The organism is Rahnella sp. AN3-3W3 (assembly GCF_003263545.1).
Classification (GTDB): Bacteria; Pseudomonadota; Gammaproteobacteria; order Enterobacterales; family Enterobacteriaceae; genus Rahnella; species Rahnella variigena.
Genome location: NZ_JYDG01000004.1, coordinates 113,095 through 170,765, shown reverse-complemented (window position 1 = coordinate 170,765; position 57,671 = coordinate 113,095). Strand labels below are relative to the sequence as shown.

Below are 57,671 nucleotides of genomic sequence, written 5' to 3'. Positions count from 1 at the left end.
GTAATGTCGGCACTAACGCCGCTGATGCAGAATCCTCCGCAGTACACGCTCAAGGCCTGGTCATTCGCGATTTACCTCTGATTGCCAGCAATTACCGCAGTGAAGAAAACCTCTCTGATTATCTCAAGCGCAACAACATCGTTGCCATCGCCGATATTGATACCCGCAAACTGACCCGCCTGTTACGTGAAAAAGGCGCACAGAACGGCTGCATCATTGCGGGCGATTCACCGGATGCTGAACTGGCGCTGCAAAAAGCCAAAGCGTTCCCGGGGCTGAAAGGGATGGATCTGGCGAAAGAAGTGACGACGACAGAATCCTACAGCTGGCAGCAAGGCAGCTGGACGCTGGAAGGCGAACTGCCGGAAGCGAAGAAATCTGAAGAGCTGCCATTCCATGTGGTGGCGTACGACTACGGCGCGAAGCGTAATATCTTGCGCATGTTGGTGGATCGCGGTTGCCGCCTGACTGTGGTTCCTGCGCAAACGCCGGCAGAAGAAGTGCTGAAGATGAATCCGGACGGTATCTTCCTGTCCAACGGCCCGGGTGACCCGGAGCCATGTGATTACGCGATCGCGGCGATCAAATCCTTCCTGGAAACTGACATTCCGGTATTCGGCATCTGTCTCGGTCACCAGTTACTGGCACTGGCCAGCGGCGCGAAGACCGTAAAAATGAAGCTCGGCCACCACGGCGGTAACCACCCGGTAAAAGATATCGATAAAGATATCGTGATGATCACCGCGCAGAACCACGGTTTTGCAGTTGATGAAACCGGTCTGCCTGCCAACCTGCGCGTGACCCACAAATCACTGTTCGACCACACGGTGCAGGGAATTCATCGCACCGATAAAGCGGCGTTCAGCTTCCAGGGGCACCCTGAAGCCAGTCCGGGCCCGCACGATGCGGCACCGCTGTTCGACCACTTCATTGAACTGATTGAAGCTTTTCGCACTACCAATAAAAACGACGCCACTCTTACAGGCAAATAAATCAGGAGCAAGAAAAAATGCCAAAACGTACAGACATAAAAAGCATCCTGATCCTGGGCGCCGGCCCGATTGTTATCGGCCAGGCTTGTGAATTTGACTACTCGGGTGCGCAGGCGTGTAAGGCGCTGCGTGAAGAGGGTTACCGCGTCATTCTGGTGAACTCCAACCCTGCGACTATCATGACTGACCCGGAAATGGCCGATGCGACTTACATCGAGCCAATTCACTGGGAAGTGGTGCGCAAGATTATCGAGAAAGAACGTCCGGATGCCGTGCTGCCAACCATGGGCGGCCAGACCGCACTGAACTGTGCGCTGGAACTGGAACGTCAGGGCGTGCTGGAAGAATTCGGCGTGACCATGATTGGTGCGACCGCCGATGCGATTGATAAAGCGGAAGACCGTCGCCGTTTCGACGTGGCGATGAAAAAAATCGGCCTCGACACCGCACGTTCCGGTATCGCACACACCATGGAAGAAGCGCTGGCGGTTGCCGCTGATGTTGGCTTCCCGTGCATCATTCGTCCTTCCTTCACCATGGGCGGCACCGGTGGCGGTATCGCGTACAACCGTGAAGAGTTTGAAGAGATTTGCGAACGCGGTCTGGATCTTTCCCCAACCAAAGAGCTGCTGATTGATGAGTCGCTGATTGGCTGGAAAGAGTACGAGATGGAAGTGGTGCGTGATAAAAACGACAACTGCATCATCGTCTGCTCCATCGAAAACTTCGATGCAATGGGCATCCACACCGGTGACTCCATCACCGTAGCACCCGCGCAAACCCTGACCGACAAAGAATACCAAATCATGCGTAACGCCTCCATGGCGGTACTGCGTGAAATCGGTGTAGAAACCGGTGGCTCTAACGTCCAGTTCTCGGTAAACCCGAAAAATGGCCGTCTGATCGTTATCGAAATGAACCCGCGCGTATCACGTTCTTCCGCGCTGGCGTCTAAAGCGACCGGTTTCCCGATTGCCAAAGTAGCCGCGAAACTGGCGGTGGGTTACACCCTCGATGAGCTGATGAACGACATCACTGGCGGTAAAACCCCGGCCTCGTTCGAACCTTCTATCGACTACGTTGTGACCAAGATCCCTCGCTTCAACTTCGAGAAATTTGCCGGTGCCAACGACCGTCTGACCACGCAGATGAAATCTGTCGGCGAAGTGATGGCGATTGGCCGCACTCAGCAGGAATCTCTGCAAAAAGCCCTTCGCGGTCTGGAAGTGGGCGCGAGCGGTTTCGACCCGAAAGTGAGTCTGGATGATCCGGAAGCGCTGACTAAAATTCGTCGCGAGCTGAAAGAAGCCGGAGCCGAGCGTATCTGGTACATCGCTGATGCTTTCCGTGCCGGGATGTCCGTTGACGGTATCTTCAACCTGACCAACGTGGACCGCTGGTTCCTGGTGCAGATTGAAGAACTGGTGAAACTGGAAAATGAAGTGGCTGAAGGCGGCTTCAACATTCTGACCCACGATTACCTGCGCATGCTTAAGCGCAAAGGCTTTGCGGATCTACGTCTGGCGAAACTGGTCGGCGTTTCAGAAAGCGAAGTGCGCAAACTGCGTCACAAATACAACCTGCATCCGGTCTACAAACGTGTGGATACCTGTGCCGCGGAATTCTCTACCGATACCGCCTACATGTATTCGACGTATGAAGAAGAATGCGAATCTAACCCGACCAACGACAAGCCGAAAATCATGGTGCTGGGCGGTGGTCCAAACCGTATCGGTCAGGGTATCGAGTTCGACTATTGCTGCGTTCACGCCTCACTGGCGCTGCGCGAAGACGGTTACGAAACCATCATGGTTAACTGTAACCCGGAAACGGTGTCTACAGACTACGACACTTCCGACCGTCTGTATTTCGAATCCGTGACACTGGAAGACGTGCTGGAAATCGTGCGTATCGAACAGCCGAAAGGCGTGATTGTTCAGTATGGCGGCCAGACTCCGCTGAAACTTGCGCGTGAACTGGAAGCTGCTGGCGTGCCAATTATTGGTACCAGCCCGGACGCGATTGACCGTGCAGAAGACCGTGAACGTTTCCAGCAGGCGGTTCACCGTCTGGGTCTGAAACAACCGGCGAACGCCACCGTTGCGACTATCGAACAGGCAGTCGAAAAAGCGGCGGGTATCGGTTATCCGCTGGTGGTGCGTCCTTCGTATGTGCTGGGCGGCCGCGCGATGGAAATCGTCTACGACGAAATCGACCTGCGCCGTTACTTCCAGAACGCGGTCAGCGTCTCGAACGATGCTCCGGTTCTGCTGGATCGCTTCCTTGACGACGCCGTAGAAGTTGACGTTGATGCTATCTGCGACGGCGAGCGCGTACTGATTGGCGGCATCATGGAGCACATCGAACAGGCGGGCGTTCACTCCGGTGACTCCGCATGTTCATTGCCTTGCTACACGCTGAGCCAGGAAATTCAGGATGTGATGCGTCAGCAGGTAGAGAAACTGGCTTTCGAGCTGAGTGTTCGCGGTCTGATGAACGTCCAGTTCGCGGTGAAGAACAATGAAGTCTACCTGATTGAAGTCAACCCGCGTGCAGCCCGTACCGTACCGTTCGTCTCCAAAGCGACCGGTGTACCGCTGGCGAAAGTGGCGGCTCGCGTGATGGCGGGTCAGACACTGGCAGAGCAGGGCGTGACCGAAGAAGTCATCCCGCCTTACTACTCCGTAAAAGAAGTGGTGCTGCCGTTCAACAAATTCCCTGGCGTTGACCCGATTCTGGGGCCGGAAATGCGTTCTACCGGTGAAGTCATGGGCGTCGGCCGTACCTTCGCAGAAGCCTTTGCTAAAGCGCAGCTGGGAAGCAACTCCGGTATGAAGAAAGCTGGTCGCGCCCTGTTGTCAGTCCGCGAGGGTGACAAAGGTCGCGTGGTGGATTTAGCCGCGAAACTGCTCAAACGTGGTTTCGAGCTGGATGCAACCCACGGTACGGCGGTAGTGCTGGGCGAGGCCGGAATTAATCCGCGTCTGGTCAACAAGGTGCATGAAGGCCGTCCGCATATTCAGGACCGTATCAAGAACGGCGAATATGTCTACATCGTGAATACCACTGCTGGCCGTCAGGCGATTGAAGACTCCAAGCTTATCCGTCGCAGCGCACTGCAATACAAAGTGCATTACGACACCACGCTCAACGGTGGTTTTGCTACCGCGATGGCGCTGTCTTCTGACCCGACCGAGCAGGTGATTTCAGTGCAGGAAATGCACGCGCGGATCAAAAACTAATCTGTTCACATTCTCGTATCAGCCGCAGGTTCGCCTGCGGTTTTTTTTGTCATAAATTTCATCTCCGCACATTCAGATATCATATTGTTTTGTCAGTATTCGTTAGAAGTTACGCCAATGCCCCTCACTTCAGTAATATCCCTCAGAGCGATAAAAATGAGATAAATAATATCCCTCATTAATTTAAAACATGACGCATTATATAAAATGATGCTTTTGATGTTGTTTTTATTTCACAAATCTCTTTTTATCACTCATTACTTTTTCTGGTAGGCAGGTAAGTTTTCAAAACACATAAACGTTCACTTTAAACATATTTATCTCAAGGTGAACTATATTAAATAAATCGGAGAGCTACATTATGGCAGATCAAGATATTTATCTTATTAAAAAAAGCTCGGGCGTGAGCAATTGCCCTGACGGTAAATTATGCTTATTTACTAACGTGGACTATAACAAGAAGGTAGGCGATATTCTGGTTATTTCTCCAAATATTCAAGTGGATCAGGCACAGCTTGAAAGCTATGGTTTTATCCTTGGCGCAGGGGGCGGCGTTTCGAGCGTAGTCAATAATATGAATCAGGCCGCTACATTAGTTTCAGGGATCTATCTTGACGGGCAGACGCTGTCAGTCTCTGCGGGGCAGGATGTTTCTACGCTTTATGACTATCCTCTGGGAAAAAGTACCTGGAATGATGCTGTGCGATCGGTGGTGAGCGCACCGGTGACTGAAGTGAATCTGTTAATACTGGCTGAAAGTGATTTTAGTGTTGGTATTGATGAAAGGTATTTATTTAAATGTAAAATCGAAAATAATAGTGCAACCACAGTAGAAGATGTCACGATTAATGTGACGATTAGTAATGCCGATATTATCTCTGTGTCTGCAGTTCCTGCTGTTACTGTTCCCGCGAACAGTTCCGTTATTCTTCGGATTCCGGTAACAGGAAAAGCGGTAGGTTCAACAGAACTGGTGTGCAGATTACATGCCCCAATTGGCGTGATCAATACCGGTAATAATGTCGTCACTACATTGGTTCATGTGACTGAACCTAAACCCTTACAAGTAACTCAGCAATTAATGTCTCACTGGAAATTAGTGTGGGACCAACCCGAATATATTTACAGTTATCATCTGATACTTACATCCAGGGATGAACAAGTGAGTTCGTGGGAATTGTCGTTTGTCTTGCCTGAAGGCGCGGAGGTCAGCCCTGATTGGCTGAAAACGAATGTTAACTGGATTATTTTGAATATTGAAAAGTCCGTAGAGGGCCACGTTTATTTGGAAAGCAGAGCGGGACACATTATCGGGCCGAATCAGGATGTGCCGCTTGATATACAGATTATTTACCCTGGAGAGTCAACAGATTACAACGTAATCAATAATTTACGGCTTGAGCAACTAAGCTAAAAAACGGCCTCTTCAGTATGAGATAGCGTCTGGCAGGTGATTTCAGTGCAGGAAATGCACGCAAAAATCAGCAAATAAGTCTCCGCTGGTTCCCTACGGACGTTGAGACGCCCGCTCCCGAAAGGGGCGGGCTTTTTTTATATCTGTTCAGCTAAAATGTTAAACATAATCATTAAATATGTTTAAAGTTAAAGCTATATTTTTTATGTATTGGTGTTTTCATATGAAAGCAATTTTTGCTATAACTTATTCTTTTAGATCGATATTTTAAGTTAATGTGATGAGTATCATACTGTTTTAATGTTTAATTATTGTTATGTGTTTGTGTCTGATTTTATACTCGAAGCCTTGGTTAGTTCACATCGAGAATTAACCCTTCTTGCAGTGCTTCCAGTCAAAAATGAGGAATTTCACATGAACAAAACTCCTGTCAGCCTTCTGGCTTTGCTTATCGGCGCGGTTCTTGCGCCGGTCTCACAGGCGGCTCTACCCGGAAAGCCAACCCTTGGCGCGGATGAAACCACCTTTGCCATTGTTGATATCAATCAGTCTGCCTCGGCCTATAACCAGCTGGTGACGGTAAAAAATGCGGCGGATGCGACGGTCACCTGGAATTTATGGACCGGCGACGCGGGCCAGACGGCCAAAGTTTTACTCAATGGTGCGCAGGTCTGGAGCGGTCCCTCAGGCGCGACAGGCAGCGCCACTTTTGCTGTCAATAAAGGCGGGCGTTATCAGTTACAGGTCGCGTTATGTAACAGCGAAGGTTGTACCACCAGTGACGCCAAACAAATTGTGGTGGCAGATACCGACGGCAGTCATCTGCTACCGTTAACCAGCACGCTGAAGGAAAATAACCAGCCTTATAACAACAAGTCTGGCAAGGTCGTTGGCGCATATTTTGTTGAGTGGGGCGTGTATGGTCGCGGATTCTCCGTGGATAAAATCCCTGCGCAGAACCTGACACATATCTTGTACGGCTTCACGCCGATTTGCGGCGGGGACGGGATTAACGACAGTTTAAAAAGCATTGAGGGCAGTTTTCAGGCCTTGCAACGCGCCTGTGCGGGGCGTCAGGATTTTAAAGTTGCGATACACGATCCCTGGGCTGCGGTACAGATGCCTCAGCAAGGCGTCAGTGAATATTCAGCACCTTATAAAGGTAATTTTGGTCAGCTGATGGCGCTGAAAAAAGCCTATCCAAACCTGAAAATTGTCCCTTCCATCGGTGGCTGGACGTTGTCAGACCCGTTCTATTTCATGAAGGATAAGGCGAAGCGGGACGTCTTCGTGGCCTCGGTAAAAGAATTCCTGCAAACCTGGAAATTCTTTGACGGTGTGGATATTGACTGGGAATTTCCGGGCGGTGGCGGTGAAAACCCGGCGCTGGGCAGCACGGCGGATGGCGATACCTATGTGCAGCTGATGAAAGATCTGCGGGCGATGCTTAATGAATTGTCCGCCCAGACAGGAAAAACCTACGAACTGAGTTCGGCGATCAGTGCAGGCAGGGACAAAATTGATAACGTGGATTACAGCGCCGCGCAGCAATATATGGATCACATATTCCTGATGAGCTACGACTTCTATGGGGCTTTCTCACTGACGACGCTGGGACATCAAACCGCCTTATACGGATCCGCCTCGAAACCCGATACCGATTACACCACCGATCATGGCGTGCAGGCATTGCTTTCACAGGGCGTGACGCCGGGTAAAATCGTGGTGGGTGCCGCTATGTACGGGCGCGGCTGGACAGGAGTGAAGAATTTCCAGAATAACGATCCTTTCACCGGCACCGCGACGGGCCCGACCGCAGGGACCTGGGAGAATGGCATTCTCGATTACCGTCAGGTGGCGAAGCTTAAAGCCAGCAGTGACTGGCAGTACAACTATGATCCGGCGGCTGAAGCCCCGTATTTGTGGAAGCCTTCCACCGGTGATTTGATCACTTACGATGACAACCGTTCAGTGATTGCCAAAGGTAAATACGTTCTGGCCAATCAGCTTGGCGGCCTGTTCGCATGGGAAATCGACGCAGATAACGGCGATATTTTGAATGCCATGCATGAAGGGTTAGGGGATGGCAGCGGCGGCGGCACTACAAATCTTGCGCCGCTGGCCAGTGCGGGAACGAATCAGAACGTGACCGGTCCGGTGACCGTGGTACTTGATGGTTCTGCCTCCCGTGACCCGGAAAATAGTGCGCTGACGTATCTGTGGACCAAAATCTCCGGCCCGGCAGTGACGCTGACCAATGCAGACAAAGCCAAAGCGCAGTTTAACGTCCTGACTACCACACAAGATCAGGTGTGGGTATTCCAGCTCAAGGTGACCGACCCGCAAGGGCTGAGCACTACCGCGCAGGTTCAGGTGACAAACTCTGCGGTTCAGGCGAACCAGCCGCCGGTGGTGATGTTGCCTGCGACCATGACCGTGACGGCAGGTAATACCTTCGCGCTGGTGGCACAGGCGACGGATGCTAACAGCGATCCGCTAACCTATCAGTGGACGTTGCCCGCCGGTCTGAGCGTCAGCTCGCTGACTACCAGCGCCATCAACGTTACCGCTCCGGCTGTCACCACCAGCACGGTTTATCAGGTCAGTGTTGTGGTCAGCGACGGAAAATCATCCGGCACGGCCAGCTTACAGCTGACAGTAAACCCGGCGACCTCGGGCGGATGTGGCGTGACAACGGATCCTGCGGCGGCACAAGTGCCAGCCTGGGACAGCAGTAAAATCTATAATACTGGTGATGCTGTAAGCTACAACCAGCTGATATGGAAGGCGAAATATTGGACTCAAAACAATCCGCCATTGCGCAGCAGCGATCAGTGGCAACTCGTCAGCAATATCACTTTGCCTTACGACAATGCGGCCACCTATCTTCAGGGTGAAATGGCCACTTACGGCGGCCATAACTGGAAAGCGAAAGTCTGGACACAGGGTGTGACGCCGGTTGCAGGTGACAACTGGCTGGATCTCGGGGCAGTCAGTTGTCCGTAAATCCTTTCATCTAAATCAGCAGGGCCTGAGGGCCCTGTTTTTCATCGTATTTACGGCAGTTAATAAATGTTAAAAATACTTTATGATGAATGCATATTATGTCGATATGAGTTCACTGATGATTTTAATAATTTACGCCCATCCTTATCCGCGCCATTCAAGAGCCAATCAGGGGTTGCTGTCAGCCGTCAGTGATTTGCCCAATGTTGAAGTGCGCTCGCTTTACGACCTCTATCCCGATTTTAATATCGACATCGCCGCTGAACAGAAAGCGGTTGAACGCGCGGATTTGGTGGTTTTTCAGCATCCCATCCAATGGTACAGCCTGCCGCCGCTGATGAAACTGTGGATCGACAAAGTGCTTGAGCACGGCTGGGCCTACGGTCATGAAGGCAATGCGCTGAACGGAAAACATTGCCTGTGGGCGGTGACGACCGGAGGCAACGAGCATCATTTCGAACTGGGTGATCACCCTGATTTCGACGTGCTGGCGCAGCCGTTACAGGCGACAGCCATTTATTGCGGCATGCACTGGCTGCCGTATTTTGCCGTCCACAACACCTTTATTTGTGACGAAGTGGCGCTGAAGGCGGCGGGCGAAGAATATCGCCGGCGTTTAACGGCTTGTCTCAGTCTGAAAGAAGGCTGTCCGCCGGAGGTGAGTCTTGGATAACCATAACCTGATGATCGAAGGCCTGATTTATCTCGGCTCGGCGGCGCTGTTTGTGCCGATTGCTGTGCGGCTGGGGCTGGGTTCCGTGCTGGGTTATCTGATCGCCGGCTGCATTATCGGTCCGTGGGGGCTGAAGCTGGTGTCTGATGCAGAATCAATTCTGACCTTTGCGGAAATCGGCGTGGTGCTGATGCTGTTTGTCATCGGTCTGGAGCTGGATCCCAAACGGTTATGGACCATGCGTGCCTCGGTATTCGGCGGCGGCAGTATTCAGATGGTCGGCTGCGGCGTGGTGCTCAGCGCGTTCTGTTACTTCCTCGGGCTGGACTGGAAAATCGCGTTGCTGATTGGCCTGACGCTGGCGCTGTCCTCAACGGCCATAGCCATGCAGGCGATGAGTGAGCGCAGCCTGACCGCGTCACCCATTGGCCGCAGCGCGTTTGCGGTATTGCTGTTTCAGGATATTGCGGCGATCCCGCTGGTGGCGATGATCCCGTTACTGGCAAGTACCGGCGAAGCTACCACGCTGATGAGTTTTGGTTTGTCCGCGGCAAAAGTGGCCGGTGCGCTGGTGCTGGTTATTCTGCTCGGACGCTATGTCACGCGGCCATTACTGCACTTCGTGGCACGTTCCGGCATGCGTGAAGTGTTCAGTGCCGTTGCGCTATTTCTGGTCTTCGGTTTCGGCATTTTGCTGGAAATGGCCGGGATGTCGATGGCGATGGGCGCGTTTCTGGCAGGTGTATTGCTGGCGAGTTCTGAATACCGTCACGCGCTGGAAAGCGATATTCAGCCGTTCAAAGGCCTGTTGCTCGGCCTGTTTTTTATCGGCGTCGGGATGTCTATCGACTTCGGCACGCTGGTCCATCAGCCGTTGCTGATCGCCACATTGCTGGTCGGATTTATGGCGCTGAAAGCCGCTTTGCTGTGGCTGATTGCGCCTTGGCTGGGTGTGCCGAAAAAGCAGCGCGGCCTGTTTGCCATCTTAATCGGGCAGGGCAGTGAATTCGCATTCGTGATTTTTAGTACGGCGCAGATGGCTGGTGTGTTGCCGGTGGAATGGTCAAAGGCGCTGACGCTGGCAGTTGCACTTTCCATGGCGGTGACGCCATTACTGCTGGTGTTGTCGGCGCGTCTTGAACGCAATGCGCCAAAAGATGACCGTCCGCAAGACACCATCGATGAAGAAAATGCGCAGGTTATTATCGCCGGATTCGGTCGTTTTGGTCAGATTGCCGGTCGTCTGTTACTGGCCAATAACGTTCATACTGTGGTTCTTGACCACGATCCTGATCATATTGAAACGCTGCGCAAATTTGGTACCAAGGTGTTTTACGGCGATGCGACGCGCGTGGATTTGCTGGAATCGGCAGGTGCGGCGCAGGCTAAAGTCTTGATTAACGCCATTGATGATGTGGAGGCCAACCTTCAGCTGACCGCGCTGGCGAAAGAGCATTTCCCGAACCTGAAAGTGATTGCCCGTGCGCGTGACGTTGATCACTGGTATCAGTTGCGCCAGTTAGGTGTGGAAGCGCCGGAGCGTGAACTGTTTGAAGGTTCACTGCGCGTCGGTCGTGATGTGCTGGAAGCGCTGGGGCTGGATGCTTATGAAGCCCGCGAGAAAGCCGATTTGTTCCGCCGCTATAACCTGAAAATGCTGGAAGCGACTATCGAGAATTACGAAGATACCGAATTCCGCATCGCCAGTATGCAGCGTGCGAAAGATATGCTGACGGCAGCGATTGAGCAGGATCAGGAGCGTCTGGCTTCCGGTCAGCAACAGGGCTGGCGCGGCAGTATTGACGGGAAAGCCCCGGAGAATGAGGTGATTGAAGCGAAGGGGTAAACAGATTCAAAACTGAAAACCGGTGCCTGATGCACCGGTTTTTTTCTTTCCTGATTCAGTACAAATCAGCTCAGTGCGACTTTGATACCTAAACCAATCAGCACGCCACCCAGCAGCTTATCGATAATTTTTTGTGCTTTTGCCAGACCGCGACGTACCGGCGGGCTCTGTATCAGCAAGGCCAGTGACGGCCACCAGATAGCAGACAAACCCACGATTATCGAGGCGTACCACAGCTTTTCACCGACGGTGGAGTTGATCTGCAAAACCTGAGTAAACATCGCCAGGAAGAAAAGCGTCGCCTTAGGATTCAGCAGATTACACAGATAACCCTGCACGAACGCCGTGCGTAATTTCACTTGCTGCGGCTCGAGCCCGTCGAGGTTCATTTTGCTGTTGCTGCGGGAGAACAACGCCTGAATACCCACCCAGATCAGATACACGGCACCGACGTATTTCAGTAAATTGAATAACCACGGCGTAGTGGTGATCACCACCGCCAGACCCGCCACACAGTAAGACATGTGCGTAATCACGCCACAAATCACACCCAGCGACGTCATGAGTGCAGCAATGCGCGGATAACGGGCCGCATTTTTGATAACCAGAAAGAAATCAGGGCCGGGCGAAAGCATGCCGAGGAAGGCAATACTGGCAACAAAAAGGGTGGTTTCAAGCATGAAAATAACCGTCGTCAATGTTCAGAGCAAAAGAAGGCGGCATGATACGCCAATCCTCAGTAAGTTAAATCACTCTTATTGCTTTTTTTGCGGACGGTGAATGGTATGCAGGATCCGGTCATAGAATACCCGGTGCGTGAAAGCCCCGAGGCGCATCATCAGCGTGAAATTACCCGGTTATGCATCGAATGTGCCCTGATGCTGTTGCAGCATGGCGCGGAAAGTATGCTGGTCGAACAGCTGTCGGCAAGACTTGGTGTCGCGCTGGGCATGGACCGGGTGGAAAGCTCAATCTCCGCCAATGCCATTGTGCTCAGCACGCTCAGCGGCGGTTACAGCCTGACCTCAACGCGTAAGAATGTCGATCGCGGGATCAACATGCAGGTGGTGACCGAAGTCCAGCATACGGTGATCCTGGCTGAGCATAAACTGCTCGACAGTGCGCTGGTGGCAAAACGTCTGCAAAAAATCAAACCGCTGCGCTATCCGCGCTGGCTGATGGTGTTGATGGTGGCGCTCTCCTGCGGGTGTTTCAGCAAACTTAACGGCGGCGGATGGGATGCGTTCATCGTCACCTTTTTAGCCAGCGGCGTCGCTATGGCCGTTCGCCAAAGTCTCACTGCGCAGCACATGAATCCGCTGATCAACTTTTGCTGCACTGCATTTGTGGCGACGTCCATTTCAGGCCTGTTGTTGCGGCTGGGCATTTTTGAACAGTCGTCAAACGTCGCCATGGCCGCCAGCGTGTTATTGCTGGTGCCGGGGTTTCCGCTGATTAACGCTGTGGCGGATATGTTCAAGGGGCATGTGAATACCGGGCTGGCACGCTGGACGATGGCAAGTCTGCTGACGCTGGCAACCTGCATCGGTGTGGTCATGGCCATGGCGCTGTGGGATTTGCGGGGGTGGTCATGAGTCTTTTATGGGCGCTGATCGAGGACATGATTTTTGCCGCGGTGCCTGCGCTGGGCTTTGCGATGGTGTTTAATGTCCCACGCCGGGCATTACCCTATTGCGCACTGCTTGGCGGGCTCGGCCATGGCACCCGGATGTTACTTATTCATGGCGGGATCAACATTGAGTGGGCGTCCCTGCTGGCGGCTATACTGATTGGCATTATGGGTATTCGCTGGTCACGCTGGTTGCTGGCGCATCCTAAAGTTTTCACCGTTGCCGCCGTTATACCGATGTTCCCCGGTATATCAGCCTACACGGCGATGATTTCCGTGGTGGAGATTTCGCACCTTGGCTACAGCGAGGTATTGCTGTCGACGGCGCTTACCAATTTTCTGAAAGCCAGTTTTATCGTCGGAGCTTTATCTATCGGATTATCATTACCGGGATTGTGGCTGTACCGTAAACGCCCCGGTGTGTAAGGGTTGTTGTACAGCACCAATATACAGGACGAAATGCAGATCAACGGTTCAGCATTTTCGACTGAATTACGGCGAAAGCTTCCGGCTTTTGACCACACTTCAGGGGCTGAGATGGCACGTTTGACGGGGAATATCCCGGCAGGGGTAAAGCTCTCTTATATCTTTGTAAAGCGCAGGTCTTCCTATCGACGGCTGATAGGGCTTTCCGTATAGTGTCAGCTCTTTTTTCGGGTCACGCTCCAATTCCTTCTCTACACAGGGCTTCACAATGATTATTAGCCTGATCGCCGCACTGGCGACCGATCGCGTTATTGGCATGGAAAACGCTATGCCTTGGCATTTACCCGGTGATCTGGCCTGGTTCAAGCGTAATACGCTGAACAAACCTGTCATCATGGGACGCAAGACGTTTGAGTCAATCGGACGCCCATTGCCTGGCAGGCTGAATATCGTCATCAGCTCTAAACCTGGCGAACATGAAGGCGTGACCTGGGTAACGTCCGTTGACGCTGCACTGGCGGCGGCCGGTGATGTGGAAGAAGTCATGGTGATGGGCGGAGGCCGCGTTTACGAACAGTTGCTGCCAAAAGCTAACCGTTTATACCTGACTCACATCGACGCAGAAGTGGAAGGCGACACGCATTTCCCTGATTACGAGCCGGATGACTGGGAAAGCACCTTCAGCGAATTCCATGATGCGGATGAGCAGAACTCTCACGGTTATTGCTTCGAAATTCTCGACCGCCGCGCCTGATACCTGATCAGTCTGAAATGAAAAAGGCACCTTTTGAAGGTGCCTTTTTGCTGTCTGAATGTCTGCGGTTTATTAAATCGCTTTTGGGATCTCAGACTGCTCTTTTTCGCTGTGGCGGTTTGACGGCTGCGTGAAGTAGGTTTTATCTTCCCAGCGTAGCATCGTCAGATCTCCGCCCCAGCAACACCCGGTATCGAGTGCGTAAATACCTTCCGGCGCGCCTTTTCCTTCCAGAGACGCCCAGTGACCAAACGCAATGCTGTAACCTGCTTCCCGAACAGGACCCGGAATATCAAACCAGGGTTTGAGCGGTTTTGGCGCGCTTTCCGGCACATCCTTGCAAATCATGTCCAGCTGACCGTTTGGGAAACAGTAGCGCATCCGGGTAAATGCGTTGGTACTGAAACGCAGGCGTGCCAGGCCCGAAAGCTCCGGGTGCCAGTTGTTTGGCATATCGCCATACATCGCATCCAGAAATAGCGGATAGGTGTCGCTGCTCAGCACGGATTCCACTTCACGGGCGCACATCTGCGCCGTTTCGAGATCCCACTGCGGCGTGATCCCGGCGTGTGCCATGACCAGCTTCAGCTCATCGTCTACCTGCAATACCGGCTGACGTCGCAGCCAGTTGATCAGCTCATCAGCATCTTCGGCTTCAAGCAGAGGCGTGATGCGATCTTTCGGTTTGTTAAAGCTGATACCGGCGTAAACCGCCAGCAGATGCAGATCATGGTTACCGAGTACCATGCGAACCGAATCCCCCAAACCGCTGACAAAACGCAGCACGTCGAGAGAGGACGGACCGCGGGCAACCAGATCACCGGTCAGCCACAGGACATCATTTTGCGGATCAAAATCCACCTGCGCCAATAGCGCCTTGAGTTCATCGATGCAGCCGTGAACATCACCAATAAGATATGTCGACATGAGGATTAATTTATCAGCGTAGGGATGGCGAGGCGGAAGACCGGAACAGGCACACGGAAGGCTTCACCGTCTTGTGCGACCATTTCATAATGGCCTTCCATCGTGCCCAGCGGCGTTTCTAAAATCGCGCCGCTGGTATAGTGAAATTCATTGCCAGGCAGGATCAGCGGTTGTTCACCGATGACCCCTTCGCCCTGAACTTCTGTCTGGCGGCCATTACTGTTGGTAATCAGCCAGTAACGGCGAAGCAGTTGGACATTAAAACGCCCCAGATTGCGGATGGTGATGGTGTAAGCGAAGACAAAACGTTCTTCTTCCGGTATCGACTGTGACTCAACGTAGATACTTTGCACCTGAACACAAACGCGGGGCGAATTAAGCATAACGCTACTCCTGAGGTTCCGGGGTTTTAGGTCGTGTGGACAACCAGTTAGCCAGTTTACAGAATTGCTCTACAGAAATATTTTCAGCACGCATGCTGAGATCTAAGCCCAGCTCGGTCATTTGTTCTGATGTGAACAGATGGCCGAGGCTGTTGCGTATTGTTTTACGACGCTGGTTGAACGCATCGGTAGTCAGACGGCTCAGAATGCGAATATCCGGGACCGGATACGGGATCACTTCATGCGGCACTAAACGCACCACAGCGGATTCCACTTTCGGCGCCGGTGTGAAGGATTCTGGTGGAACTTCCAGAACCGGGATCACGTTGCAATAATATTGCGCCATCACCGTTAAACGACCATACGCTTTGCTGTTCGGACCTGCAACCAGACGGTTTACCACTTCCTTCTGCAACATAAAATGCATGTCTTTGATGGCGTTGGTATAGGTGAACAAATGAAACATCAGCGGCGTAGAAATGTTGTATGGCAGGTTACCAAAGACGCGCAGTGGCTGACCGAGTTCTTCAGACAGCTCGCCGAAATTGATTTTCATTGCGTCAGACTGGATGACCCGCAATTTGCCCTGAAACTTAGGGTTATTTTCCAGACGCGTCGCCAGATCACGGTCGAGTTCGATCACAGTCATGCTGTCCAGACGTGAAGCGACAGGCTCAGTTAATGCTGCCAGACCCGGACCGATTTCAACGACAGCTTCACCCGGCATAGGGTGAATGGCCGACACGATGCTATCGATAACAAACTGATCGGTTAAGAAGTTTTGCCCAAAACGTTTACGGGCAAAGTGACCTTGGTGGACTCTACTATTCATTGTTGTTATTTATCGTTGCTGTTATTTGCCATGTGAATGGCGAGATTTATTGCTGTCTTGAAACTGCCCGCATCGGCGGTGCCGGTGGCGGCGAGTTCAAGGGCGGTACCGTGATCAACGGAAGTCCGGATAAAAGGCAGGCCAAGCGTGATATTCACTGCGCGACCGAATCCCTGATATTTTAGCACCGGAAGGCCCTGATCGTGATACATCGATAAAACAGCATCGGCATGTTGCAGATATTTAGGCTGGAATAACGTATCAGCGGGCAGCGGGCCGATGAGATCTATCCCTTGCTGGCGCAGTTCGTCCAGTGCAGGAATGATAATGTCGATCTCTTCGTGCCCCATGTGGCCACCTTCGCCGGCATGTGGATTCAGACCACACACATAAATTTTCGGCGCGGTAATACCAAATTTGGTTTTCAGATCATGATGCAAAATGGTGATGACTTCATGCAGGCATTCACGGGTAATGGCACCCGGCACCGCCAGCAGAGGCAAGTGCGTAGTCGCCAGCGCAACGCGTAATTCTTCGGTCGCCAGCATCATCACAACACGGTTGCAATGGCTGCGGTCGGCGAAGAATTCGGTGTGACCGATGAAGGGAATACCGGCATCATTGATAATACTTTTCTGAACCGGACCGGTGATCAGTGCGGAAAATTCGCCGCTGATAGCACCGTCGCAGGCACGCGCCAGCGTTTCTACCACGTAAGGCGCATTAGCAACATCCAGTTTCCCGGCTGTCACAGGTGCGGCGAGGTTAACGGGTAAAACGGTCAGTGTGCCTGCCGCCTGAGGCTCAGGCGGACGGCCTTGCTGATAATCACGCAACTGAATACTCAGACCCAGTTTCTCAGCACGTTCAAGCAGTAAGGCCGGATCGGCACATACCACTAACTCAACAGGCCATGCCTGCTGAGCCAGAGCGAGTACCAGATCCGGCCCAACCCCGGCTGGCTCGCCGGGGGTGATGACCACAGATTTTGTCACGGAAGTATTATTTTCCATTACCATCCATAATTTTCACATACGCTTCAGCACGTTGTTCCTGCATCCACGTCTGAGCTTCTTCCGCAAATTTGCGGTTGAACAGCATGCGGTAAGCACGTTCTTTCTGTGCTGCATCTGTTTTATCGACCTGACGGGTGTCGATCAGTTGGATCAAATGCCAGCCGAACGAGGAGTGAACCGGTGCGCTCATTTCACCTTTTTTCAGGTTCATCAGGGCATCACGGAACGCCGGATCGTACATGTCTGGTGAAGCCCAACCTAAATCGCCGCCCTGATTGGCAGAGCCCGGATCCTGAGAAAGCTGTTTAGCTTCTTCAGCGAAGGTCGCTTTGCCGCTCTTAATATCCGCAGCCACTTGTTCCAGTTTTGCACGCGCCTGCGCATCGGTCATCACCACTGAAGGTTTCAGCAGGATGTGGCGGGCGTGTACTTCGGTGACGGAAACGGTTTTGTTATCGCCACGGATATCGTTCACTTTCAGGATATGGAAACCAACACCTGAACGGATCGGACCGATAACCTGACCTTTCTGCGCGGTGCTCAACGCCTGTGCAAACAGGGAAGGCAGTTCCTGCAATTTGCCCCAGCCCATGTTGCCGCCTTTCAGCGCCTGGGAGTCAGCAGAGTAGGTGATCGCCAGTTTGCCGAAATCCGCCCCATTGTTCAGATCAGAGACGATTTTCTTCGCCAGCTGTTCTGCAGAATCAACCTGATCCTGCGTCGGGTTTTCTGGCAATGGCAACAGGATGTGGCTGAGGTTGAATTCAGCACCGCTGCCATTTTGCGCAGCAACCTGTTTGGCCAGCTGATCCACTTCCTGAGGCAGGATCGTAACGCGACGACGTACTTCGCTGTTACGCACTTCGCTGATGATCATTTCTTTGCGGATCTGGGCACGGTAGGTGCTGTAGTTCAAACCGTCATATGCAAGACGGCTGCGAAGCTGATCGACAGAAATGTTGTTCTGCTGGGCGATACTGGCGATGGCTTTATCGACATCCTGATCGTTTGGCGTGATCCCCATACGGGTCGCCATCTGCAACTGGATCTGATCCATGATCAGACGATCGAGGATCTGGTGACGTAACGTTGCGTCATCCGGCAGCTGTTGTTTAGCCTGCTGTGCCTGCTGTTTAACGGAATTAAACAAACCATCCACGTCACTTTGCAATACGACGCCGTTGTTCACGACGGCAGCAACTTTATCAACTTCCTGAGGGGCAGCAAACGCAGTGCTGGCACAAAGCGTCACGCCGAGGAGAAGTGTTCTCCAGTTCTTCATACTTTTTCCATTTGTCTAATCCGCAAGCGCGGGTTTCAAGTTCACTGAGTTCGTAGTGTCTTCACTAAATCAGCCCTGTCTGCACGAAATGACATGCAGACAGGAAATCAAGAGCGTCGTCGGGCTTAGAAAGCTCGCTGATATGGCAGTATGCCTGTGGCCAACATTTCTTTTGTTCCGAGGGTTTGATTGTTACCCAGGCCTCTAAGTTCAATATTGAAACCAATCTTATTGTCATACTTACTTTCGGACTTGGTCGTGTCGTAGTTGGTGATCTTACGTTCGTAACCGACATTGATTGCCCAGCAGCAGGTATTGTATTGCAGGCCGATTAACTGATCGGCGCTTTGCTGTGCTTTGGTATCGTAATAATACGCACCGACGATGGACCAGCGATCGGCAATCGGCCAGCTGGCGATACCGCCGACCTGAGAAATACCGTCCTGATACCCCGGGTTGGTGACCTGAGGTAATGTCGCCTGAATATATTCCGGGCTGGCATAACGGTAGCTCAACTGAATCATTTTCTCTGAGTCAGCACGATACTCAAGCACTGCATCGCCCAGCGCCAGTGCATCAAGACGGGTGTCGTATTGCACACCGCCGCGAACGCCCCAGAAGTTATTGATTTTGTAATAAGTGTCACCTGCCCAAACCAGGCTGCCGGTGTCATCATTTTTATCCAGCACGCTGTTCTGATCGCCAGTGCGCGGTGGCTGGAAGTAATAAATCTGTCCGGCAGAGGCGTTAAAACGCTCTTCCAGATTTTCGTCGTAAATACGCGTGGTTAAACCACTCGCCACCTGATTGGCAGAAGCGATGCGGTCAAGGCCACTGTAACTTTTATCGCGGAACAGACCGGTGTAGTCGGACTGCAACAACGTGGAGTCATAGGTATTGATCGAACTCTGGTTACGATACGGAATGTACAGGTACTGCACTCGCGGCTCGAGGGTCTGGGTGTAATCACTGTTCCAGTCCATCGTACGGTCAAACACCATTTTGCCGTCGGTTTTAAATTCAGGCATAACGCGGTTCACGGATGAACGCAGTTTGGTGTCCGGGTTCGCATCATAATAGGCATCTGGAATATCCTGCTGATAGTGGGTAGCCATCAGCTTGATTTCGTTATCCAGACTGCCCCAGCCATTACTGAGCGGCAGGCTTAACGTAGGTTCGAAGTGAGTACGTATCGCTTCCGGGTTATCCGGGTTCACGCTGGTGAATTTCACCGCCTGACCGTACAGGTGCAGGTCGAACGGACCTACATCGTTTTTATAATAGTTAATGTCCAGCTGTGGCTGGGCACGGTAAGCATTGCTGTTACCATAATCAGTGAAGACCTGGAACTGCTTACTTGCCAGCGTCACATCCCAGTTCTTATTCGCATACCCTACACTGAATTTTTGCGTGGAATAGCCATCGGTACTGGAACCGTATTTCGAATCGAAATCGGTGAAGTAATAAGGGTCACTGACTTTGGTGTAATCGACGTTGAAGCGCCACACCTGATCGTAAACACCTGAATGACGCCAGTAATACATCCAGCGTTTGGTGGTGTTATCACTGGTACGGCCTTCGTCCTTCAGGAACTGATCGTCGATCTTCTTATCATTGCCCAGATAATCGAACTCCATCAGACCCGCACCGGCGACGGTCAGGTAGCGGAATTCGTTCTGCAGCTGCAGACCACGATCGCTCATGTAATTTGGCGTGATCGTGGCGTCGTAGTTTGGCGCAATGTTCCAGTAATAAGGAACTGTCAGGCCGAAACCATTGTTGGTGCTGTATTTAGCGTTAGGGATAAGGAAACCGGAACGGCGCTTATCCCCAATCGGTAACTGCATATAAGGGCTGTAGAACACAGGAACCGGGCCGATATGGAAACGAGCGTTCCAGATCTCAGCCACTTCTTCCTGACGGTCCTGAATCACTTCTGAACCGACGACGCTCCAGCTGTTATCACCGGGCAGACAGGTGGTGAACGTGCCGTTATCCATGATGGTGTAGCGGTTATTGTCACGCTGCTTCATCTTGTCAGCCTGGCCACGACCCTGACGGCCAACCATCTGATAATCACCATCCTGAACATCAGTGTCTTTCGTGGTCAGGTTTGCAAAGCCTTTCGGGCCCTTCAGCTTGATTTGATTATCGTTATAACGCACGTTGCCGGTCGCTGTGGCGGTTCGGGTCGGCGTTGGCTGATTAGGATTCGCGATTTGATTGAGCTGAACCTGATCAGCGTCCAGTGTGCTGTTTCCCTGAACAACGTTAACGTTGCCGCTAAACAACGCGCTGTCGGGATAATTGCCTGTCGCCTTATCGGCATTAATAGTGACAGGCAGTGAGTTAGGATCACCCTGCACCAAAGGTTTGTCATAGGTCGGAACGCCGAGCATACATTGTTCTGCGAGATCGGCCATTGCGCCGTGACTGTACAATACTGACCAGATTGTGGCGGCCAGCATTGTCGGTAAGCGTGTTTTCAGACGTCTGTTTTTCATACGTAAAATGGTGTTCCGTCATCAGAGGCATCATGCCGGCAAACGGTCAGAGACTATCTCACTCATCATGGTTGCGCTAGTGTTAAATCCCACCGGTTACGTTGCCGCCGTTAGGCACAACGATAAATGCCGGTTATGATAAAGCAATTTTTAAGCGACGGCATGGCGAATTGAGGAGTATATGCAGTATTGGGGAAAACTGCTCGGACTTATCCTTGGCTTATGGTCAGGTTTAGGCTTCTGGGGAATTGTTGCAGGGCTGGTGATAGGGCATATGTTTGATACCGCGCGTTCCGCGAAACGCCGTGGATATTTTGCCGATCAGCAGACACGTCAAACCATCTTTTTCCGCACCACCTTTGAGGTGATGGGGAATCTGACTAAATCAAAAGGCAGAGTTACCGAAGCAGATATTCAGATCGCCAGTCTTTACATGGAACGTATGCAACTGCATGGCGAGCAACGTGAAGCCGCGCAACGTGCCTTCCGCGATGGCAAAGAAGCCAATTATCCTTTGCGGGAAAAAATGCGTGAACTGCGCAGTGCGTGTTTTGGTCGTTTTGACCTGATACGGACTTTTCTGGAAATTCAGATCCAGGCGGCCTACGCCGACGGTTCATTGCATCCTAACGAACGCGAAGTGCTGTATGTGATTGCTGAAGAACTGGGTATTTCACGGATGCAGTTCGATCAGTTCCTGCGCATGATGGAAGGCGGCCAGCAGTTTGGCGGCCATCAGCAGGGCGGGCGTTCCTATGGCGGCGGTTATCACCAGACGCAGCAAGGCCCGACGCTGGCGGATGCCTGTAAAGTGCTGGGCGTGAATGCCACCGATGACGCGACGACCATCAAACGTGCCTACCGCAAACTGATGGGCGAGCATCATCCTGACAAACTGGTGGCGAAAGGTTTGCCACCTGAAATGATGGAAATGGCCAAGGAAAAAGCGCAGGCGATACAGGCGGCGTATGACCTGATCAAACGCGAAAAAGGCTTTAAATAACGTCATCATAAAAAAGGCGTCCATTCCAGGACGCCTTTTGCTTTTCGTTTCATATGCGGTCAGGGATCAGAAACTCACCTTCACGCCTGCAATCGCCTGCCAGTAATCAACCCCTTCATCTTCAATTCTGTGCTGATACTGCACACCGGTGTTCAGTGACACATTCGGTGTCGGGTTACTGATAATCCCCAGATCGATCATACCAGAGCTACCTGTTGCCCCACTGCGGAAGCTGTTGCTGACGTCGCTGTAGGTGTCCCCGATGTCCACTGACGCATCGTCACTGAGATCTTTAATGAACAGGGTATTGGCGGTCACCGCCCATTTACCTGCATTCGCGGTATCCCAGTCGTAGCGGTAACGCATCCCTAAGCGGGCAGTCGGACGGGTGATATCGTCATAATGCACCTTGGTATTATCAATATCAGTAAAATCATCGACTTGCAGTCGCTGAATGCCAAATCCAACTAATGGCGTCAACACATGATTGCCCGCCTGGATTTTATATCCCACATCGACAGAGCCGCCGAAGGATTTCGCACTGATATCCGCCACGTCACTGCCGCGCAGGTCAGTCGATACATTGCCATCATAGATGGCGACATCCGAAGCCACATCCACCGTTAATCCGCTGACATACTGATACGACAGCAGTGAAGAGAGTCCCCAGGTGGTGTATTGCGTTTTGCTGTTGCCATCAGCGGCATCCGGCGTGACATCCAGATTAGCGCTGGAAAGGCCAAGGCTCAGTCCCAGTGCGTGAGTATCATTACCCAGTTGCAGAACTTTACCGCCAAACAACCAGCCTTCTTCTTTCTGGGTGTAGTCATAGCCATAATTCATAAAGCCCAACGAAGAATGATATTTATCTTCCCCATTGAGGTACTGGAAGAACATGTGCAGTTTTTTATCATCCTGCGCCAGTGTCTGGTTACGGAATGTCTCATTCACCCGGCTGTTATAGCTCAGCAGGGCGGAAGGTAATGAAAGATAGGAAGGCACCTGCGGTGTGACAGCCGGGCGTGTATTTTTCCCGTTGTCATCCTCATCGGGTGTCGGAGCAGGAGGAACAGGTATGTCGCCGTCATCCGGAGTTGGATCGGGAATCGGTGTCTCATCGCTGCCGTCATCCGGTGTCGGATCGGGAACCGGCGTATCGTCGCCGGCGTCATCCGGCGTGGGATCCGGAACCGGCGTGTTATCGACAGGCACCGTATTATCGCCTTCAGTCAGCATATTGTTTTGCAGACGATAGTCCCAGAACTGATCGCCGCTTCCTTCAACATCACGCTGCTCCTCGGAGCTGCGTCCCGGCGCGAAAGCGTAAAGGTTGTAGGCATAAGCGCCACGCGCGACATATTCCCCCGCCAGTTTGAAGCTGTTTTTTGTGGCGTTACCCGCTACCTGAATCAGAGAGATCCCTTCCTGATTATCCGCTGCACCGTCATTATCCGTGTCGGTGAAGAAGCCGGCACCCGAAGGCGTGACCTGAACGGTAACAGGTGCTGAAGAAACCACGTCGCCATTGATCAGTAACTTGTCGGTTTGCGCAAAACTCGGATCGAAATGTGTGCGCAAGCTGAGCAGATTATTGTTACCTGCAGCGAGTGTGCCGTTAACGGTTTGTGTTGCAGGCACAAAGGCATCGCTTTCGCTCTCTGCTGGCCATTGTGGAAGAAGCTGAACATCATCTTTCAGAATAAGATCTGTGACGGTGCTGTTCCCCGCCAGCAAGGTGTTTTGTTCCATCGTCACGGTCGAGGTAAGGGAGCCGTTGAGGATCAGCGCGCCGCTGTAGATATGGGTGTCACCGGTGAAGGTATTCTCGCTGTTGATGTACAGCGCGCCTGGCGCCATTTTCTTCAGGGTGCCGTGACCGGAGATTGTGGCGTCAATCACCACGTCATTATTGCCGTCAGTGCTGGTGGTCTTACTGTCGGTCTGATCCACAGAAATCACACTGTCAGCGGCGAGTTCCACCTTGCCGCTCAGATGCGATTTACTGTTCAGCATCAGGTTTGCCCGCTCGTTGAGCTTCACGTTGGCATCCAGCGTGGCGTGCTCGTTCACGCGCAGGGTGGCGTGGCTGGCCACATCCACATTGTTTATCGTGTAGGTTTCATCAATCCAGTCGTCGCTGAACACGACGTCACCGGCATGCGGGGTCGGACGACCGGCGAGTCTCAGAACGCCATTTTGCACGGAGAGCTGATTCAGATCGGCACCGCCCGCCAGTTCCCAGACGCCTGCGGAGGAGTCCGGTGCATAATCGACGTTTAAATTCGACGCTGTTTCCTGACTGCCGAGATGGCCGACGAAGGTCTGGTTACTGCTGTTGTTCAGTGTCAGGGTGCTGAGCTGGTCTGCATTGCCGTTAATAATGGCGGCACCGGAATCACTGTGATTAATGCTGCTGAAAGCCATGTCATAGCCATTCAGATCCAGATTACCGCCACGGTAGCCAAAGTTTATGTCACTGCTTTCAATCTGGTTTTCACCGCCGATCTGCACCGTCGGGCGCCCGCTTACGATGGTGATTTTGGAGAAGGCCTTTTGCTCACCCGCTTCATTGGCTTGTTGTGCCAGAACCACCAGACCGTCGCCAACATTCAGCGCGCCGCCATTATTGCCCACGGCATTGACGTACAGCGTACCTTCACCGATTTTATGCAGGGTGTCTCCGTCTAATCCATTGACTTCCCAGTCGACGGTTTTCCCCGCATCGACTTCGATCCCACCGCCTACCCAGGTGCTGTCTGCACCTTCCGCCGACACGACCCGGTAATCGTTGGAGAACTGTAGTTTTGCGGCACCATGATTGACGGCGCTGTCGAGTACGATCAGGCCGCCATCACCGGCGAAGCGCAGGTCTTTAGAGGCATCGAGTTCATCATTACTGGCTTGCGAAGGCAGTGCTGTATTGACGCCGTGCCACTGCCAGCTGTTTTCGCCCTGCGTAATTTTGGCTGCCGTCCAGTGAATGTCGCCATCGGCGGCGATATCAGTGACATCCGGATCAATGTTTTTGGCAAACACGCTCTCCATGAATGCCTGTTGTATGTAAAGAGTATAGCTGTCGTAATTATAAGGTCCGTAACCACCGCCCCAGGGCGAAACGCCGACAATTTTCCAGATTTTTTCTTTACTGTCATAAACAAACAGCGGGCTGCCGCTGTCACCGGCCTGAATTGCACTGCTGAAAGGCTGAACGCGTGCATCTGTAGGACCATAATTGATCCACTTCAGTTGCCCGCTCTGAAAGGTAGGATTAACAATTGTGCCACCAGACTTCCATGTATACGCACCCGCGAGATATTTCACCTTATGTGTAACGGGGTCGACCTGATATTGCGTGCCGGATCCGGCGCGTGCGAAATAGGTATAACGTTCCTTATCAGTGGTAAACTCAGCGGGATCTGCGACAGGCATCGGTGCAGCTTCAGTGACCACTTTATTTAAACGCGGGACATGAAAGTCTTTATTTTTGGTATAATAAGCCGGGTCAATGTTGCGATTAATCAGTTTATAAGTAGTTCTGTATTTCGCATGATTGCCAAAGTCTACGGAATTATATCCACCGTTATGGGCCACGCTGACAACATAAGAGGGAGAGATTAAGGTCGCGTACCCCAGACTGTTGACGGCGCCAAAATCAGGCATAGGAAAATTCAGCACACCGGCTGATGTGCCATCCATTTTAAAGACTTCGATATTCTCTTCGCCAGCCTCGTATTTTCCCAGATTCTCGGCAAAGTCGCGATAGTTCTGCACGGAAACATCTTCACGCATAATCCCGGCATCGGCATCAAACAGCGCCAATGCAATTAAGCTACTAAGTAGCTTGGGTTTCCATTTCATTATTGTCGTCCCTGGGGATGAAATTATTAAAAAGGAGGGGATGTTAGCAGTTTCAGGAAGAGTAATGACAGCTAAGGGAATAACAGGCTAAGGGGAGGTACTATTTTACGAAGAGTTAAAATCTAATAAAACAAGGTGATGGGAATATAATACATATTGCTTAAAAATGATTTAAGAAATATGCATTATATGAATAATTAAAAATCTGGTTCGCAATTAAACACCAGTGGCGCATCCGTTATCGGATGATAGAACGATAATTCCTGTGCATGTAGTTGTAAACGGTCTGCTGCCGCCAGAGCCTGCGGATGTGCATAGAATTTATCGCCCAGAATCGGATGCCCGAGCGCCAGAAGGTGAACGCGCAACTGATGCGAACGTCCGGTGATTGGTCGCAGTTTCACCCGCGTGGTGCCGTCATCATCCCATGACATCACTTCGTATTGCGTCAGCGCCTTTTTGCCGGTCTCATGGCAGATCTTCTGCTTTGGCCGGTTGGGATAATCGCAAATTAGCGGTAAATCGATAATGCCGTAATCTTCTTCAACCCGTCCCCAGACCCTGGCGATATACACTTTCTTGGTTTCGCGCTCGCGGAACTGACGTTTCAGCTCACGCTCAGCCTCTTTGGTCAGCGCCACGACGATCACGCCGCTGGTCGACATATCCAGACGATGGACGGATTCAGCCTCGGGAAATTGCTGCTGAATGCGCGTCATCAGGCTGTCCTGATGCTCGGCTAATTTGCCGGGTACCGAAAGCAGCCCGCTCGGTTTATTGACCACCATGATGTGCTCATCCTGAAAAATCACCTGTAACCAGGGATCGGTCGGCGGATTGTAATTCTCCAGCGGCCGGGTTTTTGACGGTTCAGGGATTGTGGGTTGATGTTCGCTCATAGCGGTTTCAGTCTGCATTCGGGTTGAAATAAAGAAGGGATGCAGACTGCCTGCATCCCGTCGGGCTTACTGGTGGCTGACCACCACAAGGCGGATCGCATCCAGACGCCAGCTGGCATCGTTCAGATTCGCCAGCACCTGCTTACGGTTAGAGTCTACTGATTCCAGTTCGTCATCACGAATGTTCGGATTCACTTCCTTCAGTGCTTTAAGGCGATCCAGCTCTTTGGTCAGTTGCTCGTCGGCTTCTACTTTGGCCGCTTCAATCAGGGCGCGTGCCTGTTCAGCGATTTCCGCTTCTGCCTGTTGCAGCATAGCGTGGACATCCTGCTGCACCGCATTCACCAGCTTGCTGGAGTTATGACGGTTGATGGCGTTCAGCTGACGGTTAAAGCTTTCGAATTCGACCTGAGCCGCCAGATTGGTGCCTTTACGATCCATCAGCATGCGCACCGGCGTCGGTGGCAGGAAACGGGTCAGTTGCAGATGTTTCGGCGCCTGACATTCCACCACGTAAACCAGCTCAGCCAGCAGGGTACCCACCGGCAGTGCTTTGTTTTTCAGGATCGACACCGCGCAGCTGCCGGTATCGCCGGACAGGATCAGATCCAGCCCGTTACGCACGATCGGATGTTCCCAGCTGATGAACTGCGCATCTTCACGGGACAGCGCCTGTTCACGATCGAAGGTGACGGTACAACCGTCTTCCGGCAGCCCCGGAAAATCCGGCACCAGCATGTGTTCGGAAGGCGTCAGTACGATCAGATTGTCGCTGCGATCTTCCTGATTGATGCCGACGATATCGAACAGGTTCAGCGCAAAGTTGACCAGGTTAACATCGTTATCCTGCTCGCCGATTTCCTTCGCCAGTTGCTGCGCACGTTCGCCGCCGTTGGAATGCATCTCCAGCAGACGGTCGCGGCCATTTTCCAGCTTCTCTTTCAGCGCATCATGTTCGGCGCGACATGTGAGAATAAACTCGTCCAGACCAGCCTGCTCGGCAGGCGTCGCCAGGAAGGCAATCAGTTGCTCATACGCGCTGTCATAAATGGTACGGCCGGTCGGACAGGTATGTTCAAACGCGTCCAGACCTTCATGGAACCAGCGAACCAGCACCGACTGCGCGGTCTGCTCGAGGTAAGGCACCATGATGTCGATATTATTTTGCTGACCAATACGATCCAGACGACCAATACGCTGCTCCAGCAGATCCGGGTTAAACGGCAAGTCGAACATCACCATTTTGCTGGCGAACTGGAAGTTACGGCCTTCGGAGCCGATTTCAGAACACAGCAGCACCTGAGCGCCTTCTTCCTGAGAAGCAAAGTAAGCAGCAGCTCGGTCACGTTCAATGATCGACAACCCTTCGTGGAACACGGCGGCACGGATCGCTTCACGTTCACGCAGAACCTGCTCCAGTTGCAATGCGGTGGCGGCTTTGGCGCAGATCACCAGCACCTTCTCGTCACGGTTAGCGGTCAGATAACCGAGCAGCCATTCGACGCGCGGATCAAAGTTCCACCAGGTGGCGTTCTCGCCTTCGAACTCCTGATAAATCTGCTCCGGGTACAGCATGTCGTGCGCACGGGCTTCGGCGGTTTTCTTCGCGCCCATAATGCCTGAGACTTTAATCGCGGTCTGATACTGCGTCGGCAGCGGCAGTTTCACCGCGTGCAGATGACGCTCAGGGAAACCTTTCACGCCGTTACGGGTGTTACGGAACAGTACGCGGCTGGTGCCGTGACGATCCATCAGCATGGAAACCAGCTGTTTCGCGGCCGCTTCATCGCCTTTGTTGGCGGCGGTCAGCAGGGCATCGGTATCGGCGTTGCCTACACTTTCGCCCAGCAATGCCAGCGCTTCCGGCGTCAGAGGTTCTTTGTTGAGTAACAGCGTGACGGCATCGGCCACAGGCTGATACTGCTGTTGTTCTTCGATAAATTCTTCGTAATCGTGGAAACGATCCGGATCCAGCAGGCGCAGACGCGCAAAGTGACTTTCCTGACCCAGTTGTTCCGGCGTCGCCGTCAGCAGCAGAACGCTTGGGATTTGCTGGGAAAGTTGCTCGATAACCTGATATTCGCGGCTTGGCGCGTCTTCGCTCCACACCAGATGGTGCGCTTCATCGACCACCAGCATGTCCCACGCCGCATCAGAAAGCTGCTCAAGGCGGGATTTATTGCGGCGCACGAAATCAAGCGAACAGATCACCAGCTGTTCAGTTTCAAACGGATTAGTCGCCTCATGTACGGATTCAGCGTAGCGGTCGTCATCAAACAGTGAGAAACGCAGGTTGAAGCGGCGCAGCATTTCTACCAGCCACTGGTGTTGCAGGGTTTCCGGCACCACGATCAATACGCGCTCAGCACGGCCAGACAGCAGTTGCTGATGAATAATCATACCGGCTTCAATGGTTTTACCCAGACCCACTTCATCAGCCAGTAAAACGCGCGGCGCGTGACGCTGACCGACTTCGTAAGCAATGTGCAGCTGATGCGGGATCAGGCTGGCGCGCATACCGCGCAGGCCGCCGAATTCCAGACGGAACTGTTCGCGCTGATATTTACGGGCGCGGAAACGCAGGGCGAAGCGATCCATACGGTCAATCTGACCGGCAAACAGACGGTCCTGCGGCTTACTGAACGTCAGCTTGCTGTCGAGCAGCACTTCACGCATCGCGACGCCGGTTTCTTCGGTATCCAGACGGGTACCGATGTAAGTCAGCAGGCCTTTATCTTCCAGGACTTCTTCGACCTGTAACTGCCAGCCTTCATGACTGCTGATGGTGTCACCGGGATTGAACATCACGCGGGTGATCGGGGAATCATTTCGGGCATACAAACGGTTTTCACCGGTGGCGGGGAAAAGCAGAGTAACCATGCGCACGTCCAGCGCTACTACGGTCCCTAATCCTAATTCGCTTTCCGTATCGCTTATCCAGCGTTGACCCAATGTAAACGGCATAATCTCTCTCTGTGTTGTTTGCTCGGTATACGACGACTGCGCAATGCGTGTTCAGCCCGTGAACTTTCTCGGGCAATAGTTTTCTTTCCCCGCCATAAGGCGCGGAGTAGTTCGCTGTGTGAGGATGTTTCAGAAATGGGAAAGGGCGCTATGGTAATGGAAGGTAAGCCTTTCGTCACCTGCGAATCAAAGAGCAATCCTTTTTTTGCTCAGAATAATCCCATCTGACCTGTAATCAGTGTAGCAAAGTCGTCATGGAGGAAAGGCAAAATACCGTCGGCAACCGGCTCCAGCTGACGTTCGATGTAATGATCGTAATCGATGGGGGACTGGTGGTTCTCCAGAGGTTCAGGCCCGGACGTGGTCATCACGTAACTTATCCAGCCGCCGTTCTGATACTGTTTTGCGCGCCCGTGCTGAACGTTATAATCATCCGCCAGCCTTGCGGCGCGAACATGCGGCGGGACGTTTTTTTCGTAATCACTCAGCTTGCGGCGAAGACGTTTGCGGTACACCAGCTTGTCATCAAATTCGCCGTCGAGCGTGCGCGCCACATAATCGCGGACGTAATCCTGATAAGGCTGCCGGTGGAAAATACGCTGATACAGTTCCTGCTGAAACTCCTGCGCCAGTTTCGTCCAATCGGTGCGCACGGTTTCCAGCCCTTTATAAACGATGTGCTCGCCGTCGGCGTCATTCACCAGGCCGGCATAGCGTTTTTTGCTGCCGGTTTCCGAACCGCGGATGGTCGGCATCAGGAAGCGCTGATAGTGCGTTTCGAATTCCAGTTCCAGCGCGCTTTCCAGCCCGTATTCCTGTTGCAGGTGCGCTTTCCACCAGACATTGACCTGTTCCACCAGATGACGACCTATGACGTTAGCGTCTTCCTGCGAATGGGCTTTATTGAGCCAGACAAAGGTGGAATCGGTGTCCCCGTAAATCACCTGATAGCCTTCGGCCTCAATCAGTTCACGGGTCTGGCGCATAATGTCGTGCCCGCGCAGCGTAATAGAAGATGCGAGGCGTGGATCAAAGAACCGGCAGCCGCTGGAGCCGAGCACGCCGTAAAAGGCGTTCATGATGATTTTCAGTGCCTGTGAGAGTGGTTTGTTTTTCTGCTTTTTAGCTTGCTCGCGGCCCATCCAGATCTGGCGGACGATCTCCGGCAAACAATGTTTTTCCCGCGAGAAGCGGGCGTTGCGGTAACCCGGCACCGAGTGTTCGTCGTCAGGCTGTTGCAGTCCGGCAACCAGCCCGACCGGGTCGATCAGAAAGGTGCGGATAATCGACGGATACAGGCTTTTATAATCGAGCACTAATACGGAATCGTACAAACCGGGGCGCGAATCCATTACAAAGCCACCAGGGCTCATTTCGCCCTCTAATTCGCCCAGATTTGGCGCGACATAACCGGCGCGGTGCATGCGCGGTAAATAAAGATGGGTGAACGCCGCCACCGAACCGCCGCTGCGATCTACCGCCAGACCAGTCACCGAGGCACGTTCCAGCAAAAACGGCATCAGCTCTGTTTTGGCGAAAATACGCGTCACCAGTTCGCAGTCTTTCAGGTTATAGCGTGCCAGCGCCGGTTTATCTTCGCGAAAACGCTGTTCGATTTCGGCCAGCCGCTGATAGGGATTGTCACTGGCTTTGCCTTCGCCCAATAAACTTTGCGAGACGAATTCCAGACTGAACGAGTTGAAGTTCCAGAATGCGGATTTCAGTGCTTCAATGCCGTCGATAATCAGGCGGCCAGCGGCAGCAGCAAAAAAGTGCCCCTGTTTGAAGCCATGTTCACGCCATTCAAGATCACCGCCACCGCGCCCGAATTTCAGCGGGATTTTGTAGCGGTCTGCATGTTTCTGTAAAACCCGCAGGTCGAACTGCACAACGCTCCAGCCGATTATCGCGTCGGGATCGTAAGTCTCCAGCCACTCATTGAGTTTTTCCAGCAACTGCGGGCGGCTGTCGACGTAAACCATATTGAAATCGAACTGAGCATCCGGATCGCCGTTGGGCGGACCGAGCATATAAACGTGGCGCTGCCCGCAGCCTTCCAGCCCGATGCAATACAACTCGCCGTTGCCGCTGGTTTCGATATCCAGCGAACACAGTTTCAGCGGCGGGCGGTAGTCTTCCGCCGGTTTCATTTTGGTGTCCAGCAACAGCTTGTCCGGCCCGGGTTTGCCACTGAACCAGACCGGAGCGGTGATATAGCGTTCCATCAGGAAGCGTTCCGGCGGGCGGATATCCGCTTCGAAAACATTGACGCCATTTTCTTTCAGCAGTTTTTCAATCCGCATTAACTGCCGGTGTTGCGGGCAGTAAAGCCCAAGAACGGCGCGGGAATGGAAATCCTGCAACGGCAACGGACGCAGACTGATATTTTTTTCATCAATGAGAATACGCTCTGCCGCCGTACGCTGTTCAGCGGGAATAAACGCCACCGATTCCTGCAAGGGCAGGCGTACTTTTTGCGGGCCGTCGTCTGTCGCCAGCCATAAATCCACCTCCGTACCCCGCGGCGTGTCGCGCCAGTGGCGGGTCAGCACAAATCCCTGACGCGGCGCCGTGTCAGGGGAACGGGCAGATGAGGGGACGGAATTTGCGTTAATAAGCGCCTCGGAACAGATGAAATAAAAGATGAACTGCAAAGACAGAGTATGGTTATTTATACAGTCTTTGTCTATGGCTCAGGTTTCTGCCAAATACGCATACAATTACGCGGTTGACTGTGATAGTTCATGCGCTGACAATTCAGCCGCTTGATGTATTTACTACAATGAGAATGCAGAAAACTCACACTTGTCTCATTTATCTGCGCAATTGGCGCAGACGTAACTGAATTCTGGGAATTTATGGAAGCCTATCTACAACATCTGGTCGCTCAGTCGGTGGGCTTCGCATTAATTATTGTCGCTGTGGTGGCTTTCTTCGAGTCGCTGGCGCTGGTCGGGCTGATTTTGCCCGGCACCGTGATGATGGCGACGCTCGGCACGCTGATCGGCAGCGGTCAGGTCGGGTTGTACGAAGCCTGGCTGGCGGCGGGTCTGGGCTGTTTCTTTGGCGACTGGGCCTCGTATTTCATTGGCCGCGGCTTCAAGGAACCGTTACACCGCTGGCGCTTCCTTAAGCGTTACCAGTCATTACTGGATAAAACCGGATATGCGCTGGATCGGCACAGTTTTGCCACCGTCATTATCGGGCGTTTCATCGGACCAACACGCCCGCTGGTGCCGATGGTGGCCGGTATGCTGAACCTGCCGCCTTATAAATTTGCACCGCCGAATATCATCGGCTGCATCACCTGGCCGCCGGTGTATTTCCTGCCGGGGATTCTGGCGGGCGTTGCGATTGATATTCCGGCCAGCCACAACAGTTCAGTGTTCAAATGGATGCTGTTTGCCGCCGTGGTGCTGATCTGGCTGAGTGCCTGGTTGCTGTGGCGCTGGTTCCGGTCGGGCAAAGCTTCACCTGATGCGATGACCAAATGGTTGCCCCTGCCGCGTCTGCGCGTCGTTTGTGTGCTGAGTCTGATCGCAACCGCAGTGAGTCTGGTGATGCTGAGCAAACAGCCGATGATGCCGGTCTACGGTCATCTGCTGTGGAAAGTGATCACCCGCTGATGTCAGGCGGATGTCCTAAACGTCCGCTCCTGAAACATCTATCCCCAATACTCTGGCTTCCGGCGCACTGCCGTCGGCCAGTGCCTGCGTCGGTCCGTCGTAGAAAATCCGGCCATCGACAACCAGCAGTGTACGCGGTGCAATCCGCGCCGCGTCATCCAGATTATGCGACACCATCAGCAATGTGAGATGACGTTGCCCGCACACTTTATCCAGCAAACTCAGCATCTCACTGCGCAGCGCCGGATCGAGTGCCGAAAACGGTTCGTCGAGCAATAAAATTGGCTGGCTGCGTAAGAGGCAGCGCGCCAGTGCGACACGCTGACGCTGCCCGCCGGAAAGTTGCGACGGTAAGCGATCCAGGCACTCTTCCAGCCCGACTTGTCGGGCGATATCTTCCAGTTCGCGCTTCTGCTGCGCGGTGAGTTTCAGCCCCGGATGTAACCCCAGGCCCATGTTCTGACGCACCGTCAGATGCGAGAACAGATTGTTTTCCTGAAACAGCATCGACACCGGACGTTTTGCCGGTGGTGTCGCGCTGTGATCTGCACCGTTAAGCAGGATCTGCCCGCTGACCGGTGCCAGAAAACCGGCGACCAGGCTGAGCAGGGTACTTTTTCCCGCGCCGCTCGGCCCGAGAATGGCCACGCGCTCACCGGCCTCGATCTGTAAATCGAAGCGCATCGGCAGGTGTTCGTACAGGTACGTCAGTTTATTCAGCGTCAGCATGGCGGCCCGGTAATTTCTCAATCAGGGTGAATAACAGAAAACATAACAGCAGCAATAACAGCGCCGTCACCGCGCCGTCCTGGCTGCGATAGGCGCCGATCTGCTGATACAGATAAAATGGCAGGGTGCGGAAGTTCTCATTGCCGAATAAGGCGATCACGCCGAAATCCCCCAGCGACAACACGCAGGCAAACGCCAGCGCCTGCGCAATCGGGCGCCTCAGCGCGCTCAGTTCCACCCAGCGCAGGCGCTGCCAGCCGTGCATATCCAGTGAAAGGCACAGCGGCGTGTAACGTTCGGCCACGTCGCGCATCGGGTTATCCAGCACTTTTAGCGCATAAGGCACCGCCATCAGCGCATTGGTCATGATCACCAGCGGCCACGGCGATTGTGGCAAACCTGTCGTATCGCCAAGCAGCAGGAAAAAGCCGGTTGCCAGCACAATGCCCGGCATCGCGAGGATCAGCATCCCGCTGAGATCCATCACCTGCGCCCAGCCATTTCTCTGCCGTAATCGCAGTTCGCGACTGCTCCACAACAGCATCATAGTCAGCAGGACACACACTATTCCGCTGCCCAGCGCGATACGCACGGATGTCCATAATGCCAGCCACAGTGCAGGTTGTTGTAAAACACCGACTGCTGCACGGTTGATACCGTCGGTAATCACGGCGAGTAGCGGCGGCAGGATCAGCATTAACGCCAGGCCGATCAGCACGGCATCTGCGATGCGCCGCAGCCTGGAATCGTCCGGGTTACGCCAGCGCTGAGAATGCGTTTGTCCGACCGGCAACGCCTGACTGAGTTTCTGGCTGAGCAAGACCAGCGCCAGACAACAAAACAGCTGGATCAGCGCCAGCGTGGCCGCGCGGCTTAAATCGTAGTCGTAACTTAACGCCTGAAAAATCGCCAGTTCAATGGTGGTCGCCTGCGGACCGCCGCCCAGCGACAGCACCGTGGCGAAGCTGGCGAAGCACAACATAAAAATCAATGCAGCGGCGGGGAAAATCTGCCGGCGAATGGCAGGCCATTCAACAAAGCGAAATTGCTGCCAGGCGTTCATCCCAAGCTGCGCAGCCAGCTGACGCTGTTCGACGGCGATATTCTCCAGCGCCTGCAATAAGAGTCGGGCTGCCAGTGGCAGATTGAAAAACACATGAGCCAGTAAAATGCCCTGTAAACCATAAGGCGAGAAACGGTAATCCACGCCCAGCCAGCCGCAAATCTGCGCCAGCCAGCCCTGTCGTCCGTAAACGCTGAGAATGCCGAAGACTGCCACCAAAACCGGTAATACCAGCGTCATCGCGCATAAACGTAGTAACAGCTGACGTCCGGGGAAGCGGCGGCGGAACAGCGCACGCGCCAGCAGAATGGCGGGCAGCACAGAACAGAGCGCCGAAAGCAGCGCCTGCCAGAAGGTAAAGCGGATCACATGCCAGAGATAAGGATCCTGCCACAGCGAGGCGCCGCTCATCTGTGGCGCATGACGCCACAGAGAGCCTAACGCCAGCATAGCCACCAGCAACATCAGCAGCGAGGCGATGGCGCCCGGCCACAACCAGCGCGGGATCAACGGCTGACGGCGTTCTGCCATGCCTGGATCCATTGTGAACGGTGAGTGGCGACATCCTGTGCGCTGTATTGCAGGGATTTAGCCGGGATCGTCAGCTGTTTAAAAGCGTCAGGCAGCGGGGTGTTGATCACCGGATACATCCAGTTGCCGGCCGGGATCACTTTCTGGAAATCTTCCGTAGTAACGAATTTCATGAACTCTTCAGCCAGTTTCGGTTGCTGGCTGTTCGCCAGCTGACCCGCCACTTCGACCTGCATATAATGGCCTTCGGTGAAATCTGCTGCCGCGTAGTTATCTTTCTTCTCTTCCACGATGTGGTAAGCCGGAGACGTGGTGTAGCTCAGCACCAGATCGCTTTCACCTTTGAGGAATAAACCGTAAGCCTCGCTCCAGCCTTTGGTGACGGTAACGGTTTTCTTCGCCAGTTTTTCCCACGCTTGCGGTGCTTTGTCGCCATAGACTTTTTGCATCCACAACATCAGGCCCAGACCCGGTGTACTGGTGCGCGGATCTTCGTAAATGACTTTCCATTTCTGGTCGCTGTTGATCAGCTCATCGAGGCTTTTTGGCGGGTTCTTCAGTTTGTTTTTGTCATAGACGAACGCGAAATAGCCGTAATCGTAAGGCACGAACTTGGTGTTGTCCCAGCCGCCTGGTACGGTCAGTCTGGCAGCGGTTTTCGGCGCTTTGGCAAATAATCCGGTTTGTTCAGCTGCCTGCAACAGGTTGTTATCCAGCCCGAGAACCACGTCGGCTTTGCTGTTTTTGCCTTCCATCCGCAGACGGTTAAGCAAAGAGACACCGTCTTCCAGCGCAACGTATTTCAGCTCGCAGCCGCATTGGGCTTCAAAGGCTTTTTTGATCGCCGGCCCGGACCCCAGTCGGCAGAGAAAGAATCATAGGTATAAACCGTCAGGACAGGTTTTGCCGCGAAGGCAGGTGCAGAAAGTAACAGCAGGCAGGACAATAATTTTTTCAACTTTGCGCTCCAAAAAAAAATGAAAGGGCAAAGGATTTTGAGTAAGCATCGCGCAGTCTCAAATCCCTCCGCCGGGGTTAACCGGATCAGGTTCGACGGGTCTAAATCTCAGCCTTTTAAACTTGCTGTGCGTGTGTTGATCGGGCGTCGTGCAGTGCTCGAAATGCTCACGTACTTTGTGTACGCTCCGCTTTCTGTGCGCTGGACTTCACCCGCTGAACACGCGCTCGCGGCGTTTAAAGATCGAGTTCATTCTTCTTGAAAAAGAACGCACTCTGGCACCCCGTTGAGAACGGATGTCATTCTAGAGACTAACGGCGCGATGCGATAGTCCGATTAACTGTCCGGCGGCGCAAACCACGCGGATTTGAAGTCGAACCAGCCGAGGGTGTTCATACGCACGCCGCGCATACTGCGCTGCCCCTGCAACACCAGCCAGTGATGAAACAGAGGATGGATCTGATGGCTGACCGTTTGTTTCTGACTCCATTTGGCGATCGATAAATTGCCCGCATGCCACTGCGCGGCGTCATCTTCCATCTCTTCACTGAAGCAGTGTTTCGCCAGCGGTAATTCATAGAAATGCGCAAACAGTGAAAATTCCAGCGGCAGGGTGAAGTTGGCACTGCCGAGCCACAGATCACTTTTGGCGTCACCGCGGTGCCAGACCGCGTAATCCACGACCTGAATAATCAGTTCAATGCCTTCGGACGCCAGCAGCGGCTGCAGCGCATTGCAGATCGCCTGATGCTCGGAATGCTCGCCGTAAAATGTCAGTGTCACCTGGGTCAGGTTTTGCGGTCTGGGCGGACGCGGTTGTGGCGCTTTATGGTGCCAGCGCGGCAGCAGGCCGTAAGCCGGCGACCAGTAGCGTTGGTAAATCGGTTCGGCATTATTCAGTAAGGCGATGGGATTGAGTAAATCGCACAACCACTGGCGTGTTTCTTCAGATTGTCCGACCGGCGAACGCTGGTCAAATAACAGGAAATAGCAGCCTTCTTCAAGGCGACTTTCCAGCTCGCTTTTGCCTGATTCATCAGCCTGAAGCTGTACGCCGGAATGCACCAGCTCTTCACTCAGTTCCGGCAACACCCAGATATTTACTTCATCAATCAGCGCACGGAAGCCAAAATAATCATCAAAGGCGCGGATGCGCAGTTGGGTTTTCAGGTTACGCACCACGGCGTAAGGGCCGGTACCGACCGGATGGCGGGCAAAATCGGGCAGCGACTGCCACTCCTGCGGCAGGATCATCGCGTGGATATTGCCGAACAGCCACGGCAGCCAGCGATCGGGTTCATTCAGGTGGATATCAATAACATTTGGCGTGGGCGTTTTGACTGATTTCAGATTACTGAACAGCGGATGCGTTTTCAGCCGGGTGAAGGTAGCAATGATATCCACCATCTCCAGTTCACGGCCATGATGAAAATGAATGGCAGGGCGCAGATAAAAACGCCATTGCAACGGCGAAATTTCCTGCCAGTGATGGGCTAAATCGCCTTCGACTTCCCCTTTTTCCTCATTTATGCGTGTGAGGCCGCTGAAAATTTGCCGGGCAATATGGGTTTCAGAGCGGCGTAACATGGTACCGGGCAGCAGATTAATCAGCGGACGGTAATACAACACACGCAGGATATGCTTACCCTGACGGAAACTGCGGCCGAGCTGGGAAAGCAGCATCTGGCGCACCAGGGTTTTGTCGCCGACCAGTTGTACCAGCTGATCAATACGATCCTGCTCCAGCAGCTCTTCGGCGCGCTGTTGCTGGAGTGCGAGGCCGGTATACAAAAATTTCAGCGTGGAACGTTTGCCGCGTCCGGCTTCTGCATCCCACGTCAGCCAGCCCTGTTCTTGCATGGTGCCGAGCAACGAGCGCATGTGTCTGCGTGAGCAACTCAGAACTTCCGACAGTGCCTGTAGCGTGGTTTCAGTGTCTTCACCGTGACAGCTTTGCCACAGGCGGATGAACTGTTGTTGCAAACGGGACGAAGACATAAAAGAGGAACTCCACGGGCAATTTTCATCAATTTATCTTTCCTCATATTACGCTGATACTGTTTCTCAACGAAAGCCTGTTGTGAATCACCGGAGGTCAGCATGAAACGCAGTCTGAACGCCCGTTTCTATCAGCGTTATTTTGAAGCCATCAAAAAGAACGCCTCTAAAAATCATGCAGACTGGCTGTCCTGGGTTCCGGTGCAATACCGTCTGGATATTCTGTCCCGTCTTACGCAGTGGGATATGGAAACGCTGGACGACGAGCAATACCGCCGGCGACTGTGACTTCAGGTCTGACTAAATTCGATTTTCTGAGTAATGGTGTATTGTCACCAGCCAGTGAGGAAACTCACTGGTTTTTTTATTCGTATACCCTTCACATTTCGAGCGGCAGACGCGTTGGCCGCTCTTACTCACCCGAATCACTGACCTGTGTCAGCTCATCGGGATTCGTGCGCTTGCCGCCTTTCTGCAACTCGAACTGTTTTGGGTATACACTGTATGTTGTGCTGTAAGACATTCATTTCTCAGGGACGACGTCATGCCAAAACCTCGTTTTAATCGTATTTATGTCACCTTTCTGGTGGTCTCCTTGCTGTGCGGCGTGGCGGGTGCATTACAGGCGCCGACGCTGAGTCTGTTTCTGACTAACGAAGTGAAGGTCCGGCCACTGTGGGTGGGATTCTTTTATACCGTTAACGCCATCGCTGGGATCGCGATCAGCTTTCTGCTGGCTAACCGTTCCGATAACAAAGGCGACCGGCGGAAATTGCTGATGTTCTGCTGCCTGATGGCGCTGGGTAACAGCCTGGTATTTGCCTTTAGCCGCGATTATCTGGTGCTGATCACCGTCGGCGTATTGCTGGCGGCGATAGGCAATGCGTCGATGCCGCAGCTGTTTGCGCTGGCGCGTGAACATGCGGATCGCTCCGCCAGTGAAGTGGTGATGTTCAGTTCGATGATGCGTGCGATGCTCTCGCTGGCGTGGGTGCTGGGCCCGCCGCTCTCTTTTATGCTTGCGCTGAATTACGGTTTTACGCCGATGTACCTGAGTGCCGCCGCAGTGTTTGTCGGCAGCATATTAATGATCTTTTTCTTCCTTCCGTCAGTGCCGCGCCTTGAACAGCCGGTGGATGAAAAAGCGGTGCCGGTTAGCGCCTGGCGCAACAAAGACGTGCGGCTGTTGTTCTTTTCCTCCCTGCTGATGTGGACCTGCAATATCATGTATGTCATTGATATGCCGCTGTACATCACCAGTGATTTGGGTCTGCCGGAAGGGCTGGCGGGCTTGCTGATGGGAACCGCTGCCGGACTGGAAATTCCGGCGATGTTGCTGGCGGGTTATCTGGTCAAACGTACTGGTAAACGCAAGCTGATGCTGTATGCCGTGGTAAGCGGTGTGATTTTCTATGCCGGACTGGTGGCGTTTCAGTTCAAAGCCGCGCTGATGATCCTGCAATTGTTCAACGCGATTTTCATCGGCATCGTCGCCGGGATCGGAATGTTATATTTTCAGGATCTGATGCCGGGCAGGGCGGGTTCAGCGACCACACTGTTCACTAACAGTATCTCCACTGGTGTGATTTGCGCGGGGTTGTTACAGGGCTTTATCGTGGAAAACTTCGGCCATTATCCGGTGTACTGGGCCGCAACCGTGCTGGCAGTGGTGGCGCTCGGACTGATGTATAAAGTCAAAGACGTGTGAATGACGTGGGGTTAAAGAGCGATTAATTCGCTCTTTAACCTATTAAACTGAATAATACATTTAGTTTTTCAAGCTTCTGCAATGACTTAATTTTTATTAGTTATCTGGATTCTTCCTCAAGAATAAACATTCTTCTCCCCACTAATCCTCCTTACTGTCTGGATAATTAAAGGAGGGGTCGATATTATCGGCTTTCTAAAAATACGGACTAAGGGAAATTAATATGATTCCGGTTGTACTTATAAGGAAAACATATAATTCATTTATTGATGAGAAGAAATCTGAGGGCGTTTGTATTGGTTTATGTCTGACCTGGCTTGGCGATATATTAAAAGAACGGCCAGCACAGAAAATGGGCAACTGGTTTCCAGGCTGGCTTTCCGGTTGGTTTGCCCCGCCACTGACAGCGGATAAGAAAGCCTTAATCCCCTCTGATACTGTGAAGTTAAGGCTATTACTGGAGCGGGCATACCGACGGCATGAGAGCTATCTGAAAAGCTGCAGGGAGAGTCAGCAGGATCCGAAACGTCAGACAGGTCGCCATGAGGCTTTTGTTAATTATAAAAATTTCCGTCAGGCAGAAAAGGAAAAAATAACCGGGGTTCCCGGATTACAATATCGACTGATAGCACGTAATGATTTCATGTTGTTTAACGGGTTAAATCTTTCTGGTCATGCTCATCCTCTCACCGGAACGATCATTGCTTTCCGGTTTTCTGAGATACCGGGTGAGGTCGGCTACCATGCCGTTGCAGCCTTTCGCTATAATGCCTCGGAATGTTTTTTTCTCGATCCTAATTTAGGATTATTTAAAACATCTTCTTCTTATCCTATGCGGGATATCACTAAATATATTAATGAAGTATACAAAGATGCTGTGCCATTATTAGAATTTATAGTTTCCAGGAGGAGTTAATAAAAAGCCACTTATGGATATTGCATTTCGTTAGATGAAAATGTTGGAGATGTTTTTGTATGATCACGATCACTTCTATTGAAAAAAACTATAGTTCATTCACTGATGAACATAAATCAGAGGGTTATTGTTTTGGTTTTTGCCTTACCTGGTTGGGCGATATATTGAAAGACCGGTCTTCACAATATTCAGGGCGTTGGTTTTCAGGATGGTTTACACCCGTGAAATCTCCTGAAAAAAAAGCTTTATTGCCCACAGATTATGCAAGCCAGCGCCTGCTTTTTGACCGGGCACGCAGAAAGCAAGAAAATTCAGAAAGACGAGCTGACGAGGATAATGCGCAGGGCTTCAGCCAGTTAGATCATGAGGAAGTTACTGTAAATTATAAGAATAGACGTCAGCGTGAAAAAGAAATGATAACTGCCGTTCCCGGCTTAAAATATTCTTTGCATGAACGAAGTTCCTTTATGACAATGACCACGCTGAATACTCGCGAGAATAAGAATCCCTTATCCGGGATGATTATCAAGTTCCAGTTTACAGATGAGGGTGAAGAGGCATGCCATGCTGTCGCCGCCTTTCGTTACAATGAGTTTGAGTCTTTTTTCCTCGATCCAAACTATGGTCTGTTTAAAACGGTGTCAGCCTACCCGATGCTGGAAATAGTCGAATTTTTATCGAGTAAATACCACGATCCTCTTGCGCTAAGCGAAATAAGGGTGACAAAGAAGTTTACGACAGAGTGACTCTGTGAGGGAGGTTTGGCAGAGGTTCTGGGATGAGGTTAAGGCTGATTAAGAAAGCGGGACTGAGCCCGCCTTCTTAATCGCTAACTGACAATAATCACTGCATAAAGGCAGGCTGATTTTTCTCGTAGCTGGAAATGTTTGTGTCGTGCTGCAACGTCAGGCCGATGCTGTCCAGACCGTTGATCATGCAGTGACGGCGGAAGCTGTCGATGACGAACGGATAGGTTTTATCGCCCGCTTTCACGGTTTGCGCTTCCAGATCTACTTCGAACTGAATGCCTTCGTTGTTTTTTACCAGTTCAAACAACTCGTCGATTTCTGCTTCGCTCAGGGTGATCGGCAGCAACTGGTTATTGAAAGAGTTACCGTAGAAGATATCGGCAAAGCTTGGCGCGATCACCGCATGGAAGCCGTAATCGGTCAGCGCCCAGGGCGCATGTTCGCGGGAAGAACCGCAACCAAAGTTTTCGCGTGCCAGTAAAATGCTCGCGCCTTTGTAACGCGGCTTGTTCAGCACGAAATCAGGATTGGGCACCTGACCTGCATCGTCCAGAAAACGCCAGTCGTTAAACAGGTGCTGACCGAAACCGGTGCGGGTCACTTTCTGCAAAAACTGTTTCGGAATAATGGCATCGGTATCGACGTTAGCTGCATCCAGCGGAACCACCAGACCGATGTGTTGGGTAAATTTAGCCATGGTGTTTTCCTCAGTTCAGTTCACGAATATCAGCGAAACGGCCGGTAACCGCCGCCGCCGCCGCCATTGCCGGGCTGACCAGATGCGTACGGCCCCCACGACCCTGACGGCCTTCGAAGTTACGGTTACTGGTGGACGCGCAACGCTCGCCGGGTTCCAGACGGTCATTGTTCATCGCCAGACACATTGAACAGCCTGGCAGACGCCATTCGAACCCCGCTTCAATGAAGATCTTATCCAGACCTTCTTCTTCCGCCTGCGCTTTTACCGGACCGGAGCCTGGTACCACAATCGCCTGTACGCCGCTCGCCACTTTACGGCCTTTGGCAATGGCTGCTGCCGCACGTAAATCTTCGATACGGGAGTTGGTGCAGGAACCGATAAACACTTTATCGATCGCCACGTCGGTCAGTTTAATGCCCGGTTGCAGATCCATATACGCCAGCGCTTTTTCCGCCGAGGCTCGTTCTACCGGATCCGCAAAGGAGGCCGGATTCGGGATGGTCTGGTTTACCGCCATCACCTGACCCGGGTTAGTGCCCCAGGTAACCTGTGGCGCGATTTCAGACGCGTCCAGGGTGACAATGCTGTCAAACTTCGCACCGTCTTCCGTTTTCAGGGTCTTCCAGTACTCAACTGCCGCGTCCCAGTTCTGGTCTTTCGGCGCGAACTGACGCCCTTTCAGATAGGCAAACGTGGTTTCGTCCGGCGCAACCAGACCGGCTTTCGCACCCATTTCGATCGCCATGTTGCACAGGGTCATACGACCTTCCATGCTCAGCGCCTCAATGGCTTTACCGCAGAATTCTACAACGTGACCCGTACCGCCAGCGCTGCCGGTTTTACCGATGATCGCCAGAACGATATCTTTCGCCGTGATACCGACAGGTGCATCGCCAGTCACTTCGATTTTCATGGTTTTGGCGCGACCCTGTTTCAGGGTTTGCGTCGCCAGAACGTGTTCCACTTCTGATGTACCGATACCGAAGGCCAGCGAACCAAACGCACCGTGCGTGGCAGTATGGGAATCGCCACACACAATGGTCATGCCCGGCAAGGTCATGCCCTGCTCAGGACCGATAACGTGAACGATGCCCTGATACGGGTGGTTCAGGTCATACAACTGCACGCCAAATTCCGCACAGTTTTTAATTAATTCCTGCATCTGGATGCGCGCCATTTCGCCGCTTGCATTGATGTCTTTGGTTTGCGTGGACACGTTGTGATCCATGGTCGCAAAGGTTTTACCCGGCTGGCGCACCTGACGGCCCATCGCGCGCAGGCCGTCAAAAGCTTGAGGAGATGTCACTTCGTGAACCAGGTGGCGGTCGATGTATAACAATGGCGTTTCGTTTTGTGCTTCATAAACGACGTGCGCATCAAACAATTTCTGATACAGAGTTTTGGCCATGTTATGCCCCTTCTTTCACAAAGCGGGCAATGATATCGCCCATTTCACTGGTGCCCAGTGCCTGCTGACCGTTAGCTAAATCACCCGTACGGTGTCCGGCTTCCAGTGCTTTATTAACAGCCTGTTCGATGGCATTGGCCGCGTCATCCGCACCCAGGCTGTAGCGCAGTAACAGCGCGGCAGACAGGATTTGTGCAATCGGGTTAGCGATGTTTTTACCGGCGATATCCGGCGCTGAGCCACCCGCAGGCTCGAACAAACCAAATGCCTGCTCGTTCATGCTGGCAGAAGGCAACATGCCCATCGAGCCGGTGATCATCGCGCATTCGTCGGACAGGATGTCGCCGAACAGGTTGGAACACAGCAGCACGTCAAACTGTGACGGGTCTTTAATCAGCTGCATGGTCGCATTATCGATGTACATGTGGCTCAGGCTGACATCCGGATAATCTTTGGCGATTTCGTTAACCACTTCGCGCCACATAATGGAAGTCTGCAACACGTTCGCTTTATCGATGGAGGTCACTTTGCTGCGGCGTTTGCGCGCAGATTCAAAGGCGATACGGGCGATACGCTCAATCTCAAAGCAGTAATACACTTCGGTATCAAACGCTTTCTCATGCATACCCTGACCTTCGCGGCCTTTAGGCTGACCGAAATAAATGCCACCCGTCAGTTCGCGCACACACAAGATATCGAAACCTTTTGCGGCGATGTCGGCACGCAGCGGGCAGAATTCTTCCAGACCCTGATACAGACGGGCAGGGCGCAGGTTGCTGAACAGTTTGAAATGTTTGCGCAGGGGCAATAATGCGCCACGCTCAGGCTGATCGTTTGGCGGCAAGTGTTCCCATTTCGGGCCACCAACGGAACCGAACAAAATTGCATCAGCTTGTTCGCAACCGGTAACGGTCGCTTCCGGCAACGGGCTGCCGTGTTTGTCGATGGCTGCGCCACCCACATCGTATTCGCTGGTGGTGATCTTCAGACCAAAACGCTGACGTACTGCTTCCAGAACTTTATATGCCTGGGCCATAACTTCCGGGCCAATTCCGTCTCCGGGTAAGACGGCAATATGATGGGTCTTGCTCATGTTCACACCGTTTCCTGATTATTTTGAATGTTGTTGTGTTGCTGACCTGACTGCTGCAAACGTTGTTTTTCAATCTCAACTTGTTTGCTGCGCCAGATGTTATTCAGTACGTGTACCATCGCTTTTGCAGAGGATTCGACAATGTCCGTTGCCAGGCCGACACCGTGGAAACGGCGGCCATTGAAAGAGACGACCACGTCAACCTGGCCCAGTGCATCTCGGCCCTGGCCTTTGGCGCTCAGCTGGTATTTCACCAGCTCAATCTGATAACCAGTGATGCGGTTGATGGCCTGATATACGGCATCAACCGGACCGTTGCCGGTGGCGGCTTCGGTGATAATTTCTTCGCCGCAGGACAAATTGACTGATGCCGTGGCGGTAATTTTGGAACCGGACTGCACGCTGAAGTTATCCAGACGGTAGAACTCAGGCTCTTCTTGCTGCTTGTTAATGAAGACCAGTGCTTCTAAATCGTAGTCGAAAACCTGACCTTTTTTGTCGGCCAGCTTCAGGAACGCGGCATACAGATGATCCAGATTGTAATCGGCTTCTTTGTAGCCCATTTCTTCCATACGATGCTTAACGGCAGCACGACCAGAGCGGGAAGTCAGGTTCAGCTGAACCTGATTCAGACCGATGGATTCCGGAGTCATGATTTCGTAGTTTTCGCGGTTTTTCAGCACGCCGTCCTGATGAATACCGGAGGAATGCGCGAAGGCGTTAGAACCGACAATCGCTTTGTTGCCCGGGATCGGCATGTTGGTGATCTGGCTGACAATCTGGCTGGTGCGGTAGATTTCTTTGTGATTGATGTTGGTGTGAACGTTCATGTAGTCGCTGCGGGTGCGGATCGCCATGATCACTTCTTCCAGCGCAGTGTTACCGGCACGTTCGCCGATACCGTTCAGTGTGCCCTCAACCTGACGCGCGCCGGCCTGAATCGCCGCGATGGAGTTACCGACTGCCATGCCCAGATCGTCGTGGCAGTGAACGGAAATAATCGCTTTATCAATGTTAGGCACGCGTTCATACAGATTGGTGATAATGCCACCGAACTGAACCGGCGTGGTGTAACCCACGGTGTCAGGAATGTTGATGGTGGTCGCCCCGGCCTTGATGGCAGCTTCAACAACACGGCACAGGTTATCCAGCGGGGTACGTCCTGCATCTTCGCAGGAGAATTCGACATCATCGGTGTAATTACGGGCGCGTTTCACGGAGTGAGTTGCCATTTCCAGCACCTGATCAAACGAACGCTTCAGCTTGGATTCAATGTGCAGGGTAGAGGTGGCCAGGAATACGTGGATGCGGAAAGCTTCTGCTACGCGCAATGCTTCGGCGGCGGCGTCGATATCACCGTCCACACAACGGGCCAGACCGCAAACCCGGCTGTTTTTGATCTGACGGGCAATGGTTTGTACAGACTCGAAATCGCCGGGAGAAGAGACCGGGAAGCCGACTTCCATTACGTCAACGCCCATCCTTTCCAGCGCCATTGCAATTTGAATCTTCTCTTTAACACTCAGGCTGGCTTGTAACGCCTGTTCACCGTCACGCAGCGTGGTATCGAAAATAATGACTTGCTCGCTCATGGGTTGTTCCTTGTCTGCTTTTATTTTCGCGCCCTGCGGAGAGATAAAAAAAAACCCGCGCATCGGCGCGGGTTTATTGTCTGTGGAAGTTGAAATCAGTTCTGATTTTCGCCCACTGGCTTACCGCGCAAATTTTCTGCGTTGAGTAGTAGGCCTAGGAGACGGGTAATCATGAACATGTGTTTTCAGCTTCTCGTAATTGGGTGGTTAGAACGGGCATCGTTCAAACTGTGCTTAAAGTGATACGGGAATGTGTGCGGTATGTCAACCTTGACGGTGTGGAATTTTAAAAATGATAATTCATCTCATTTAGAATTATAAACTAGTTTACCAAATGTATCCGGAACGATGGTTTTTGCTCACTCAGGCAGCAGTAAAGAAAAAAAATAGTCTCAAAATGGACATTAACTTTTCTGGCCAATAGTAATAAGCTAGATAATACAGTGGGTTGTAAATGATTTAGTGCAGCTTAACTTATTATTCATTTTCCGCATGTTGTTTCTATAAACATTTTATTGTTCTATATCATCAGTTTTGCCTAGATGAAATTAAGGTGGCATTTATCTTTCTGATTATTGGAAATAAGAGTCGATTTCTTTCTGAAAGTAGAATGCATTGAGTTACTGAATTCATTTACTGGTTTTTGTATGCCCGAATTCATTTCGGTGACATTTTATTAAAAACGAATAATTAAGGGTGATCAGCCTTAAACAGGTTGAGGTATCTTGAATAGGAAATGTAATGTCCGATTTGACTACAGACAATCAAACTAAACCTCCTGAAGCGGAAACACACCTCCGCAATGTAGATTTGAATTTGTTAACGGTATTTGATGCCGTGATGCAATTACAAAATATAACTCGCGCAGCCAATATGTTGGGGATGTCCCAACCGGCGGTGAGTAACGCCGTCGCCCGGTTAAAAATCATGTTTAATGATGATTTGTTTGTCCGCTTTGGTCGTGGGATCCAGCCAACAATGCGCGCGCGCCAGTTATTTGGCCCTATCCGTCAGGCTCTGCAACTGGTGATGAACGAACTCCCGGGAGCGGGTTTCGATCCTAACGTAAGTATTCGTGAATTCAATGTGGCGATTTGCAGTCCGCTGGATAAGCGTCTAACTTCGCAGGTACTGAATGCGGTCGACACTTTGTCGACGGATGTCAGTATTAAATTGCAAACCATTGTGAACGACAATATTGAGCATCAGTTACGTTATCAGAATATTGAGTTCATGATCAGTTATCGTAAATTCGACCGCCCGGACTTTTGTAATCAGGCGTTATTTAATGATGAACTGGTTCTGGTTGCAGCACAAAAACATCCGCGGATCAGTCCGCATATGTCAGATGAGAAATATCTGAAAGAAAAACATGCGGTCATGATGCTTGATCGTTTTTATTCATTCAGTTCACCTTATTATGATGACCCCGAAATGCATTCGCTGATTGCTTATCAGGGAACAGATCTTTCCAGCGTAATGGAAATAGTGTCGAAAACAGATATGGTCGCGCTGGTACCGCGCTGGATGGCACAATCGAGTGCCGGAATATTAAATCTATCCGTTATCCCGTTACCCTGGATGAAGAATAACCTGACTTGTTATCTGTCATGGCATGAATCTTCCAGTAAAGATAAAGGCAATATGTGGATGAAGTCGTTATTAAGCCAATGCATTATTTCTTTATAGCGAGTGACTCTGATACGTCCCATTTTTACTGTGTTTCCTTCCACAGTAAAAATGGCTGGTTATGGTTTTCTTTGTGGTTTTTTATCCTGCCTGGTTTTTGCGCCTCGTTAGAGCCACGCAGGTTTTTTTCATTTCTAAAAGTCCTTCCTGGTTTTCCAAAAGAGCACCTGTGCTTCTACAATTTGATTTCACCGTGCAATGTTTGCCGGTAGACTGCGTTAAATCTTTGTAACAGAGCAATGCAATCAGCTCCCTCCTTTATCTGATTGCGCTGGACGCCGGTATAGACGCTCAATGAATCCAACCTTAAATGACTACCACCTGATCACCCGTTTTCGCCATCAAGTCATCAGCCGTGCTGAAAAAATTGCATTCCGTGAATGGTCGCCTGCGGCAGAAAGCACGCTAACCTGGCGTGAACTAGGTGAGAAAGTCGATGCGCTGTCCGACGTTTTGCTTCAGGAGAACGTGGGTATCCAGGAGCGGATCGCCATTTGCGGAAACAACTCGATGGCCTGGACGATGACCGATCTGGCGATTTTGCAGTTACGGGCCGTCACCGTGCCCGTGTATGCGACCAATACCCCCGCGCAGTCTGCGTATGTGCTTAATGATGCCGATATCCGCATTTTGTTCGTTGTCGGGCAGAGTCAGTATGATGCGGCGGTGGCGTTGCGTGAACTGTGCCCGCAACTGAAACATATCTTTGTGCTCGATAACGACGTTGATTTGCGCGGTGTGTCCATTGCCCGGCATGTTTCAGGCATTGTTCCTCAGGACAGCGTTGTGGCGGCTGAACGTGAGGCACGGGTTAACGCCTGTGATCTCAACGATCTCTTCACGCTGATTTATACCTCGGGAACAACGGGGGAGGCGAAAGGCGTCATGCTCGATTACGTCAGTATCGCGACGCAACTAAAGCAGCATGAAAAACGCCTGAGTATTTCTGACCGCGATGTCTCGTTATGCTTCCTGCCGCTGGCGCATGTTTTTGAGCGTGCCTGGAGTTTCTTCGTTATGCACAGCGGCGCGCAGAATGTTTTCCTGCGTGAAACTGATTTGGTGCGCGATGCGTTGCAGGCTGTTAAACCCACGGTAATGTGCGCGGTTCCGCGTTTCTATGAAAAAGTTTTCAGCGCCATACATGACAAAGTAGCCCGAGCCGGAACCGTAAAAAAACGACTGTTCCACTGGGCTGTCGCGCAGGGCAAAGAGAAGTTTCTGACTGAACGCCGTAAAGCGCGTTATCCCTTCTGGCTTTCTCCGGCGTATTTCATCGCCGATAAACTGGTACTGAAAAAGCTGCGCAATCTGCTGGGTGGAAATTTACGCTTTCTGCCCGCAGCGGGCGCCAGTCTTGACGATAACGTGATCTTGTTTTTCGAATCACTTGGTTTGAAAATAAAATACGGTTACGGTCTGACAGAAACCTGCGCCACCGTTACCTGCTGGGAAGAAAACGATTTCCGCTTCGGTTCGGTCGGTACAGCGTTACCCGAAATTGAAGTGCGCATTGGCGAAGAGAATGAAATCCAGGTTCGCGGCCCGACGCTTTTAAGAGGTTATTTTAATAAGCCGGAAGAAACGGCGGCCAGTTTTACGGCTGATGGCTGGTTTAAAACCGGCGATGCCGGAAAAATGGATGCAGAAGGCAATGTGTTCATCACCGAACGGCTGAAGGATCTGATGAAAACCTCGGGCGGAAAATACATTGCGCCTCAGCGTATCGAAGGCACGCTGGTGCAGGATCGTTACATTGAGCAGGCGGCGGTGATCGCCGATGAACGTCACTTTGTTTCCGCGCTGATTGTGCCTGATTTTGACGTGCTGAACGTTTACGCGCAAAACCATCATATCGATTATCTCAACCGCACCGGGCTGGTTAAAAACGAGCAAATTCTTTCACTGTTTGCGCATCAGTTGCGCGAGATCCAGCATGAGCTGGCCGGTTTTGAGCAGGTGAAAAAATTTGTACTGCTGACCAAGCCTTTCACGATGGAGGATGGGGAGCTGACCCCGACGCTTAAGTTGCGGCGCAAAATCATCTTCAGCCGTTATCAGAAAGAAATCGACCAGCTTTACCGCGAGTAATTCCTTCCGGATCTGTTTCCCCTTTTCCCTGCGCAATTACCGGCAAACATGCGTTTGCCGGTTTCATCCTCATTTGTATGTCCGTCACTGACATAATTTAATACTGTAATTTTTCGGGCCTTCCTGATATTTCTGACTGGTTGTTACTCTCAGGCAGTGTTTTGTGCCGGGCAGAAGAATGAAGGCAGTGCGAGCCGATATAACGATATTTCCTGACCCTTTTTGGCGTTTGCCTGACTCAGATTCTGACGCTAAGGTACTGAGTTAGGTTTGTGAACACCAATAAGAACAGCAGGGTTTTTTAATCCCGATAGAAAGTCCTAAAATTCAGCGATTTCCCCATAAATCGTTGCCTGATAGAACAGCTAGCTGAAATAAAAAGTCATCCTATAGAAGAAGCAAAAAGCCTGGAGGCAAAACCATGGAGATGTTGTCAGGAGCCGAGATGGTCGTCCGGTCGTTAATCGACCAGGGCGTTAAGCACGTATTCGGTTATCCCGGCGGAGCGGTGTTGGATATCTATGATGCCCTGCATACGGTCGGTGGGATAGATCATGTGCTGGTGAGACATGAACAGGGTGCTGTTCATATGGCTGATGGTTATGCGCGCGCCACGGGTGACGTGGGCGTGGTGCTGGTGACTTCAGGTCCCGGCGCAACCAATGCGATCACCGGTATTGCCACGGCTTATATGGATTCCATTCCACTGGTGGTGCTATCAGGTCAGGTCCACAGTTCACTCATTGGTTATGACGCGTTCCAGGAATGCGACATGGTGGGCATTTCCCGCCCGGTGGTGAAACACAGTTTTCTGGTAAAGCGCGCGGAAGATATTCCGACTGTGCTGAAAAAAGCGTTTTATCTGGCGTCTACCGGACGTCCTGGCCCGGTCGTCGTCGACCTGCCAAAAGATGTGGTGAATCCGCAGATCAAACTGCCTTACGCCTATCCTGAGCAGGTAACAATGCGCTCCTACAACCCGACGGTGCAGGGCCATCGCGGGCAAATCAAACGTGCCGTCCAAACCTTGCTGGCGGCTAAAAAACCGGTGCTGTACGTCGGCGGCGGTGCGATCAACTCTGAGTGTGATGCTGAGTTGCTGCAGCTGGCAGAGAAACTGAATCTGCCGGTAACCAGTTCTCTGATGGGGCTGGGCGCGTTCCCTGGCACGCATCGTCAGAGCCTTGGCATGCTCGGTATGCACGGCACTTACGAAGCCAATATGGCGATGCACAGTGCGGATCTGATTTTCGGCGTAGGTGTGCGTTTCGACGACCGTACTACTAATAATCTGGCGAAATATTGCCCGAATGCGACAGTCATGCATATCGATATCGACCCGACGTCGATCTCTAAAACCGTGAATGCGGATATTCCCATTGTCGGCGATGCAAAACAGACACTGGTTCAGATGCTTGAATTGCTGGCACAAAGCGACGAAAAGCAGGAATTCGATGCGCTGCGCGACTGGTGGCACAACATTGAAAACTGGCGCGGCCGCGAATGCCTGAGCTACGACAAAAATACCGGCACCATCAAGCCGCAGGCGGTTATCGAAACGCTGCACCGTCTGACCAAAGGCGATGCCTACGTGACGTCGGATGTCGGCCAGCATCAGATGTTTGCTGCGCTGTATTATAAATTCGACAAGCCGCGACACTGGATCAACTCCGGTGGCCTCGGCACAATGGGCTTCGGCCTGCCAGCCGCGCTGGGTGTAAAACTCGGCTTGCCGGATGAAACGGTGATTTGCGTGACCGGTGACGGCAGTATTCAGATGAACATTCAGGAACTGTCGACTGCGCTGCAATACGATTTGCCGGTGATCGTTGTGAACCTGAACAACGGTTATCTCGGCATGGTGAAGCAGTGGCAGGACATGATTTACTCCGGCCGTCATTCCCAATCCTATATGCAATCTCTGCCTGATTTCGTGAAACTGGCGGAAGCTTACGGGCACGTGGGTATCGCAATCCGCACGCCGGATGAACTGGAAAGCAAACTGGCGCTGGCGCTGGAACAGAAAAATCGTCTGGTATTTGTGGATATCAGCATAGATGAAACAGAACACGTTTACCCGATGCACATCCGTGGCGGTGCGATGGACGAAATGTGGTTAAGCAAAACGGAGAGGACCTGATCATGCGCCGGATTTTATCAGTTTTACTGGAAAACGAATCGGGCGCGTTGTCCCGTGTAGTCGGCCTGTTCTCTCAGCGTGGCTACAACATTGAAAGCCTGACCGTGGCACCCACTGACGATCCAACCCTGTCACGCATGACCATTCAGACCGTCGGCGATGCCAAGGTGCTTGAGCAAATCGAAAAGCAACTGCATAAGCTGGTCGACGTACTGCGCGTGACCGAGCTGGTGCAGGGTGCTCACGTTGAGCGTGAAATCATGCTGGTGAAGGTGCAGGCTTCCGGCTATGGCCGTGAAGAAGTTAAACGTTCAACTGAGATTTTCCGCGGTCAGATCGTGGACGTCACCGCCACGCTTTACACCGTTCAGCTGGCGGGAACCAGCGACAAGCTTGACGCATTTTTAGCCAGTATCCGTGATGTGGCTGAAATTGTGGAAGTTGCACGCTCCGGGGTGGTCGGTGTTTCGCGTGGCGACAAGATTATGCGTTAAAGCTCAAATAATCAGCAAGATGTGAAGTTTTGCTGATAGTTAAAAGCCCGGCTCATGAGCCGGGCTTTCTTTTTTGCGAGTCAGGTGAAGCGATTCGGTAAAACACCTTGCCCGGCAGGGGCTTCTGCGGTTAGATAAAGCATTATCTTTATTAAGGGGTTTGCTCAGTGAAGCTGGATGAGATCGCGAGGTTAGCGGGCGTTTCGCGTACCACGGCCAGTTATGTGATTAATGGCAAGGCGAAACAGTATCGTGTCAGCGATAAGACAGTCGAGAAAGTCATGGCTGTCGTGAAGGAACATAACTATCACCCGAACGCGGTGGCAGCAGGTCTGCGCGCCGGTCGAACCCGTTCTATTGGTCTGGTGATCCCTGACCTGGAAAACACCAGCTACACCAAAATTGCCAATTTCCTTGAGCGGCAGGCCCGTCAGCGTGGCTATCAGCTGCTGATCGCCTGCTCTGAAGATCAGCCTGATAATGAAATGCGTTGCATCGAACATCTTCTGCAACGTCAGGTTGATGCCATCATCATTTCCACGTCTTTACCGCCGGAACACCCTTTCTATCAGCGCTGGGCTAACGATGATTTCCCGATCATTGCGCTCGACCGTGCCCTTGACCCTGAGCACTTCATCAGCGTGGTCGGGGCCGATCAGGAAGACGCACTGATGCTGGCGCAGGAACTGCGCACGTTCCCGGCTGAATCGGTACTCTATCTCGGCGCACTGCCGGAGCTTTCCGTGAGCTTCCTGCGTGAACAGGGATTTCGTCAGGCCTGGGCTGATGATCCCCGTCAGCCGAAATACCTTTACGCCAATGCCTACGATCGCGAATCGGCTGCCGTCGTCTTTGCTGAATGGCTGAAAACCAACCCGATGCCACAGGCGTTATTTACCACTTCATTCCAGTTGTTGCAGGGTGTCATGGACGTGACGCTGAAAACGGAAGGGCGGCTGCCGGTCGTTCTGGCGATTGCCACATTCGGCGATAACGAGTTGCTCGATTTCCTGGAGTGTCCGGTTCTCGCTGTGGCGCAGCGTCACCGTGATGTGGCTGAACGCGTGCTGGAACTGGTGTTGGCCTGTCTCGATGAGCCGAAAAAACCGAAAGCCGGGCTGACCCGTATCCGGCGTAATTTGTTCCGCCGTGGCCGTCTGAGCCGCAAATAAACCTCCTGCGGGCATTCATCCTGACTGCCCGTTGTTTTCCCGTCTCAGCAACACGTTTCATAAGTAACAATGAATAAAGCATCTTGCCGGTTGTGATAATCGAATACGAAAATTCCCATATAAGCAGAATGGGTAAATTAAGAACATTCCCAGACTACTGAATTATTAACAAATGTTTTTTTCTTTCCTGCACTGATATAAACCTGCCAATCAATTTCTAAAATACGTTAATGCTCCCTGCAAAAGTGCTGTAGAATTCCCCGCTTAATTTCCCGCAGAGAAGGTCTGACGCGTTGCTGATGAGTTTTGAATCAGCCGGAAGACTGATGTCCTGCGGGTTGGCAGGCAAAATGATGATGATGTAGACGTGGCAGTCATAAAAAAACTGAAAATGATTTTTGTTATGGCAAAACAGTCAGGAAATGAGAGTTAGCTAGCAGAAGAATATAAATAGTTAAATAATGTTCAGTTTGGCTTTTTTTTAAACGAAATTATTAACCCTCCGAAATTTCTTCAACTAATCATGACGTTATTTTCTCTCCCCTTCTAAAAAACATCATCACCTTGCGCTAAGTAATTGCCTGGCTGCGTAAATAATGCCAAACCTTCTCTGCTCTGGCTTGACAAGGTTTTAAAACCATCCGTAAACTCTTTTCTGTGGGAATTTGTGGGGGAAAGTGGTGAAAAAGGTCACAGAGGGGTAGATCGGTCATGTTTCGTGGCGCGACGATGGTTAACCTCGACAGCAAAGGGCGACTTGCCGTACCCACCCGTTATCGGGATTTGCTGAGCGAAGAATCGCAAGGTCAAATGGTTTGCACCATAGACCTCCATCACCCATGTCTCCTCCTTTACACCCTCCCTGAGTGGGAAGTTATCGAACAAAAATTGTCCCGTCTGTCGAGCATGAACCCTGTTGAGCGCCGTATTCAGCGCCTTTTACTCGGGCATGCGAGTGAATGTCAGATGGATAACGCCGGGCGCCTGCTGATTGCAACGACATTGCGACAGCACGCCGGGCTCGAAAAAGAAGTGATGCTGGTTGGGCAGTTCAATAAGTTTGAACTGTGGGATGAACAGACCTGGTATCAACAAGTTAAGGAAGACATCGACGCTGAACAATCGTCTCAGGAACCCCTTTCTGACCGATTACAGGACTTGTCATTATAAGCATGGTTGAAAACTACAAACATACCTCTGTTTTGCTGGATGAAGCCGTTAACGGCCTTAACATTCGTCAGGACGGCATTTACATAGACGGAACTTTTGGCCGCGGTGGCCACTCACGTTTGATTTTGTCCCAGCTTGGGCCGGACGGACGCTTGCTGGCGATTGACCGTGATCCACAAGCGATCAAAGCCGCAGAATCCATTGATGATCCTCGTTTTTCGATTGTTCACGGACCTTTCTCTGATCTCGCTGACTATGTGCGTGATCGCGGCCTCGAAGGCAAGATCGACGGCGTATTACTGGACTTAGGTGTTTCTTCTCCGCAGCTTGACGATCCTGAACGCGGATTTTCATTTATGCGCGACGGGCCTCTGGATATGCGTATGGATCCAACCCGCGGTTATTCAGCAGCTGAATGGCTGATGAAAGCGGAAGCCGAAGACATTGCCTGGGTGCTGAAAACGTTCGGCGAAGAACGTTTTGCCAAGCGGATTGCCCGCGCGATCGTTGAGCGTAACCGTGAGCTGCCGATGACCCGAACCAAAGAGCTGGCGGATTTGATTGCCAACGCTTCTCCGGTTCGGGAAAAACACAAACATCCGGCCACGCGCAGCTTCCAGGCTATCCGTATTTACATCAACAGTGAGCTGGAAGAAATCGAACGCGCGCTGGATGGCGCTCTGGAAATTCTGGCACCTGAAGGTCGTTTATCGGTGATCAGTTTCCACTCTCTGGAAGACCGCATTGTGAAGCGTTTTATTCGCCAGCACAGTCGTGGCGCGCAAGTACCAGCGGGTATTCCGATGACAGAAGCGCAAATCGCGGAGCTCGGCGGACGTTCCCTGAAGTCCGTCGGTAAAATGATGCCTTCAGACGCTGAAGTTGCTGAAAACCCTCGCGCACGCAGTTCAGTTCTGCGTTTTGCTGAGAGAACGACAGCGTGATCGGCAACGAACGCCACGGTTTAGTGGGGGTTATTGCCAGCGATATTCTGCGCAATGGCAAGATCCCGCTGATTTTGCTGATTGCTGTTCTGGTCAGCGCAATCTTAGTGGTCACAACCGCTCACCGTACGCGTTTGCTGACGGCTCAGCGCGAACAATTAGTACTGGAACGGGACGCGCTGGATATCGAATGGCGCAACCTGATCTTGGAAGAGAATGCTCTCGGCGATCACAGCCGGGTAGAACGCATCGCAACGGAGAAATTGCAGATGCAGCACGTTGATCCATCTCAAGAAATCATTGTGGTTCAGCCTTAAAATGCGCACGGAGAATACAGGCAGCTAATGAAAGCAACACGCACCGCGAAGTTAAAGCGTCCAGAAGATCAAGCCAGCTTTATCAGCTGGCGTTTTGCGTTGTTGTGCGCCTGTATCCTGCTGGCATTGGTTGGCCTGATGTTGCGTGTGGCATACCTGCAGGTCATTAACCCGGATAAGCTGGTGAGAGAAGGGGATCTGCGTTCCCTGCGCGTGCAAACCATTCCTACCTCACGTGGCATGATTACCGATCGTTCCGGTCGCCCTCTGGCGGTCAGCGTTCCGGTCAATGCTATCTGGGCAGACCCGAAAGAAATTAACGATCGCGGCGGCATTACCGTCGATACCAAATGGAAGGCACTGGCTGACGCGCTGAACATGCCGCTTGCCCAGCTTTCCGCCCGCATTAATGCTAATCCAAACGGCCGCTTCGTCTACCTTGCCCGTCAGGTTAACCCTGCCGTTGGCGAATATGTCCATAAACTCAAACTGCCGGGGATTTCCCTGCGTCAGGAATCGCGCCGTTATTATCCGGCCGGTCAGGTGACGTCGCATGTTATCGGCGTGACCAACATTGATGGCGAAGGCATTGAAGGCGTTGAGAAGAGTTTTGACCGCTGGCTGACCGGTAAACCCGGTGAACGTACCATTCGTAAAGACCGCTTTGGTCGCGTTATCGAAGATATTTCTACTGTCGACAGTCAGGCCGCCCACAACCTCGCACTGAGTATCGACGAGCGTTTACAGGCGCTGGTTTACCGCGAACTGAATAATGCGGTGGCGTTTAACAAAGCCGAATCAGGTACTGCCGTGCTGGTTGATGTCCAGACCGGTGAAGTGCTGGCGATGGCGAACAGCCCTTCATACAACCCAAACAACATGCCGGATACCCCGAAAGATGTGATGCGTAACCGTGCCATCACCGACATTTT

The 57,671-nt window shown here is 52.2% G+C and carries 42 protein-coding genes, 1 pseudogene and 1 riboswitch (2 of these 44 only partly in view); of the genes and pseudogenes, 24 read left to right on the top strand and 19 right to left on the bottom strand.

Translation table 11 applies throughout. The features are described 5' to 3' along the window. From carA to kefC, 6 genes are all read left to right on the top strand, one after another. Positions 1-992 carry the 3' portion of a glutamine-hydrolyzing carbamoyl-phosphate synthase small subunit gene (gene carA, locus UC15_RS02665; RefSeq protein WP_112286988.1) on the top strand. The gene continues 181 nt to the left of window position 1, outside the view, so the window shows 992 of its 1,173 coding nt (coding positions 182-1,173); the start codon falls outside the window, past its left edge; it ends in the stop codon at positions 990-992. Positions 993-1,009: 17 nt separating this feature from the next. Continuing rightward, on the top strand, positions 1,010-4,234 hold the full coding sequence (gene carB / locus UC15_RS02660) for a carbamoyl-phosphate synthase large subunit (RefSeq protein ID WP_112286987.1): 3,225 nt from the start codon (positions 1,010-1,012) through the stop codon (positions 4,232-4,234). A gap of 361 nt (positions 4,235-4,595) precedes the next feature. Continuing rightward, positions 4,596-5,648: a peptidase inhibitor family I36 protein gene (locus UC15_RS02655; protein WP_112286986.1), complete on the top strand. Its 1,053-nt coding sequence runs from the start codon at positions 4,596-4,598 to the stop codon at positions 5,646-5,648. A gap of 414 nt (positions 5,649-6,062) precedes the next feature. Then, a complete protein-coding gene (locus tag UC15_RS02650) occupies positions 6,063-8,654 on the top strand; it encodes a glycosyl hydrolase family 18 protein (protein ID WP_112286985.1) in 2,592 nt (863 codons plus the stop codon). Positions 8,655-8,772: 118 nt separating this feature from the next. Beyond that, positions 8,773-9,327, top strand: coding sequence for a glutathione-regulated potassium-efflux system oxidoreductase KefF (gene kefF, locus UC15_RS02645; RefSeq protein WP_037033576.1), 555 nt, complete (start codon positions 8,773-8,775; stop codon positions 9,325-9,327). Beyond that, entirely contained in the window at positions 9,320-11,173 is a 1,854-nt protein-coding gene (gene kefC / locus UC15_RS02640; RefSeq protein ID WP_112286984.1) for a glutathione-regulated potassium-efflux system protein KefC, read from the top strand. Before kefF ends, kefC begins: the two co-directional genes overlap by 8 nt. Before the next feature lie 65 nt (positions 11,174-11,238). On the opposite strand, the gene UC15_RS02635 is transcribed toward kefC, so the two are convergent. Continuing rightward, positions 11,239-11,853, bottom strand: a complete 615-nt coding sequence (locus UC15_RS02635; RefSeq protein ID WP_112286983.1) for a LysE family translocator — start codon at positions 11,851-11,853, stop codon at positions 11,239-11,241. A gap of 105 nt (positions 11,854-11,958) precedes the next feature. On the opposite strand from UC15_RS02635, the gene UC15_RS02630 reads away from it, so the two are divergent. The 3 genes from UC15_RS02630 (at position 11,959) to folA (ending at position 13,983) form a co-directional block, all read left to right on the top strand. Then, the gene (locus UC15_RS02630) at positions 11,959-12,768 is read left to right on the top strand and encodes a threonine/serine exporter ThrE family protein (RefSeq protein ID WP_112286982.1); all 810 of its coding nucleotides are present in this window, start codon (positions 11,959-11,961) and stop codon (positions 12,766-12,768) included. Beyond that, the gene (locus tag UC15_RS02625) at positions 12,765-13,229 is read left to right on the top strand and encodes a threonine/serine exporter (protein WP_165929049.1); all 465 of its coding nucleotides are present in this window, start codon (positions 12,765-12,767) and stop codon (positions 13,227-13,229) included. The genes UC15_RS02630 and UC15_RS02625 overlap by 4 nt, the downstream gene beginning before the upstream one ends. Positions 13,230-13,497: 268 nt before the next feature. Beyond that, complete coding sequence (gene folA, locus UC15_RS02620) at positions 13,498-13,983, top strand: type 3 dihydrofolate reductase (RefSeq protein ID WP_013577047.1); 486 nt, start codon at positions 13,498-13,500, stop codon at positions 13,981-13,983. 72 nt (positions 13,984-14,055) lie between these two features. On the opposite strand, the gene apaH is transcribed toward folA, so the two are convergent. The 6 genes from apaH to lptD all read right to left on the bottom strand — a co-directional run bounded on the left by apaH (position 14,056) and on the right by lptD (position 20,927). Continuing rightward, positions 14,056-14,910 carry a bis(5'-nucleosyl)-tetraphosphatase (symmetrical) ApaH gene (gene apaH / locus UC15_RS02615; protein WP_112286980.1) on the bottom strand — a complete coding sequence of 285 codons (855 nt, stop codon included), beginning with the start codon at positions 14,908-14,910 and terminating at the stop codon, positions 14,056-14,058. A 5-nt stretch (positions 14,911-14,915) separates the two neighbouring features. Continuing rightward, positions 14,916-15,293, bottom strand: a complete 378-nt coding sequence (gene apaG / locus UC15_RS02610; RefSeq protein WP_112286979.1) for a Co2+/Mg2+ efflux protein ApaG — start codon at positions 15,291-15,293, stop codon at positions 14,916-14,918. Positions 15,294-15,297: 4 nt separating this feature from the next. Next, the gene (gene rsmA, locus UC15_RS02605) at positions 15,298-16,125 is read right to left on the bottom strand and encodes a 16S rRNA (adenine(1518)-N(6)/adenine(1519)-N(6))-dimethyltransferase RsmA (RefSeq protein ID WP_112286978.1); all 828 of its coding nucleotides are present in this window, start codon (positions 16,123-16,125) and stop codon (positions 15,298-15,300) included. Positions 16,126-16,130: 5 nt separating this feature from the next. Continuing rightward, entirely contained in the window at positions 16,131-17,138 is a 1,008-nt protein-coding gene (pdxA, locus tag UC15_RS02600; RefSeq protein ID WP_112287013.1) for a 4-hydroxythreonine-4-phosphate dehydrogenase PdxA, read from the bottom strand. Beyond that, complete coding sequence (gene surA / locus UC15_RS02595; protein WP_112286977.1) at positions 17,128-18,423, bottom strand: peptidylprolyl isomerase SurA; 1,296 nt, start codon at positions 18,421-18,423, stop codon at positions 17,128-17,130. The genes pdxA and surA overlap by 11 nt, the downstream gene beginning before the upstream one ends. 125 nt (positions 18,424-18,548) lie before the next feature. Continuing rightward, positions 18,549-20,927, bottom strand: a complete 2,379-nt coding sequence (gene lptD / locus UC15_RS02590; protein WP_112286976.1) for an LPS assembly protein LptD — start codon at positions 20,925-20,927, stop codon at positions 18,549-18,551. A 181-nt stretch (positions 20,928-21,108) separates the two neighbouring features. On the opposite strand from lptD, the gene djlA reads away from it, so the two are divergent. Beyond that, positions 21,109-21,930: a co-chaperone DjlA gene (djlA, locus tag UC15_RS02585; protein WP_112286975.1), complete on the top strand. Its 822-nt coding sequence runs from the start codon at positions 21,109-21,111 to the stop codon at positions 21,928-21,930. A gap of 66 nt (positions 21,931-21,996) precedes the next feature. Here djlA and UC15_RS02580 read toward each other — a convergent pair whose 3' ends face one another. The 4 genes from UC15_RS02580 to UC15_RS02565 form a co-directional block, all read right to left on the bottom strand. Then, complete coding sequence (locus UC15_RS02580; protein ID WP_112286974.1) at positions 21,997-25,788, bottom strand: S6 family peptidase; 3,792 nt, start codon at positions 25,786-25,788, stop codon at positions 21,997-21,999. Between the two features lie 197 nt (positions 25,789-25,985). Next, positions 25,986-26,687, bottom strand: coding sequence for a bifunctional tRNA pseudouridine(32) synthase/23S rRNA pseudouridine(746) synthase RluA (gene rluA / locus UC15_RS02575; RefSeq protein ID WP_112287012.1), 702 nt, complete (start codon positions 26,685-26,687; stop codon positions 25,986-25,988). A 66-nt stretch (positions 26,688-26,753) separates the two neighbouring features. Further along, positions 26,754-29,651 carry an RNA polymerase-associated protein RapA gene (gene rapA, locus UC15_RS02570; RefSeq protein ID WP_112286973.1) on the bottom strand — a complete coding sequence of 966 codons (2,898 nt, stop codon included), beginning with the start codon at positions 29,649-29,651 and terminating at the stop codon, positions 26,754-26,756. Between the two features lie 209 nt (positions 29,652-29,860). Next, positions 29,861-32,266 carry a DNA polymerase II gene (locus tag UC15_RS02565; RefSeq protein ID WP_112287011.1) on the bottom strand — a complete coding sequence of 802 codons (2,406 nt, stop codon included), beginning with the start codon at positions 32,264-32,266 and terminating at the stop codon, positions 29,861-29,863. Between the two features lie 243 nt (positions 32,267-32,509). Here UC15_RS02565 and UC15_RS02560 point away from each other — a divergent pair, with 243 nt between their 5' ends. Further along, positions 32,510-33,277 (top strand): DedA family protein, encoded by a 768-nt coding sequence (locus UC15_RS02560; protein WP_112286972.1) that lies wholly within the window; start codon positions 32,510-32,512, stop codon positions 33,275-33,277. Between the two features lie 15 nt (positions 33,278-33,292). Here the strand turns inward: UC15_RS02560 and thiQ are convergent, their stop codons facing one another. The 4 genes and pseudogenes from thiQ to sgrR form a co-directional block, all read right to left on the bottom strand. Beyond that, positions 33,293-34,006, bottom strand: coding sequence for a thiamine ABC transporter ATP-binding protein ThiQ (thiQ, locus tag UC15_RS02555; RefSeq protein WP_112286971.1), 714 nt, complete (start codon positions 34,004-34,006; stop codon positions 33,293-33,295). Next, positions 33,990-35,600, bottom strand: a complete 1,611-nt coding sequence (thiP, locus tag UC15_RS02550) for a thiamine/thiamine pyrophosphate ABC transporter permease ThiP (RefSeq protein ID WP_112286970.1) — start codon at positions 35,598-35,600, stop codon at positions 33,990-33,992. Before thiP ends, thiQ begins: the two co-directional genes overlap by 17 nt. Next, positions 35,576-36,558, bottom strand: a pseudogene (gene thiB, locus UC15_RS02545) (thiamine ABC transporter substrate binding subunit). Before thiB ends, thiP begins: the two are co-directional and overlap by 25 nt. A 45-nt stretch (positions 36,559-36,603) precedes the next feature. Further along, positions 36,604-36,854, bottom strand: a riboswitch (TPP riboswitch). Positions 36,855-36,894: 40 nt separating this feature from the next. Then, entirely contained in the window at positions 36,895-38,556 is a 1,662-nt protein-coding gene (sgrR, locus tag UC15_RS02540) for an HTH-type transcriptional regulator SgrR (RefSeq protein ID WP_112286969.1), read from the bottom strand. 102 nt (positions 38,557-38,658) lie between these two features. Between sgrR and sgrT the strand changes: the two genes are divergently transcribed. The 4 genes from sgrT (at position 38,659) to UC15_RS02520 (ending at position 41,926) form a co-directional block, all read left to right on the top strand. Next, on the top strand, positions 38,659-38,844 hold the full coding sequence (gene sgrT / locus UC15_RS02535; protein WP_112286968.1) for a glucose uptake inhibitor SgrT: 186 nt from the start codon (positions 38,659-38,661) through the stop codon (positions 38,842-38,844). 256 nt (positions 38,845-39,100) lie between these two features. Beyond that, on the top strand, positions 39,101-40,264 hold the full coding sequence (locus tag UC15_RS02530) for an MFS transporter (RefSeq protein WP_112286967.1): 1,164 nt from the start codon (positions 39,101-39,103) through the stop codon (positions 40,262-40,264). A 223-nt stretch (positions 40,265-40,487) separates the two neighbouring features. Then, complete coding sequence (locus UC15_RS02525; protein WP_112286966.1) at positions 40,488-41,180, top strand: YopT-type cysteine protease domain-containing protein; 693 nt, start codon at positions 40,488-40,490, stop codon at positions 41,178-41,180. Between the two features lie 59 nt (positions 41,181-41,239). Continuing rightward, on the top strand, positions 41,240-41,926 hold the full coding sequence (locus tag UC15_RS02520; RefSeq protein ID WP_112286965.1) for a hypothetical protein: 687 nt from the start codon (positions 41,240-41,242) through the stop codon (positions 41,924-41,926). Between the two features lie 97 nt (positions 41,927-42,023). Here UC15_RS02520 and leuD read toward each other — a convergent pair whose 3' ends face one another. From leuD to leuA, 4 genes are read right to left on the bottom strand one after another with little or no spacing between them, the layout of a single operon-like run. Then, complete coding sequence (gene leuD / locus UC15_RS02515) at positions 42,024-42,626, bottom strand: 3-isopropylmalate dehydratase small subunit (RefSeq protein WP_112286964.1); 603 nt, start codon at positions 42,624-42,626, stop codon at positions 42,024-42,026. A gap of 10 nt (positions 42,627-42,636) precedes the next feature. Next, the gene (leuC, locus tag UC15_RS02510) at positions 42,637-44,037 is read right to left on the bottom strand and encodes a 3-isopropylmalate dehydratase large subunit (RefSeq protein ID WP_112286963.1); all 1,401 of its coding nucleotides are present in this window, start codon (positions 44,035-44,037) and stop codon (positions 42,637-42,639) included. A gap of 1 nt (position 44,038) precedes the next feature. Continuing rightward, positions 44,039-45,130, bottom strand: coding sequence for a 3-isopropylmalate dehydrogenase (leuB, locus tag UC15_RS02505; RefSeq protein ID WP_112286962.1), 1,092 nt, complete (start codon positions 45,128-45,130; stop codon positions 44,039-44,041). Between the two features lie 2 nt (positions 45,131-45,132). Next, positions 45,133-46,722: a 2-isopropylmalate synthase gene (gene leuA / locus UC15_RS02500; protein ID WP_112286961.1), complete on the bottom strand. Its 1,590-nt coding sequence runs from the start codon at positions 46,720-46,722 to the stop codon at positions 45,133-45,135. Positions 46,723-47,463: 741 nt separating this feature from the next. Here leuA and leuO point away from each other — a divergent pair. The 9 genes from leuO to UC15_RS02450 form a co-directional block, all read left to right on the top strand. Next, complete coding sequence (leuO, locus tag UC15_RS02490; RefSeq protein ID WP_112286959.1) at positions 47,464-48,411, top strand: transcriptional regulator LeuO; 948 nt, start codon at positions 47,464-47,466, stop codon at positions 48,409-48,411. 294 nt (positions 48,412-48,705) lie between these two features. Further along, positions 48,706-50,502, top strand: a complete 1,797-nt coding sequence (locus tag UC15_RS02485) for a long-chain fatty acid--CoA ligase (protein WP_112286958.1) — start codon at positions 48,706-48,708, stop codon at positions 50,500-50,502. A gap of 421 nt (positions 50,503-50,923) precedes the next feature. Beyond that, positions 50,924-52,642 (top strand): acetolactate synthase 3 large subunit, encoded by a 1,719-nt coding sequence (gene ilvI, locus UC15_RS02480; RefSeq protein WP_112286957.1) that lies wholly within the window; start codon positions 50,924-50,926, stop codon positions 52,640-52,642. A 2-nt stretch (positions 52,643-52,644) separates the two neighbouring features. Further along, positions 52,645-53,136, top strand: a complete 492-nt coding sequence (ilvN, locus tag UC15_RS02475; RefSeq protein ID WP_013577020.1) for an acetolactate synthase small subunit — start codon at positions 52,645-52,647, stop codon at positions 53,134-53,136. Between the two features lie 167 nt (positions 53,137-53,303). After that, positions 53,304-54,308, top strand: coding sequence for a catabolite repressor/activator (gene cra / locus UC15_RS02470; protein WP_112286956.1), 1,005 nt, complete (start codon positions 53,304-53,306; stop codon positions 54,306-54,308). Between the two features lie 711 nt (positions 54,309-55,019). Continuing rightward, on the top strand, positions 55,020-55,478 hold the full coding sequence (mraZ, locus tag UC15_RS02465; RefSeq protein ID WP_112286955.1) for a division/cell wall cluster transcriptional repressor MraZ: 459 nt from the start codon (positions 55,020-55,022) through the stop codon (positions 55,476-55,478). A gap of 2 nt (positions 55,479-55,480) precedes the next feature. Beyond that, positions 55,481-56,422, top strand: coding sequence for a 16S rRNA (cytosine(1402)-N(4))-methyltransferase RsmH (gene rsmH, locus UC15_RS02460; RefSeq protein WP_112286954.1), 942 nt, complete (start codon positions 55,481-55,483; stop codon positions 56,420-56,422). Further along, complete coding sequence (ftsL, locus tag UC15_RS02455; RefSeq protein ID WP_112286953.1) at positions 56,419-56,739, top strand: cell division protein FtsL; 321 nt, start codon at positions 56,419-56,421, stop codon at positions 56,737-56,739. The genes rsmH and ftsL overlap by 4 nt, the downstream gene beginning before the upstream one ends. A gap of 27 nt (positions 56,740-56,766) precedes the next feature. Further along, positions 56,767-57,671 carry the 5' portion of a peptidoglycan glycosyltransferase FtsI gene (locus UC15_RS02450; RefSeq protein WP_112286952.1) on the top strand. 859 nt of this gene lie beyond the right edge of the window, so only the first 905 of its 1,764 coding nucleotides appear in the window; the start codon lies at positions 56,767-56,769; its stop codon lies off the right edge, out of view.

Excerpts from the sequence above, each read along its gene's own strand:
- djlA (WP_112286975.1), top strand. The coding sequence starts at position 21,109 with ATGCAGTATTGGGGAAAACTGCTCGGACTTATCCTTGGCTTATGGTCA.
- leuO (WP_112286959.1), top strand. The coding sequence starts at position 47,464 with ATGTCCGATTTGACTACAGACAATCAAACTAAACCTCCTGAAGCGGAA.
- rsmH (WP_112286954.1), top strand. The coding sequence starts at position 55,481 with ATGGTTGAAAACTACAAACATACCTCTGTTTTGCTGGATGAAGCCGTT.
- UC15_RS02580 (WP_112286974.1), bottom strand. The coding sequence starts at position 25,788 with ATGAAATGGAAACCCAAGCTACTTAGTAGCTTAATTGCATTGGCGCTG.
- UC15_RS02485 (WP_112286958.1), top strand. The coding sequence starts at position 48,706 with ATGAATCCAACCTTAAATGACTACCACCTGATCACCCGTTTTCGCCAT.
- leuB (WP_112286962.1), bottom strand. The coding sequence starts at position 45,130 with ATGAGCAAGACCCATCATATTGCCGTCTTACCCGGAGACGGAATTGGC.
- rapA (WP_112286973.1), bottom strand. The coding sequence starts at position 29,651 with ATGCCGTTTACATTGGGTCAACGCTGGATAAGCGATACGGAAAGCGAA.
- surA (WP_112286977.1), bottom strand. The coding sequence starts at position 18,423 with ATGAAGAACTGGAGAACACTTCTCCTCGGCGTGACGCTTTGTGCCAGC.
- UC15_RS02560 (WP_112286972.1), top strand. The coding sequence starts at position 32,510 with ATGGAAGCCTATCTACAACATCTGGTCGCTCAGTCGGTGGGCTTCGCA.
- UC15_RS02635 (WP_112286983.1), bottom strand. The coding sequence starts at position 11,853 with ATGCTTGAAACCACCCTTTTTGTTGCCAGTATTGCCTTCCTCGGCATG.
- carB (WP_112286987.1), top strand. The coding sequence starts at position 1,010 with ATGCCAAAACGTACAGACATAAAAAGCATCCTGATCCTGGGCGCCGGC.
- leuC (WP_112286963.1), bottom strand. The coding sequence starts at position 44,037 with ATGGCCAAAACTCTGTATCAGAAATTGTTTGATGCGCACGTCGTTTAT.
- rsmA (WP_112286978.1), bottom strand. The coding sequence starts at position 16,125 with ATGAATAGTAGAGTCCACCAAGGTCACTTTGCCCGTAAACGTTTTGGG.
- UC15_RS02655 (WP_112286986.1), top strand. The coding sequence starts at position 4,596 with ATGGCAGATCAAGATATTTATCTTATTAAAAAAAGCTCGGGCGTGAGC.
- UC15_RS02520 (WP_112286965.1), top strand. The coding sequence starts at position 41,240 with ATGATCACGATCACTTCTATTGAAAAAAACTATAGTTCATTCACTGAT.
- thiQ (WP_112286971.1), bottom strand. The coding sequence starts at position 34,006 with ATGCTGACGCTGAATAAACTGACGTACCTGTACGAACACCTGCCGATG.
- kefF (WP_037033576.1), top strand. The coding sequence starts at position 8,773 with ATGATTTTAATAATTTACGCCCATCCTTATCCGCGCCATTCAAGAGCC.
- UC15_RS02625 (WP_165929049.1), top strand. The coding sequence starts at position 12,765 with ATGAGTCTTTTATGGGCGCTGATCGAGGACATGATTTTTGCCGCGGTG.
- UC15_RS02630 (WP_112286982.1), top strand. The coding sequence starts at position 11,959 with ATGCAGGATCCGGTCATAGAATACCCGGTGCGTGAAAGCCCCGAGGCG.
- ilvI (WP_112286957.1), top strand. The coding sequence starts at position 50,924 with ATGGAGATGTTGTCAGGAGCCGAGATGGTCGTCCGGTCGTTAATCGAC.
- leuD (WP_112286964.1), bottom strand. The coding sequence starts at position 42,626 with ATGGCTAAATTTACCCAACACATCGGTCTGGTGGTTCCGCTGGATGCA.
- mraZ (WP_112286955.1), top strand. The coding sequence starts at position 55,020 with ATGTTTCGTGGCGCGACGATGGTTAACCTCGACAGCAAAGGGCGACTT.
- folA (WP_013577047.1), top strand. The coding sequence starts at position 13,498 with ATGATTATTAGCCTGATCGCCGCACTGGCGACCGATCGCGTTATTGGC.
- sgrR (WP_112286969.1), bottom strand. The coding sequence starts at position 38,556 with ATGTCTTCGTCCCGTTTGCAACAACAGTTCATCCGCCTGTGGCAAAGC.
- thiP (WP_112286970.1), bottom strand. The coding sequence starts at position 35,600 with ATGGCAGAACGCCGTCAGCCGTTGATCCCGCGCTGGTTGTGGCCGGGC.
- pdxA (WP_112287013.1), bottom strand. The coding sequence starts at position 17,138 with ATGGAAAATAATACTTCCGTGACAAAATCTGTGGTCATCACCCCCGGC.
- ilvN (WP_013577020.1), top strand. The coding sequence starts at position 52,645 with ATGCGCCGGATTTTATCAGTTTTACTGGAAAACGAATCGGGCGCGTTG.
- UC15_RS02525 (WP_112286966.1), top strand. The coding sequence starts at position 40,488 with ATGATTCCGGTTGTACTTATAAGGAAAACATATAATTCATTTATTGAT.
- leuA (WP_112286961.1), bottom strand. The coding sequence starts at position 46,722 with ATGAGCGAGCAAGTCATTATTTTCGATACCACGCTGCGTGACGGTGAA.
- UC15_RS02530 (WP_112286967.1), top strand. The coding sequence starts at position 39,101 with ATGCCAAAACCTCGTTTTAATCGTATTTATGTCACCTTTCTGGTGGTC.
- UC15_RS02650 (WP_112286985.1), top strand. The coding sequence starts at position 6,063 with ATGAACAAAACTCCTGTCAGCCTTCTGGCTTTGCTTATCGGCGCGGTT.
- lptD (WP_112286976.1), bottom strand. The coding sequence starts at position 20,927 with ATGAAAAACAGACGTCTGAAAACACGCTTACCGACAATGCTGGCCGCC.
- apaG (WP_112286979.1), bottom strand. The coding sequence starts at position 15,293 with ATGCTTAATTCGCCCCGCGTTTGTGTTCAGGTGCAAAGTATCTACGTT.
- apaH (WP_112286980.1), bottom strand. The coding sequence starts at position 14,910 with ATGTCGACATATCTTATTGGTGATGTTCACGGCTGCATCGATGAACTC.
- sgrT (WP_112286968.1), top strand. The coding sequence starts at position 38,659 with ATGAAACGCAGTCTGAACGCCCGTTTCTATCAGCGTTATTTTGAAGCC.
- rluA (WP_112287012.1), bottom strand. The coding sequence starts at position 26,687 with ATGAGCGAACATCAACCCACAATCCCTGAACCGTCAAAAACCCGGCCG.